Source organism: Priestia megaterium (assembly GCF_009497655.1).
Classification (GTDB): Bacteria; Bacillota; Bacilli; order Bacillales; family Bacillaceae_H; genus Priestia; species Priestia zanthoxyli.
Genome location: NZ_CP023317.1, coordinates 1,798,263 through 1,855,933, shown reverse-complemented (window position 1 = coordinate 1,855,933; position 57,671 = coordinate 1,798,263). Strand labels below are relative to the sequence as shown.

52 protein-coding genes (1 of these 52 only partly in view) are annotated in these 57,671 nt (G+C 37.3%); 10 read left to right on the top strand and 42 right to left on the bottom strand.

Going from position 1 to position 57,671, the window contains the following annotated elements; all coding sequences use genetic code 11:
- The first annotated feature begins 81 nt into the window (after positions 1 to 81).
- Together CEQ83_RS09305 and CEQ83_RS09300 are read left to right on the top strand one after the other, a co-directional pair.
- Positions 82 to 276: a twin-arginine translocase TatA/TatE family subunit gene (locus tag CEQ83_RS09305; RefSeq protein ID WP_047751147.1), complete on the top strand. Its 195-nt coding sequence runs from the start codon at positions 82 to 84 to the stop codon at positions 274 to 276.
- Between the two features lie 110 nt (positions 277 to 386).
- Positions 387 to 1,478, top strand: coding sequence for an AI-2E family transporter (locus CEQ83_RS09300; RefSeq protein ID WP_025751972.1), 1,092 nt, complete (start codon positions 387 to 389; stop codon positions 1,476 to 1,478).
- Positions 1,479 to 1,539: 61 nt separating this feature from the next.
- Here the strand turns inward: CEQ83_RS09300 and CEQ83_RS09295 are convergent, their stop codons facing one another.
- Entirely contained in the window at positions 1,540 to 1,890 is a 351-nt protein-coding gene (locus CEQ83_RS09295; RefSeq protein ID WP_154991442.1) for a VOC family protein, read from the bottom strand.
- 376 nt (positions 1,891 to 2,266) lie between these two features.
- Between CEQ83_RS09295 and CEQ83_RS09290 the strand changes: the two genes are divergently transcribed.
- Together CEQ83_RS09290 and CEQ83_RS09285 are read left to right on the top strand one after the other, a co-directional pair.
- Complete coding sequence (locus tag CEQ83_RS09290) at positions 2,267 to 3,697, top strand: hypothetical protein (protein WP_028413700.1); 1,431 nt, start codon at positions 2,267 to 2,269, stop codon at positions 3,695 to 3,697.
- A 900-nt stretch (positions 3,698 to 4,597) separates the two neighbouring features.
- Entirely contained in the window at positions 4,598 to 5,737 is a 1,140-nt protein-coding gene (locus tag CEQ83_RS09285) for a hypothetical protein (RefSeq protein WP_098626751.1), read from the top strand.
- Between the two features lie 631 nt (positions 5,738 to 6,368).
- On the opposite strand, the gene CEQ83_RS27785 is transcribed toward CEQ83_RS09285, so the two are convergent.
- From CEQ83_RS27785 to CEQ83_RS09235, 12 genes are all read right to left on the bottom strand, one after another.
- Entirely contained in the window at positions 6,369 to 6,497 is a 129-nt protein-coding gene (locus CEQ83_RS27785) for a DUF3231 family protein (protein ID WP_323874009.1), read from the bottom strand.
- A gap of 87 nt (positions 6,498 to 6,584) precedes the next feature.
- On the bottom strand, positions 6,585 to 7,745 hold the full coding sequence (locus CEQ83_RS09280) for a Ger(x)C family spore germination protein (RefSeq protein ID WP_228123047.1): 1,161 nt from the start codon (positions 7,743 to 7,745) through the stop codon (positions 6,585 to 6,587).
- Positions 7,745 to 9,268 (bottom strand): spore germination protein, encoded by a 1,524-nt coding sequence (locus CEQ83_RS09275; RefSeq protein ID WP_154991443.1) that lies wholly within the window; start codon positions 9,266 to 9,268, stop codon positions 7,745 to 7,747. The genes CEQ83_RS09280 and CEQ83_RS09275 overlap by 1 nt, the downstream gene beginning before the upstream one ends.
- Positions 9,255 to 10,352, bottom strand: coding sequence for a GerAB/ArcD/ProY family transporter (locus tag CEQ83_RS09270; protein ID WP_228123046.1), 1,098 nt, complete (start codon positions 10,350 to 10,352; stop codon positions 9,255 to 9,257). Before CEQ83_RS09270 ends, CEQ83_RS09275 begins: the two co-directional genes overlap by 14 nt.
- A gap of 194 nt (positions 10,353 to 10,546) precedes the next feature.
- Positions 10,547 to 11,119, bottom strand: coding sequence for an HTH-type transcriptional regulator Hpr (locus CEQ83_RS09265; RefSeq protein ID WP_154991445.1), 573 nt, complete (start codon positions 11,117 to 11,119; stop codon positions 10,547 to 10,549).
- A gap of 232 nt (positions 11,120 to 11,351) precedes the next feature.
- Complete coding sequence (locus tag CEQ83_RS09260) at positions 11,352 to 12,566, bottom strand: cystathionine gamma-synthase family protein (protein WP_063247235.1); 1,215 nt, start codon at positions 12,564 to 12,566, stop codon at positions 11,352 to 11,354.
- A gap of 145 nt (positions 12,567 to 12,711) precedes the next feature.
- Positions 12,712 to 12,894, bottom strand: a complete 183-nt coding sequence (locus tag CEQ83_RS27010; protein WP_194273215.1) for a hypothetical protein — start codon at positions 12,892 to 12,894, stop codon at positions 12,712 to 12,714.
- A gap of 129 nt (positions 12,895 to 13,023) precedes the next feature.
- Positions 13,024 to 14,904: a sigma-54-dependent Fis family transcriptional regulator gene (locus CEQ83_RS09255; RefSeq protein WP_155017203.1), complete on the bottom strand. Its 1,881-nt coding sequence runs from the start codon at positions 14,902 to 14,904 to the stop codon at positions 13,024 to 13,026.
- A gap of 264 nt (positions 14,905 to 15,168) precedes the next feature.
- Entirely contained in the window at positions 15,169 to 16,548 is a 1,380-nt protein-coding gene (lpdA, locus tag CEQ83_RS09250) for a dihydrolipoyl dehydrogenase (protein ID WP_155017202.1), read from the bottom strand.
- 16 nt (positions 16,549 to 16,564) lie between these two features.
- Positions 16,565 to 17,794 carry a dihydrolipoamide acetyltransferase family protein gene (locus CEQ83_RS09245; protein WP_155017201.1) on the bottom strand — a complete coding sequence of 410 codons (1,230 nt, stop codon included), beginning with the start codon at positions 17,792 to 17,794 and terminating at the stop codon, positions 16,565 to 16,567.
- A gap of 25 nt (positions 17,795 to 17,819) precedes the next feature.
- The gene (locus tag CEQ83_RS09240; RefSeq protein ID WP_042992173.1) at positions 17,820 to 18,854 is read right to left on the bottom strand and encodes an alpha-ketoacid dehydrogenase subunit beta; all 1,035 of its coding nucleotides are present in this window, start codon (positions 18,852 to 18,854) and stop codon (positions 17,820 to 17,822) included.
- An 18-nt stretch (positions 18,855 to 18,872) separates the two neighbouring features.
- Entirely contained in the window at positions 18,873 to 19,865 is a 993-nt protein-coding gene (locus CEQ83_RS09235) for a thiamine pyrophosphate-dependent dehydrogenase E1 component subunit alpha (RefSeq protein WP_155017200.1), read from the bottom strand.
- Between the two features lie 457 nt (positions 19,866 to 20,322).
- Here CEQ83_RS09235 and CEQ83_RS09230 point away from each other — a divergent pair, with 457 nt between their 5' ends.
- Positions 20,323 to 21,657 carry an ArsB/NhaD family transporter gene (locus tag CEQ83_RS09230; protein WP_014460545.1) on the top strand — a complete coding sequence of 445 codons (1,335 nt, stop codon included), beginning with the start codon at positions 20,323 to 20,325 and terminating at the stop codon, positions 21,655 to 21,657.
- A 79-nt stretch (positions 21,658 to 21,736) separates the two neighbouring features.
- Here the strand turns inward: CEQ83_RS09230 and CEQ83_RS09225 are convergent, their stop codons facing one another.
- From CEQ83_RS09225 to CEQ83_RS09215, 3 genes are all read right to left on the bottom strand, one after another.
- Positions 21,737 to 23,113 carry an NCS2 family permease gene (locus CEQ83_RS09225; protein ID WP_155017199.1) on the bottom strand — a complete coding sequence of 459 codons (1,377 nt, stop codon included), beginning with the start codon at positions 23,111 to 23,113 and terminating at the stop codon, positions 21,737 to 21,739.
- Positions 23,114 to 23,368: 255 nt separating this feature from the next.
- The gene (locus tag CEQ83_RS09220; protein WP_155017198.1) at positions 23,369 to 23,695 is read right to left on the bottom strand and encodes a Na-translocating system protein MpsC family protein; all 327 of its coding nucleotides are present in this window, start codon (positions 23,693 to 23,695) and stop codon (positions 23,369 to 23,371) included.
- Positions 23,696 to 23,732: 37 nt separating this feature from the next.
- Entirely contained in the window at positions 23,733 to 25,169 is a 1,437-nt protein-coding gene (locus CEQ83_RS09215; protein ID WP_155017197.1) for an NAD(P)-binding domain-containing protein, read from the bottom strand.
- A gap of 373 nt (positions 25,170 to 25,542) precedes the next feature.
- On the opposite strand from CEQ83_RS09215, the gene CEQ83_RS09210 reads away from it, so the two are divergent.
- Entirely contained in the window at positions 25,543 to 26,445 is a 903-nt protein-coding gene (locus CEQ83_RS09210; RefSeq protein WP_014460550.1) for a COX15/CtaA family protein, read from the top strand.
- A 43-nt stretch (positions 26,446 to 26,488) separates the two neighbouring features.
- Here the strand turns inward: CEQ83_RS09210 and CEQ83_RS09205 are convergent, their stop codons facing one another.
- The 12 genes from CEQ83_RS09205 to CEQ83_RS09145 all read right to left on the bottom strand — a co-directional run bounded on the left by CEQ83_RS09205 (position 26,489) and on the right by CEQ83_RS09145 (position 39,341).
- Positions 26,489 to 27,373 (bottom strand): SDR family oxidoreductase, encoded by an 885-nt coding sequence (locus CEQ83_RS09205; protein WP_155017196.1) that lies wholly within the window; start codon positions 27,371 to 27,373, stop codon positions 26,489 to 26,491.
- Between the two features lie 336 nt (positions 27,374 to 27,709).
- Positions 27,710 to 28,204 (bottom strand): universal stress protein, encoded by a 495-nt coding sequence (locus CEQ83_RS09200; protein ID WP_186806705.1) that lies wholly within the window; start codon positions 28,202 to 28,204, stop codon positions 27,710 to 27,712.
- Positions 28,205 to 28,354: 150 nt separating this feature from the next.
- Entirely contained in the window at positions 28,355 to 28,651 is a 297-nt protein-coding gene (gene cyoD / locus CEQ83_RS09195) for a cytochrome o ubiquinol oxidase subunit IV (RefSeq protein WP_140450717.1), read from the bottom strand.
- A complete protein-coding gene (gene cyoC, locus CEQ83_RS09190) occupies positions 28,652 to 29,251 on the bottom strand; it encodes a cytochrome o ubiquinol oxidase subunit III (protein WP_154972830.1) in 600 nt (199 codons plus the stop codon).
- Between the two features lies 1 nt (position 29,252).
- On the bottom strand, positions 29,253 to 31,220 hold the full coding sequence (qoxB, locus tag CEQ83_RS09185; protein WP_155017195.1) for a cytochrome aa3 quinol oxidase subunit I: 1,968 nt from the start codon (positions 31,218 to 31,220) through the stop codon (positions 29,253 to 29,255).
- A 1-nt stretch (position 31,221) separates the two neighbouring features.
- A complete protein-coding gene (locus tag CEQ83_RS09180; RefSeq protein WP_155017576.1) occupies positions 31,222 to 32,160 on the bottom strand; it encodes a cytochrome c oxidase subunit II in 939 nt (312 codons plus the stop codon).
- Between the two features lie 389 nt (positions 32,161 to 32,549).
- Positions 32,550 to 33,656 carry a chitobiase/beta-hexosaminidase C-terminal domain-containing protein gene (locus CEQ83_RS09175; protein ID WP_155017194.1) on the bottom strand — a complete coding sequence of 369 codons (1,107 nt, stop codon included), beginning with the start codon at positions 33,654 to 33,656 and terminating at the stop codon, positions 32,550 to 32,552.
- Between the two features lie 28 nt (positions 33,657 to 33,684).
- Positions 33,685 to 33,996: an AtuA-related protein gene (locus CEQ83_RS09170; protein WP_155010213.1), complete on the bottom strand. Its 312-nt coding sequence runs from the start codon at positions 33,994 to 33,996 to the stop codon at positions 33,685 to 33,687.
- Positions 33,977 to 35,311: an acyclic terpene utilization AtuA family protein gene (locus CEQ83_RS09165; RefSeq protein WP_155010214.1), complete on the bottom strand. Its 1,335-nt coding sequence runs from the start codon at positions 35,309 to 35,311 to the stop codon at positions 33,977 to 33,979. Before CEQ83_RS09165 ends, CEQ83_RS09170 begins: the two co-directional genes overlap by 20 nt.
- Positions 35,312 to 35,321: 10 nt before the next feature.
- Positions 35,322 to 36,617, bottom strand: a complete 1,296-nt coding sequence (locus CEQ83_RS09160) for a CitMHS family transporter (protein ID WP_155010215.1) — start codon at positions 36,615 to 36,617, stop codon at positions 35,322 to 35,324.
- A 314-nt stretch (positions 36,618 to 36,931) separates the two neighbouring features.
- Entirely contained in the window at positions 36,932 to 38,341 is a 1,410-nt protein-coding gene (locus CEQ83_RS09155; RefSeq protein WP_224980055.1) for a sigma-54 interaction domain-containing protein, read from the bottom strand.
- A gap of 535 nt (positions 38,342 to 38,876) precedes the next feature.
- Positions 38,877 to 39,341, bottom strand: coding sequence for a hypothetical protein (locus tag CEQ83_RS09145; protein ID WP_098999839.1), 465 nt, complete (start codon positions 39,339 to 39,341; stop codon positions 38,877 to 38,879).
- A gap of 217 nt (positions 39,342 to 39,558) precedes the next feature.
- Here CEQ83_RS09145 and CEQ83_RS09140 point away from each other — a divergent pair, with 217 nt between their 5' ends.
- A complete protein-coding gene (locus tag CEQ83_RS09140) occupies positions 39,559 to 39,981 on the top strand; it encodes a CBS domain-containing protein (RefSeq protein ID WP_155017192.1) in 423 nt (140 codons plus the stop codon).
- 65 nt (positions 39,982 to 40,046) lie between these two features.
- A complete protein-coding gene (locus tag CEQ83_RS27575) occupies positions 40,047 to 40,172 on the top strand; it encodes a hypothetical protein (RefSeq protein ID WP_013056562.1) in 126 nt (41 codons plus the stop codon).
- A gap of 62 nt (positions 40,173 to 40,234) precedes the next feature.
- Here CEQ83_RS27575 and CEQ83_RS09135 read toward each other — a convergent pair whose 3' ends face one another.
- Together CEQ83_RS09135 and CEQ83_RS09130 are read right to left on the bottom strand one after the other, a co-directional pair.
- Entirely contained in the window at positions 40,235 to 41,290 is a 1,056-nt protein-coding gene (locus CEQ83_RS09135; protein ID WP_155017191.1) for an aldose epimerase family protein, read from the bottom strand.
- Between the two features lie 189 nt (positions 41,291 to 41,479).
- Complete coding sequence (locus tag CEQ83_RS09130; RefSeq protein ID WP_028413738.1) at positions 41,480 to 42,004, bottom strand: DinB family protein; 525 nt, start codon at positions 42,002 to 42,004, stop codon at positions 41,480 to 41,482.
- A 301-nt stretch (positions 42,005 to 42,305) separates the two neighbouring features.
- Between CEQ83_RS09130 and CEQ83_RS09125 the strand changes: the two genes are divergently transcribed.
- Positions 42,306 to 43,199, top strand: a complete 894-nt coding sequence (locus tag CEQ83_RS09125) for a sigma-70 RNA polymerase sigma factor region 4 domain-containing protein (protein WP_098626740.1) — start codon at positions 42,306 to 42,308, stop codon at positions 43,197 to 43,199.
- Between the two features lie 63 nt (positions 43,200 to 43,262).
- On the opposite strand, the gene fsa is transcribed toward CEQ83_RS09125, so the two are convergent.
- The 11 genes from fsa to CEQ83_RS09070 all read right to left on the bottom strand — a co-directional run bounded on the left by fsa (position 43,263) and on the right by CEQ83_RS09070 (position 56,016).
- On the bottom strand, positions 43,263 to 43,931 hold the full coding sequence (gene fsa, locus CEQ83_RS09120; protein ID WP_154991449.1) for a fructose-6-phosphate aldolase: 669 nt from the start codon (positions 43,929 to 43,931) through the stop codon (positions 43,263 to 43,265).
- A 60-nt stretch (positions 43,932 to 43,991) separates the two neighbouring features.
- Positions 43,992 to 44,501: a hypothetical protein gene (locus tag CEQ83_RS09115; protein WP_033578705.1), complete on the bottom strand. Its 510-nt coding sequence runs from the start codon at positions 44,499 to 44,501 to the stop codon at positions 43,992 to 43,994.
- A gap of 256 nt (positions 44,502 to 44,757) precedes the next feature.
- The gene (locus tag CEQ83_RS09110; RefSeq protein ID WP_049164078.1) at positions 44,758 to 45,660 is read right to left on the bottom strand and encodes an AEC family transporter; all 903 of its coding nucleotides are present in this window, start codon (positions 45,658 to 45,660) and stop codon (positions 44,758 to 44,760) included.
- 80 nt (positions 45,661 to 45,740) lie between these two features.
- Positions 45,741 to 46,487, bottom strand: a complete 747-nt coding sequence (locus CEQ83_RS09105) for an SDR family NAD(P)-dependent oxidoreductase (protein WP_033578703.1) — start codon at positions 46,485 to 46,487, stop codon at positions 45,741 to 45,743.
- Positions 46,488 to 46,516: 29 nt separating this feature from the next.
- Positions 46,517 to 47,710 carry a sialidase family protein gene (locus CEQ83_RS09100; protein ID WP_033578702.1) on the bottom strand — a complete coding sequence of 398 codons (1,194 nt, stop codon included), beginning with the start codon at positions 47,708 to 47,710 and terminating at the stop codon, positions 46,517 to 46,519.
- A gap of 45 nt (positions 47,711 to 47,755) precedes the next feature.
- Positions 47,756 to 49,180: a sodium:solute symporter family protein gene (locus CEQ83_RS09095; protein WP_033578701.1), complete on the bottom strand. Its 1,425-nt coding sequence runs from the start codon at positions 49,178 to 49,180 to the stop codon at positions 47,756 to 47,758.
- 324 nt (positions 49,181 to 49,504) lie between these two features.
- Positions 49,505 to 50,518, bottom strand: coding sequence for a 4-hydroxythreonine-4-phosphate dehydrogenase PdxA (gene pdxA, locus CEQ83_RS09090; protein ID WP_033578700.1), 1,014 nt, complete (start codon positions 50,516 to 50,518; stop codon positions 49,505 to 49,507).
- 44 nt (positions 50,519 to 50,562) lie between these two features.
- On the bottom strand, positions 50,563 to 51,876 hold the full coding sequence (locus tag CEQ83_RS09085) for a four-carbon acid sugar kinase family protein (protein WP_033578699.1): 1,314 nt from the start codon (positions 51,874 to 51,876) through the stop codon (positions 50,563 to 50,565).
- A gap of 17 nt (positions 51,877 to 51,893) precedes the next feature.
- Complete coding sequence (locus CEQ83_RS09080; protein WP_033578698.1) at positions 51,894 to 53,060, bottom strand: iron-containing alcohol dehydrogenase; 1,167 nt, start codon at positions 53,058 to 53,060, stop codon at positions 51,894 to 51,896.
- Positions 53,061 to 53,094: 34 nt separating this feature from the next.
- On the bottom strand, positions 53,095 to 53,985 hold the full coding sequence (gene dapA, locus CEQ83_RS09075; protein WP_033578697.1) for a 4-hydroxy-tetrahydrodipicolinate synthase: 891 nt from the start codon (positions 53,983 to 53,985) through the stop codon (positions 53,095 to 53,097).
- A 258-nt stretch (positions 53,986 to 54,243) separates the two neighbouring features.
- On the bottom strand, positions 54,244 to 56,016 hold the full coding sequence (locus CEQ83_RS09070; RefSeq protein ID WP_049164073.1) for a PrpR N-terminal domain-containing protein: 1,773 nt from the start codon (positions 56,014 to 56,016) through the stop codon (positions 54,244 to 54,246).
- 356 nt (positions 56,017 to 56,372) lie between these two features.
- Between CEQ83_RS09070 and CEQ83_RS09065 the strand changes: the two genes are divergently transcribed.
- A complete protein-coding gene (locus tag CEQ83_RS09065; RefSeq protein WP_028413740.1) occupies positions 56,373 to 56,669 on the top strand; it encodes a hypothetical protein in 297 nt (98 codons plus the stop codon).
- A gap of 105 nt (positions 56,670 to 56,774) precedes the next feature.
- Here the strand turns inward: CEQ83_RS09065 and CEQ83_RS09060 are convergent, their stop codons facing one another.
- On the bottom strand, positions 56,775 to 57,671 hold the 3' portion of the coding sequence (locus tag CEQ83_RS09060) for an NADP-dependent glyceraldehyde-3-phosphate dehydrogenase (RefSeq protein WP_049164067.1). It continues 555 nt past the right edge of the window; only the last 897 of its 1,452 coding nucleotides appear in the window; the start codon falls outside the window, past its right edge; its stop codon occupies positions 56,775 to 56,777.

The following is a 57,671-nucleotide window of genomic DNA, read 5'->3' as shown; positions in this document are numbered from 1 at the left end:
AGTGAATAGTATAAACATGCACTTTATTTACTATCTCTTTTTAATTTTCATATATTCATTGCTTTTAAAGGAGAGGATATCATGCCAGGAGCCACAAGCATGGTCGTAATCGGGATTACTGCCTTAATTGTATTTGGACCAAGTAAATTGCCGGACATAGGACGAGCATTTGGACATTCCCTGCGAGAATTTAAAAATGCAGCAGAAGGAATTATACAAGATGACGACAAAAAAACTCCAGAGGATACCACTAAAGATAAAGAGGAAAAAGCCTAATTTTTATTTAAATGAAAGTTATACAGACTAAAAAAGCCCACTTTTAACGTGCAGTGGGTTTCTTTTTTGATGTATGATAGTAAAAAATAGTAAAGAAAGAGGGTAACTTTTTGTTTAAATCGAAACTGCATTTTTGGACATTAGAACTATTAATGATTGCTTTACTGATTTACATTTGTAAACATATTTCGTTTGTTTTTCTACCAATCGGTGTGTTTATCTCCACTTTGTTTTTTCCTATTCTTGTAGCTGGTTTTCTTTTCTTTTTATTCGAACCAATTGTGTCATTTCTCACAAGAAAAAAAGTGCCAAAAACACTGGCCATTTTACTATTATACGTTGTTTTTATCGGCGTAATTGCTTCTATTGTGGGCGGTGTGGGACCTACCTTATCTAAACAATTAACTGATTTGGCTAAGAATATTCCGTCTTACATTGTAGAAACGAGAGAGTACATAAATGATTTATCTAACTCAAGATGGTTTAACTGGCTGGTTGAACAAAAATATGTGTCGCTCGATCATATTGAAGAGTCACTTTTAAACTACGCGTCTACTTTACCTACGAATCTCACAAACAGTATTTCATCTGTTTTAAGCGTCGTAACAAATATTACTCTTACGGTTGTAACCGTTCCTTTCATTCTTTTTTATATGCTCAAAGACAGCCATAAACTTCGTAAAAATACGCTGCGTATGGTTCCTGCTTCTTATCGAAAAGAAACGTTACGTACAATGAAAGAAACAACAAATACGCTAGCTACTTATATTCAAGGCCAAATGCTCGTTTGTTTGTTTGTCGGTATTAGTACATTCATTGGTTACCTCATCATCGGGTTGCCTTATGCATTAATACTCGCACTAATAGGAGCCCTTACTAATATTATCCCGTACGTCGGCCCTTTTATTGGCGTAGCACCCGCTTTAATCGTAGGCTTATTATACTCTCCTACAAAAGCGATATTAGTAATTATCGTCGTCGTAATCGTTCAACAGCTCGATGGGAACATTATTTCTCCGCTGGTAATTGGAAAGAAATTAAACACTCATCCTTTAACGATTATTATTTTATTGCTTGTTGCGGGTAATATTGCAGGAATACTCGGAATGATCTTAGCGATTCCGGCTTATGCTGTAACAAAAACAATTGTGATAAATATTGTAAGAATGATTCAATTCAGAAACAAATCTATCAAGTTATAAAATGCAAAGGCAATACAATAAAAGGACCTTCTCTTGAAGGTCCTTTTATTATTCCATAGGTTCAGCATTCACACACCATAAGATGATTTCCATCTGGATCTTTAAATATAAACCAGTGATCGTGTTCAATTCCTGTCGTTAGCTCTACTTTTTTCTGTTTCATATACTCATAAGCTTCTTTGATATCGTTTGTATTCAAATGAAAAGCCGGTGTTTTAAAAAGCGTATTTTTTGAATAAGTTTTGCTATCTAATACAATTCCTGTTCCATTCATAGGTATCACATATAAATGATCATATAAAATGTCTCCATCTACCGGCAAACCTAGCACGTCACAATACCAGTCTCGTGCTTTTTGTATATCTTCTACAGGAATAAAAATCGTGCCTACTTCATTTAATATAGGGTTCATTCATGACCTCCAGGGTATGTTTAGTAGTTTTAGAAAGTATTCTCTTTTAACCGCTGATATCCTTTTATTTTAAATTGCTTGCTATTCATCCAGTAAACTCCGCAGCAGAATTAGCAGTCTTGCGAACAGAGTTACCCTCCTTACATAAGCTACGCAGCAAATGTATATACTTCATGACCAAATTTAGATTACGAAAAAAGAAAATAAGAAAATCCCCCCCTTCGCCCCCTTTGCACGTGTATAATGAAAAATAGACTATAGATAGTAGCCGTCTTTTGTTTGTGGCATCGAACTTTCGTGCATTACAATAGATTTAAAGCTACTATCCAACTAAGGATTAAAATGACTAACTTAAGATTAAGGAGGTTAGATGTGTATGGATTATTCATCTTTACTCATACGCGAAGTCATTGATAGAGTATCTAAATTACGCCTCTTATCCGTTTATAACGAAAGTATAAAAGGTGATTTAGAGAGCACCATCCTCCCTCTTTATCAGCAGCACTTTGAAAATAAAGATGTAAACGAAGCGTTGAGGATTTTAAAAAAAGACTTTCTCAATCGTACGAAACGCAGATGGTTAGATGCTGCTATACGCGACTATGAGCAAAAAAAGCCCAAGAAGAATAAAGAGCTGATTGGGGAATACAGAGCGCTAACAGCTTATTATAAAACAAACGGAAAAGAACTCTTTTGCAAACAGTTTGAAAACATACCGTCTCCGGAAGAAGTCATTAATAAACGAATTGATATCCTACGTGAATGGAGTCAAGAAGATAGCTTCTTCTTAACTGATTATCCTTATATTCATCAAAAAACCAAAACGCAGCGAGAAAAAGCAATTCATACGGATATATCTATTATTATTGGGCTGACTATACTGGACCCTAGCTTCCAAAACGGAAACCATAGTATTATTGAAAGCCCTTTTTCAACTGTAGAGAACCCTTTTTTCTCTAACTCAAGAGCAAAGCTTCTCGTCGAGCAACCCCTATTAGAGAAAGAAGGAAAAGAATATTTCTTAAGTACTTATAACTCTGAAGACGGGACAGATTACGAATTGTTAATAGAAAAAGAATACGCTGAAGAAAATGGAAATAAAATTAGTGATTTAGATCGGTTTGATTATAAAGTGTTTTTAGAGATCATGAGCCAACGCGACGAGTTGTTCGCTACACAAAAAATCATTAATGTAAAGATTGGTGACCTTGTGAAAGCACTTTATAAAACAGACAGTAAGCGCAATTACCAGATGATAGAAGAAAGAATTACAAAAATGAAGCACTACAGCATGTCAAAAGTACAGCATAATAAGACAATTGCCTATGGTATTTTTGACTTTGTGGATATTACTACGATGCCAAACGGAACGCGAATTGCTGAAATTCACGTCAATGAAGTGATATATAGAGACTATATTCAACGCCAAACGGTGCGTATTTACAAAAATAAAGTAGAAAAATTAAGTTTAGACGCCGCTTACCATTTGCTATTCGTTATGCAAAAAGAGCGTCTCATTTGCTATGAAACAAAATCTTCATACAATGTCACAAGAGATTATTTATATTTTTCGACAAGAGTCCGCTTTCGAAAGAGACGTAAAAAAGAAAACCTTGTCGAAATTGAAACAGCCTTAGATGAGCTAGTCGAACAAAAACTAGCTGTCCAATCTTATAAAAGAGTGGGCCAAGTGTTTCAGATCACCTTTATTCCTGTGGGAGAAAGTGAAGTAAAAGACTTATTAGCCGGTGATTACGAATATGCTCCCCTTTCTATCTATCAAAACGTAACAAGCTCTATAGGCTAAAAAAAGAATGCTCTTATGATCTTTATAAGAGCATTCTTTTTATCTGCCTACCATTAGTTACTGCATTTTTTGCTCCACATTTCCGTGCAAAAGTGTTTTTTTGCTCCAATTCTCCATATAAACATACTATTTCCCCTGCTGATATAGTTATTAAACTTCACCTTCCCTATCATTTTGTGAACTTTTTGTGTCTAAAAGAAGTGTTATAGCTAATTTTTGCTCCAGGTTCCCGTGCAAAAGTGTCGTTTTTCTTTCTATACTGCATTTACTATAAGTTTGGCTCCAATCTTCCGTGCAAATATGCCACTTTTACATAATTTTTCTTGAGACAGCGACTTTCCCCCTTCGTTTTCTGCATTTTTTGCTCCAAATCTCCGTGCAAAAGTGTTTTTTGCTCTAGATTTCCGTGCAAACATGCCACTTTTTTAAAAAAGCGCGATTTTTTCTGCAAATGTTCATTTATTCTTTGTAAAAATGTGAACTTTCTGTGTCTAAAAAAGGGCATTTTTTTGTTTTATGTCCCTATTTTCCGTGCAAATGTGTCACTTTGTTGCCCAAATCTTTATTTTTATCATTTTTGCTCCTATTCTCCGTGCAAATATGTCATTTTTACATCAAATTTTTTTTTGAATTTGTCACATTACGTGTATTTCATCCGTCATAATACGACATTTGTCTTAAGAATGCTGTTTTATCAACGTTTATGAAATGTAACGCTATTTTTGCTCCACATCTCCGTGCAAATATGTCACCTTGTAAATAGATGTCTCGTCCCTTGGTATCACTAGTCTTTTAAAAAAATGCACCATTTTTCCGTGCAAATATGTCATTTTACAGCCTATATGACTGTGTCTATACTGTAAAAGATGACGTATATAGTTTTGGAAAGGAGGTAACTACATGAGTATACAAAAGCTGGCACTAAAACGGCACACTCTGATAGCAAACAAGCTGCTGATTGTCATGAGTGGTTTAAATAGAGAGACGAAACGAGACAACGGCTATTACTATGAAAAACATTCATTTGGTCTAGCAAAAAACTTTGTAAACATAAAGTGGACGGGTTCTCTGATGAAGCAAATTTTAGCTTACGTAGCCAAATGTAACAGCCAAGGTCATATTTCAATTATTTCTGAGCAAGAACTGGCTAATACAATCCAATGTTCCGTTCGGACCGTTCAAAATAATAATAAGCTTTTAGAAGACTATGACATCATTCGCTGGGATCGTTTATGGGGAGACTATATTCAAGTTTCTTTAAACAACTATTTAGAGGATTTTTTAGATTTACATATAAAAGAAGCTGCTGATGCTCAAAACATATCATATACTCCGGAAATGCTTGATAAAGATCACAATACATATACTTCAAAAGGTGGTTACACTTCTGTTTCAATGGAAGTGATTTATCAATTGCTGGCTATCAAAAATATTAACATGCTGCGCCTGGCTTTACGTGCTTTGTATGTATACGAATCTGATGTAAACGTAAAGAAAGATTCAGAAGCCCTTTTATCTTACACCGAGGTAAAACACATTCTTCCGAAATACATTGGCTATAAAGCTGCTATTAAAGAAATGGCTAGTAAATTAAGTAAAATTTTCCGTATCGATGTACTAGAAAAAGATGATTGTGTCAAAACATTATTAGAAGAAAAGCAGCCAAGAAAATCGATTATTGAAAAAATCAAGGATGGTTTTATTTTAAGTTTCAATTTAACTGGTGCTCATGATAGTAAAAAACAAAAAGAAATCGAAAAAATCCGTGGAGAGCATGCATTTGCTCAGTTTAAGAATTTCTTTAAATCTTTTGGCCATTATTCTATTAAAAAAGAAGATATTCATTCCATTGTGCATGAGTTCGGTTTAGATATAATCGAAAAATCATTAACGTCCGTTCAGCGTTACCTACAACAAACTTACATAGAAGAAAGTATGGATGCATTTCGCCCTCTTGTGCATGAAATGGAGTCAAACTTCTTTACGTATATCCGCAAAATTGCCAACGGGTATTATCAGGCAAAAATTAACGCTCTATAATACTCTTTTTTGTTATGCCTTTTTTTCCTCATCTCTACTCTATTTCCCTCCTACTCTTCTTTTCTCTTTAACTTACTAAAACATATTTGTCTCTCAGCTATAATAAATCTCTTTAAATGATAATGATTTTCGTTTTCATGAAAAAAATCAACTAAATGAACAAAAAATACAATAAATAAACGTTATTTTCCGATCGACTGCGTAGAAAATATAGCTGTTATAAAAAAATCCTATATTTTTTCGTGAAAATTCTTGTAGTAATCTGCAGTTTTTTTGATTGCTTCATTCCCTATAACCTCAGTCAGCAGAAGGCTTTTGTCCATATAAGTTTTAGCAATGTTTATAATTTCTTTAATTTCTTTTTAATCTCTTATAAATGTATAGTAATTTCTATAAAATAATGAGCAGCAAATAAATAACATTTTTTATACATAGAGACATTAAGCTCATATACAAATTGTAATCATAAATTGCTTTAGTTTAATGATCATCAAATATAAAAACAGGATTTACAGCTTTTTTCTCTTCAAATAAAAAACACACAAAATTTGGAGATTTGTTTTGTGTGTTTTTTACTCATTCAAGCTATATAGGTTAAGAGCTTTTACATATTTTAAGGCAAGTCATTTAATTAGTTGGAGTTTAAATGATTTCTATCTACGGCTGCCGGTGGTGTTTCCATCCAGCCGTTTTCCATCATAATATCCGCTGCATCTTTTACAAACCTCGAGATATTTGTCATTGATTTTCCATATTCGATTTGTTTTTAGGTCGGTCTTTTCTATTTTATCTATTCTTACACTTTTGATTTAACATTATTAGGTGAGAAATGCAGGTTTTCAGTATTTCAATCTATAGTCGGACCTATTCGCTGTTTGTTTCCGTGCTTAACCTGTACGTTGACCTTCACGTTTATTGAGTCTTTTGTTAGAGGAATGGCCCCGTTGCTTTGAACAGCTTTCCATTTACGCAGTTCTTTTTTGTAAAGAACATGAGAAAGCCTGTAAACATCGCTGTTTATACTTAAGCCTTGCGCGTATGTTTCAATAATTTGTTTCTTAATTTTCTGTTCAGCTTCTTTTTTTATAGTTGATAGTTTTTCGTGCTGCGGCATAACTAAAATCGTTGCTTTTGCCCGAACTTTTATATTAAAGGTTAGATTACTACCTTTTAGAACAGGTTCGATCTTTACTTTTTTCTTGTCTACCACAAGATCAATATCGGAATGATCAGGTAGCCTTACCCGTAAACCAGCTCGTACAAATTCATCAGTTATCCATCTAAGCCCTTTGATTTTACTTTCAGAAAAAACTCCTTTTAATTCAGATGATGTAATAGCCACTGCTCCGTTTACTTGAATAGCTGTTTCACTTTTTTGATCCGTTGTTAAATGTTCTTTAGTCTGAACTAAAGGGATGTTTACTTCGTGACTTGGTTCATTAAGATGGATAATGAGCTCTCTTAAATCAACTGGTGGAATAAAGGAGTTTTGCTTGAAAATCACTTTAGGATCGCTCAAGCGAGAAAGAGCATTCGATACTTCGAACATCGGCGTAGCTAACAGCGTTTTTTTCAAAGGGCTTTTCGTAGCATACATCCAAATGTTATATCTCGTTTCCCGATAACGATCTAAAAAGTCCACCGCAGATTTGACAGCACCATGCTTTAACGCATCGTCCGTTAGAACAAGGAAAGCTAAGTGCCCAAAAAAGATTCTGCGCTGAGAAATTTGATAATATCTAAAAATAGCTTCATCAATGGTTTTTCCTGTTGCGTAGCCAACTTCTACTTTGACTTGACCCGCGCCAGCACCGCTTGCCTCAGATTTTGCCAATAAACTTAAATTGATTGTCTGCAGGTAAAGAACGTAACGATTATCTTTAAAATCTACCCCCATTCCCTGTGCGTATACCATTTGTTCCGGTTCATTCGTATCCCAGCACCCCGAAAGAAACAATAAAAAAGAGCTCATAGCAAGTATAAGTAAGTTCCTTATGGTCCTTTTCACTAACTTCCTCCTTCTTCGCGGGTGGAATCGTTTGGGTTAAGCATACTAGCTCTCGTTGCTTTTTTACTTTCGGGCAGGCGGAAGAGAGATTTTAAAATATTTTTCGCATCTAATCGGGTTGCTAATTCGAAATATGGCACACCAAACGTTCGAATGTTTGTAATATAGATCATGACTAAAAAGATGGAAATAAAAAAGCCAAAAAAACCTAAAATGCTAACACAGATAATACTAAAAAAGCGGATCAGTGAAATTGTTCCTATAAGGGACTGATTTGCTAGCGTAAAGGTAGCAATCGTAGAGCCTGCAATGACAACCAGCATGGCAGGACTTGTTAAACCGGCTCTAATGGCTGCATCACCGATAATAAGCCCTCCGATTACACTGAGTGTCTGCCCGACAGAAGTCGGGAGTCTAAACCCTGCCTCTCGAAACAATTCAAATAAAAGGAGCATTAATATTGCTTCAAGAGAGGTAGGAAACGGGACACCTCTTCTTGCTTCAACAATCGTAGCTAATAAGCTGAGAGGAAGCTGATTTTGATGAAAAGCCGTCATTGCAACCCAAAAACCGGGCAAAAAAGCAGCGATAGAAAGCCCGAAGATTCGAAGAATACGCTCAAAAGAGCTGTATAAATATGTATTTTCTTTATCCTCAGATCCTTTTAATAAGTAAAAAAGGTTAATAGGTGTAACATACGCATATGAAGTGCCATCAATTAATATAATGAACCGGCCATTTAACAGAGATTGAACCGCAAAATCAGGCCTCCCTGTATAAGCGTGGCGAGGAAAAAAGCTATACGGATTTTTATTAATGAGCTCTTCTAGCTGTGTTCCGCTGAAAATACCGTCGATATCGATATTCCCTAACTTCTCCATAATTTCGTCAAGTATCTTCTTGTCAGCTACGTCTTCCATGTATAAAATGCTTACTTTTGTTTTTGTTCGTTTTCCAATTTCTAAAGATTTTGTTAACAAGGAAACCGATTTAAGACGCTTACGAATTAAAGCAATATTCACAGGTAAGTCTTCAATAAAATTATCTCTAGGACCCAATATGGTTACTTCATTTTTCGTTTCTTCTGGACTTCTTTGAGGACGGTCAGAAATATCGATAGACACAACAGCGTTCGGTAATCCAAAATCAATGAATAATTTCCCAGAAAAAATTTCCGAAACTGCCTGTTCTTCATTTTGAACGATAGAAACTGAGGGAAGGTTTAATAATTTTATGATCTGGTCTCCTTCTACTTCCCCCTCTAGCTTAGCGCAGCATTCCTCTAATCTTTTAGGGATCATTCCATATAGCATTTCCGTACTCACTAAACCGGTACAATAAATCATAAGCACTCGTTTGTTATAAAAATAAACGGTCTCGAAGTTAATATCGCCGCATTTTCCAAATAAATCTCTTAACGTACGCTCATTGATGATCTGAGAACGAGAAGAACTTTCTTTTAAAAGACTTTCGCTCTCTTGTTTTTTAGAGCTGTAGTCTTTTTGCTTCTTAAAAAATTCCACTTTTATCCCTCCTTGTTTTATGAGAAATTAGAAAGACTATGACTACTAAGAAAAGAGAAAAAGCAACAAACAGCCAGAAAGTAGCCGGTATGATTGTAAAAAATAAAAGATTTGAAAAAGTAAAGTCTGTTATAGGAGCCAGCGTGCATACAGTGATAACCACTAAAATGAGTAAAAGAAACCTTTTGTGGCCTTTTTGAAATGGAACTAATTCTTTCATAATAAAAAGAAAGGTCGAAATGCGGATGAAGGTACCCGACAGCCACTGATAAATAGATAAAAAGTCGATATGCTCTATAAACTTTCCAAGTGATGCAATTCCCCATTCTTCATAGGGAGGGAAACGTTGCTTAGAGGCTTCTACAGGACCAAATTCAGTAATTGCCCCAATAAGAGGCCCAATTGTAAGGCCCGTTAAGAGAATTCCTGCCACCGCTAAATGCTTATAGCGTATAGGCTGCGGTACTTTGTGCTGCAAGAAAAGCAGCAGCAGCAGCTCTACCATCCCTGATCCTTGAAATACAATACTTTTAATAACCGGAAAATAGCCATTTTCTAAAACAGGCTGCAATAAAGAATAATCTTTAAATTGAAAGTTTGTAAAAGAAACAAAAAAACCTAATAGTACAATAAAAAATAAAAGAAACACGTTTACAATACTAATCGTTCTCATGCTCGTAGCGGCAAGTAAGCAACAGGTAAAACCAAATAGTAAAACGAGTATAATTAAAGGTGTTCGCTGAAGAAAAATAATATTGATCCACGTAATCGTCTCTCGTAAGGTGGCAATTTCCATAATGGTCAAATAAGCGATTATAAGAAAAATAACAACGTTGGTAAATGACTTATTCATATGTTTTTTCATCCATTGAAAAAGATGTTCGCCGTTTGTTTTTTTATTTACATATACAAGTAAAGGAACCCATATGAGTGTTAAAAGACAAGTAAGAAGAACGGTGATCCAAGCATCGCGCCCTGCCGTTTTAATTAATGGAGATATAAGCATCACATGAGTTTTTAAGCCAATAAACGTCATCGAAAGAAGGATCAGCTGAAAAACAGAAATTGAGTCTGACTTATTCATGGTAACCACTCCTTCTCTCCGGTAAATTTACTACTGGTAGCTTATCCTAAATTTCTCATAATATAATGGAGAATCATTATTCACAAAATAAAAAAGAGCTGTTTTATACGTCAAATTTCTCACGTATAAAACAGCTCGGTCTGTTATTTACTTATTTTCACGAAGTCCTATTCTCTGCCCATTATTAAGCGCGTTCAATTACTAGTTAGCTGGACTTCTTTCTTATCTTCATTTTCTTCTATTCCCGCTTCTTCTATATTCACAAAAGGTTGCTCAGCAACGGTCACTAGGTCGCCGCCACAAACGTGACGAACAACGGTTACGAGCTCTGGAAAATCGGGAAATTTTCCGTATAACGTTTTTAAAGGAAGTGCGCCTTTGCATATCTTACTGTTATGTGGTTCATACCCTTTGAGCGTGTCAAGCAATAATTGTTCTCCATTTTCAGTCAGTTTGATATAGGTGTTTCTTTTATCATTTTCTCTTTTGGATAGATACAGATACCCTTGATTTTCTAATTTTTTCGAAAAATTAAATGCTGTAGAGATATGCATAGCTCCTAAGTTAGCTAACTCTGACATAGAGATTTCTCCCGTGCTGCTAGCCAAACATAAAATATGATGCTCATTTACATTCAGACCATAAGGCTTCACCCATTGCTCCCAATCATCTTCTGCAGCTCGCCAGATGGCTTTACTTACCTGCATTAATTTAAATCCAAACAATGATGCATCTTTTATTGTGTATTCATTTTCTTGTTTCGACATACTATCATTCCTTATTTGTAGGCTATTGTAAGTTAGTTTATTTTTAAAGCGTGTAAAAACATTTTTATTTCATCTAATTTATCAGTATACCTACAAAATCAGACGAAAAAATACACGTGCAGTTTAATTTCTCAGCTTTATTCCACAATATCTCTGCAATTTTGAAGAAACGTCTACCAACTAAAAAGAGTTGCTTACCTTATTTTTATTTAAAAAAGTAATACATGTCTTTTTAATTACTAATAGGTGATGCAGATTCTAAGTGAGCAAATGCTTGTTCTAAGTCTGCAATTAAATCTTCCGTATCTTCAATTCCTACAGATATGCGAACCAGTCCTTCGGATATTCCAAGAGCTTTACGTTCTTCAAGCGTACATTCTACGTGACTAGTCGTTCTTGCCGGACCGTAAATCGTTTCAACTGCTCCTAAATTACCGGCTTTATTTGCATACGTTAACTTTGGCAGCAAAATTTTAATAGCTTCCATTTCTCCTTTTAACACAAAGCTTAATATTCCGCCAAAGCCTTTCATTTGTTTTTTGGCAATATGATGATGAGGGTGTGTTTCCAATCCAGGATAATAGACGGCTTCAACAGCTTCTTTCTTTTGAAGAAATTTAGCAATTTCCAAAGCACTTCGTTCTTGTTGACGTATACGCAGCTTTAACGTCTTCATTCCTCTTAAAATAAGATACGCTGACATAGGGTCCATGGTCGCGCCATTGATCTCACGGTAGTGATACACATGCTGCATTAATTCTTTAGAGCCGCATACTACTCCGCCTAAAGCATCGGCGTGTCCGCTTAAAAATTTTGTGGCGCTGTGAATGACAAGATCTACTCCTAATTGAAGAGGGTTTTGGTTAATTGGTGTCGCAAACGTATTATCAATAATGACCACTGCCCCTACCGATTTTCCTGCTTTCGCTATTCTTTCAATATCAATAATTTTCATCGTAGGATTTGTAGGAGATTCTAAATACAGCACTTTACATCCTTTATTTACTTCCGCTTCAATTTCTTCATGATTCCCCGTATTACATAAGGTTACATCCACTCCAATGTTAGGAAGAAACTCAGTGAAGATTTTGTTTGTTCCCCCATATGTATCTTTTACCGATACGACTCGGTCTCCGGGTTTTAAAAACGTGTATAATGTGCTGCTAATAGCCGCCATGCCGGAGGAAAATGCGACCGACTCTTCTGCTTCTTCAAGTATCCTTACTTTTTCTTCAAAAGCTTTAACCGTAGGATTACTCATGCGATTATACGTATAGCCTGGTTTGTTTCCTAACGCAACTTCTTGCCATTCGTCTACATCATCATAATTGTAAGCTACGCTGAAGACGACGGGAACTTGAGTGGCATTGTAAGCAAGCGATTCTTTTTCTCCTGCCCATACCGCTTTTGTGCCGTCTTGTACATTTCTAAACTGTTTGTCTGTCATTCACTCATCACCTCTGGTTTTGTTAATTAGATATTGATTAAATTATATATTGTATACAATATACTGTATATAGTACAGAATAATCTGATAATAAAATATGCGTACATTCTTCATTAAATTTAAAAAAGATCGAGATATAACGAAATCAATTCAATCTAACGACGAACAAATAGGATACATGAGCTGAACGCTCGTGACAGGTCAGTTGGTTCCGTGCAAGACTTCGCTTTCCGCAGGCGGCCGCTGAGCCTTCTCGTCGCATACGCTCCTGTGGAGTCTCAACTGTTCCGCTTTTCCCGCAGGAGTTTTCGTCTTGCCCTCCAATCAACTGCTAGAAGGGTCTAAACAAATCGAACGTACGTTCACCCTAAAAAAAAAACGAACCACTAATCGAAAATCTTGATCAATGGTTCATTTTTTACTTCGTCTAAATTTAAAACAGCTAAAAACTCTCAGCTTATAAATTGAATTTTTTTAGTCTGTTATAAAATGTACTTCTTGGTATATCTAACAGCTTAGCAGCAAGCGACACATTTCCCTGGGTTTTACGTAAAGCATCCATCATCAAGTCTTTTTGAACTTTTTCACGAAATGTGAGTGCGGATAGGGACGTAAAATCGTTTTCTTCTATTTCTTGTGAAGTATCAGAGTGAGAGATGTTCCTCTGACCACCAACAAGGTTTAAAGAACTCAAATAACTCAATATTGTCTCTTTTTCTGAGTCCGTGTTTAGCGAAATCTTCAAGCGCTCAAGTACATTAAATAATTCTCGAATGTTTCCCGGCCACTGGTAATCTATCAATTTATCTACTAGTTCCTTGGGGAAATTCATATTCCAATCATTCGTTTGACAAAAGTACCGCATAAGATGTGGAATATCTTCTTTTCTTTCCCGTAAAGGCGGAACATACACGGGATACACGTGAAGCCGGTAATATAAATCTTCTCGAAACTTCCCTTCACTGACAAGCTGACGAAGATCTCGATGAGTAGCGGTAATAATCCGGATGTCTACCGGAATTTCCTGATTGCTTCCCACAGGCGTGACCTTGCGCTCTTGCAATACTCTTAGTAAAGAAATCTGCATAGAATGAGGAAGCTCACCTATTTCATCAAGAAAAATCGTACCGTGATTAGCCTGCTCAAACTTTCCTTGGTATCCTTGACGCCGTGCTCCTGTAAAGGCTCCTTCTGCATAGCCAAATAATTCACTTTCCATAAGTTCCTTCGGAATGGCACCACAATTAAGAGCAATAAAAGGCCCGTTTTTACGCGAGCTGTTTTCATGAATCGTTCTCGCCACTACTTCTTTTCCAGTACCTGTTTCCCCTAAAATATAGACTGTTGTATCCGTAGGAGCCGCCTGCTTTATTTCTTCTAATGTTCGCTGAAAGGATCGGCTTATGCCTGCTTCTCCTTTAAAACAAAATGATTGAGCAGAGATCTGTTTAGTTGTTTGGTTATGAGTCGTTTCTTCTGATAAGTAAACAATCTTTCCAATAGAATGACCGTGTCTTTTTGAAATGACAGGCACTTCCATTACTATACGAAATCCCTGTTTTACAATCGTATTCAACTGCAAGCCTGACCATTTTGGTATACATTCCCGAACGGTTTTACTTGCTCCTACAATCACTTCTTTGTAATTGCAAAGCAGCAAGAGCTGTTTGCTATCAATGAAATTCATAGAAGCATGAACCAACTCAATTTCGTCTTTGTGCATTCGAATGCTTAATTCCCGTTCGATTGTATACGCGATGGATGTAACCATTCCAAGCATATAAGGATGAGCTCTGTTTACAGGACAGGAAATATTAATAATCCCAATTAAATTTCCGTCGTCATTTCGAACAGGTGCTGCCGAACAGCTCCATTGATGCGAAGCAATCGAATAATGTTCTGTACCCGTTATCATAATGGGCTCTTCCGTTTGCAGAGCCGTACCGATTGCATTTGTGCCTACTTCTTTTTCTGTCCAACAAGCACCTTCCACAAAATTAATTTTTCTTGCTTCATTCAGTGTAAGTCTATTTCCTGTAATAGATAAAATATAGCCTTCTGGGTCAATTAATAGAGCAACCATTCCTAAATCCGCCGCTGATTGTCTTATTCTTTCTAAGTGCGGCAACGCCGTTTCAAGAAATAAAGAATTCATTTGTTTTCGAGAATGAAAATCTTCGTTTTTTAAAATCGATCTGCCTTTATCTAGGTAAGGATTAACATCTGCGCTTTTACAACGATGCCATGATTTCACAATAATGTCGTTTAACCTTGGGGATTCAAGTGCCCCTTCGTTCACAAAACGTTTCCATGTGTTTAAAGAAAGTGTGGATTCCATTTCTTACCTCTCCCCTATAAACTTAATTGAATATAGTAAATCAAGGCTTGTTACTATTATTATAAATCACAAAGAAAACGTTATCATTATCAAAGATAGATTCTTAAACTTACATTATGTAAAAATTAATAGAAAAACTAGACGAGGATGCAGGAAAATCCCTCTCCCTCTTTCATGATTCCTTCATCCTCTAGTTTACCTTTTTGAATCATTCATTTTTACTTTTCATTCTTAAAGAGCTTAATAACTTGAGCACTTGTATAATCATGAGTGAACGGCCTGACCCGTTGACTGCAAAAGAGCTTCATGAATCGCTTCGGATAATGTAGGATGAGCAGCGATAAAGTCTTCCATTACATCCGTGGTCAACTCCCCGTGCAGCATGATGGTTCCTTGTCCAATTAATTCTGTAGCATGTGCACCTACAATGGAAAGTCCAATAATTTCATTAAACTGCGGTTCTACGATTACCTTCACTTTTCCAACCGGATTATTTGCAATCATCGCTTTGCCGTTTGCCGTAAACGAGAATTCTCCCACGCGAATATCGCCGTATTCGCTTCGAGCCTGCTTTTCTGTCATACCGACACTTGCAATTTCAGGGTGAGTATAAATGCAGCGTGGTACAGCTCGATAATTTACGCTCTTATCTTTTCCGCATGCGTGCAAAGCAGCAACTGTGCCTTCATGAAAGGCGACATGAGCAAGCTGAATTCCGCCAACTACATCTCCACAAGCATAGATGTTAGGTACATTCGTTTGCATATGCTCATTAACATCAATTCCTTGTTTTGAAAAATGTACGCCAACCTGTTCCAAACCCAAACCTAGCACTCTAGGTTTTCTTCCAATTGAAATTAATGCATACTCAGCTTGCAGTTCATGCAGCTCTTCTTTATGTTTAAATAGAGCTTTTTTGTTTTCAGGCTGCATTTCTGTTAGCAAAGCGGATGTATAAATCGCTACGCCTTTTTTCTCTAACTCTTCCTGTAACGTAAATGCGATATCGGCATCTTCACCAGGAAGCAGCTGGTCTGCTGCTTCCACAATCGTTACTTTTGCACCCATTTGACTGTAAATGCTTGCAAATTCACACCCAATTACCCCTCCTCCTACTATTAAAAGAGATGAAGGGATAGCAGGCAGCGACATTGCTTGTCCACTGTGAATGATCCACTTTCCATCAAACGGAGCAAATGGCAGGCTAGCAGGTTCTGAACCCGCAGCAATAATAAACTGTTCAGCCTCTACCTCTTCTACTTGATTTTCATTTCGCACGGCTAGACGATGATTTGTCAAAAAGGAAGCTTCTCCTTTCATGACTTTAATACTGTTCTTTCTCATCAAATAGCCAATTCCCTGCACTAGTTTTTTAACAATAGCTGTTTTATGATGCTGAACGCCATCCCAGTTAATTTTCACTTGTTCTAAAGGAAGAGTGATGCCGAATTGCTCAGCTTGCTTGATTTTCTCGTAGGCTTCCGCGCTTGCTAATAATGACTTTGTTGGCATACAGCCCTCATTTAAACATGTTCCACCTAAATCTTTTTGTTCGATTAACGTAACTTGTTTTCCTTGCCGGGCGGCAGTGATTGCCGCCACATATCCTGCAGGACCGCCGCCAATGACAACTAAAGGTTTCACGGAATGCACCACCTTTCTATAAGAGTAGTAAAATAGGTTGCTCTAAGTATTGTTTAATAGTTCCAAGGAAATTAGCTGCAGGTGCCCCGTCCAGTACCCGATGATCAAACGTCAGGCTTAAAGGCAGCAAGCTTCTTCTTTGTAATTCGTCTCCTTGATACATTGGTACATCTTCAGTAGCTCCAACACCAAGAATTCCTGTTTCAGGCGGATTTAATACAGGTGTAAAATACTCTACTCCGTAAGTACCCAGATTAGTAATAGTGAATGTAGAACCTTGCATTCTATCAGTGCTCAGCTGACCTTGCCGAGCATCCCCTGCTCGTGTTTTAATCTCTGCAGCTAATTCAACTAACGACATCTTTTCAGCATGCTGCATAACAGGAACAACTAATCCATTTTCTAAAGCCACGGCCATTCCAAGATGAACATGGTTATAGAGATGAATTTCGTTATCGATATAGGCACTGTTCATTTGCTTGTGTTCTTGAAGTGAAAGAACACAAGCACGAGCAATAAAATCGGTTAGAGAGATTTTCACCTTATGGCGTTGCTGGGTCACTTCTTTAATTTCTTGTTGAAGAGACAGCAAGTCCGTCACGTCGGCTCTCATATTAATCGTTAATTGAGCACTGTTTAATAAGCTATTATGCATTCGACTTGCAATGACTTTCCTCATGCCCGCTACTGGAAGCGTTTCTTTGTTTATAGCGGGGTTATCTCTTTCTGCCGGTGGGTGACTCGCTTCTGCAGCTCTTTCCGCCAGCACTTTCTCTACATCCGCTTTTGTGATTCTTCCTTTAGGTCCCGTGCCTTTAATCGTCTCAATATCAATGTTTTCAGATTCGGCTATTTTCCGTGCAATTGGTGAAATGCGCACAGTTTCTTTGCTCTTCTTTGACGAAGCTGCGTTTGCTGGTGGCTCTTCTAAAGAAATAGTAGCCGCTACCTCGTTTTTGGGAGCCTGAAGCTCATTTGCTGAACGGTTCTGCTCAGTAAGCTGCTCGTTTGGATTTCCAACATAACAGATAATCGTTCCAGGAGGCACACCTACATCTTCTTGTACAAGGATATCAAGAATCACACCGTCCTGCGGAGCTTCAATTTCCATTTCTATTTTTTCAGAATTAATGCTTGCAATCATATCTCCTTTTGAAACGGAGTCTCCAACTTTTTTATTCCATGTCGAAACGGTTCCTTCTTTCATTGCCATACCTAGTTTTGGCATTACAACCTCTGCAGCCATTTGCTTCCTCCTCCTTTCTCTTTAATTACACGCTTAGAAGCGATTTATCTCCTAGCAACTCCGATACAACTTCAATTACTTTTTGCGGTGTTGGCAGATAAATATCTTCTAATGGAGGTGAAAATGGTACAGGTGTATGTGGTGCTGTAATTCGTTTAATAGGTGCATCAAGCATGTCAAATCCTTTATCGGCAACTAGCGCAGCAATATCTGTTGCTATGCTGCATCTTGGATTGGCTTCGTCAATGACAATTAAGCGATTTGTTTTTTCTACAGATGAAAGAATGGTCTCTTCGTCAAAAGGTGATAAACTTCGCGGATCGACTACTTCTACGTCAATTCCTTTGTGAGATAATTGCTCAGCTGCCGTAAGCGCAGTATTTACTTGTTTTCCAATCGCTACAATGGTTAAATCCGTTCCTTCGCGTTTTACATCCGCTTTTCCTAACGGAATCGTATAGTAGCCTTCAGGAACCTCTCCTTTCATGTTGTACAATGTTTTGTCTTCAAAAAAGATAACCGGATCATTGTCTTCAATTGCTGCTAACAATAATCCTTTGGCATCGTAAGGGGTAGAAGGCACCACTACTTTAATGCCAGGAATGCTAGTGAACAAAGCATACAAGCTCTGAGAATGCTGAGCTGCAGCCCTAAACCCTGCTCCATGAGTCGTTCGAATCGTCACGGGCACTTCAGCTTTTCCTCCAAACATATATCTAAATTTTGCGCCTTGATTCAGCACTTGATCTAAACAACAGCCAATAAAGTCATTAAACATTAATTCTGCAACCGGTCTTAACCCTGTCGCTGCCGCTCCCATTGCAGCTCCTATATAAGCTGCTTCTGAAATAGGCGTATCAAGAATTCGTTCACGTCCAAATTCTTGTACAAGCCCCTTTGTCACTCCAAGGACCCCGCCCCAAGCCTCATCATCTTGCAGGTGGTCAATTTCCGCTCCACCAGCTACATCTTCTCCCAGCAGAATCACATTCTCATCTTTTCGCATCGCTAGTTTCATTGCTTCATTGATAGCTTCAGACATACTTAATTTTCTAGTCATCTTCTTTTCCCCCTTTAATTAGTAGGATACATAAACATCTGTTAATAGTTCGGAAGCATCAGGATAATCGCTTGTTTCTGCTAGCTCAACTGCGCGTTTTACTGCTTTTTCTACATCACCATCAATATCTCTAAGCTCTTTTTCAGTTACTACTTGTTCTGAAAGCAAGTAATTTTCAAAAAGAGCGATCGCATCTTTTTCCTGAAGATGTTCTTTCTTTTCACTTCCTGATTTATACGTTTGTGCGTCGCCTTCGAAATGCCCGTAATTTCGATACGTTACACATTCAATTAACGTTGGGCCTTCCCCTCTGCGCGCTCGTTGAATCGCTTCTGCAGCTGCTTCATAAACAGCCATCACGTCTTTTCCATCCACTCGTACCCCAGGAATGTTGTAAGATGCGGCACGGTCTGCAATCGTGCTGCAGCTTGAAGCATAAGAAAATGGAGTTGCCTCTCCGTAGCCATTATTCTCAGCAACAAAAACAACAGGTAGTTTCCAAATCGCTGCTAAGTTAATTCCTTCATGAAAAGTTCCTTCATTGCCCGCTCCGTCTCCAAAAAAGCAAACGCTTACATCTTTTGTTTTTTTATACTTAGCAGTTAAAGCAGAACCGCATGCAAGCGGAAATCCTCCTCCTACAATTCCATTTGCTCCTAAAATTCCTTTATCTAAATCCGCGATATGCATAGATCCACCTTTTCCTTTGCCTAACCCGGTTACCTTCCCAAATAGTTCAGCCATCATGCCATCTAAATCGCCGCCTTTAGCAATACAATGACCGTGTCCCCGATGAGTGCTCGTAATACTGTCACTGTCATTAAGATGAGCGCACATTCCAACCGCTACCGCTTCTTCACCTGCATACAGATGAACAAAACCAGGCAGTACACCTTTTGCGAAAATTTGATGTACTTCATCTTCAAACTTTCGAATTTCTACCATTTTCTGATACATCCAGCTGGCTTTTTCTCTCGTAAGCTTTTCTGTTTTATTTTGAGCAGTTTTCATTATGGTAAGCCTCCTCATTTGATTATCAAACTTCACTTAACTACTGTTGCAAGTACCGTGCCAACATTAAAATCGCTTTATACTAGCAATCTATTGTTTTATTTCGCCTTTTGAAATTAGACAAAATTGGACACTGTTCCAACTTTGTCTAACTTTGTCCAATCTTAGAGGAATCAATTATGTAAACTGAATTTAAGGTGCATAATAAGCGTGTGGGTTGAAAATCACATTGAATAATTAACAAGAAAGCTTTTATGTAAATATGATATAATGCTGAAGGAATCGTCTTCATTTTAAAGAACACCAAAACTTTTAAAGGAGGTTGGTTAAAGTAAAACGGATTTTATAGAAGTTTTACCGTAAAGTTGGATGTAAATTAAACGATGAAAGATGAGGTGAAAACCTGGACAACATCCAAAGTTCTCGTCACTAGATGCCATATCGCCAGGTTACTGTTATGCACAATGCAATTCAACACATTACAAGTTTTCATGTATACGCAGCCATTATTATATTTATCATTACATATTTTTTGATTATGACCGAAAAGATCAATCGCGCTTCAGCAGCTCTTTTAGGTGCTATATTGATGATTCTGTTAGGTATTGTTGACTTTAATAAGGCCATTATGGAGCACATTCAATGGGAAACGATTGTCCTTCTTATGGGTATGATGATTTTAGTCGGCATCACAAACAAAACAGGCGTGTTTCAATACGCAGCCATCAAGTCGGCGAAAATTGCTAAAGGTGATCCAGTTAGAATTCTAGTTATTTTATCGATTTTAACAGGTGTCGGATCCGCTTTTTTAGACAATGTAACAACGGTGTTGTTAATTGTTCCGGTTACATTTTCAATCACTACTATCTTAAATATTAACCCTTTTCCATTTCTTATTTCAGAAGTGCTGTTTTCAAATATTGGAGGAACAGCAACTTTAATAGGAGATCCACCGAATATCATGATTGGGGCAGCGAATCCTCATCTTGATTTTAACGCTTTTTTATTAAATTTAGCTCCTGCAGTACTAATTATCGGTGTTGTTACACTAGGAATTCTTGTTCTTATTTATCGTAAAAAATTAAAAGTAGAAGATAGTAAAAAACAAGAGCTAATGAGTTTAAATGAAAAAGATTATATTCAAGATTCCGCTTTAATGAAAAAATCGTTAACGGTATTAGTATTAACGATTCTAGGTTTTACCCTGCACTCCGTTTTACATATCGATGCGGCTATGGTAGCCATTACGGGTGCAGCTGTGTTATTGGTAATTGGATTACGAACTCATGATGAAGTAGAAAGTGCATTTGATTCTGTTGAATGGACAACGATTATTTTCTTTGCTGGTTTATTTATTCTTGTCGGAGGATTAATCGATGTAGGCATTATTAAAAAGCTGGCTGCCGGCGCGTTGAACGTTACAGACGGCAATATTGCACTGTCAGCTTATCTGATTTTGTGGATTAGCGGAATTGCATCAGCTGTTATTGACAACATTCCTTTTGTTGCTACAATGATTCCGCTTATTCAAGATATGGCTCACGGAATGGGAATGAGCCCTGATTCTGCTCAAATCAGTGTACTATGGTGGTCACTGGCTCTAGGAGCATGTTTGGGAGGAAACGGTACGTTAATTGGAGCATCTGCCAACGTCATTGTAGCTGGCATGGCTGTAAAAAAAGGACATAAATTTTCATTTATGGATTTCTTAAAAATTGGAGCTCCAATCACACTCGTATCTCTTTTGATTTCAACGTTATATATCTTCCTTCGCTATCTTTTATTTCTGTAAGGGAGAGAAATTAAAATCTACACGAACAGTAAAAAAGACTTCTCAGCTGAGAAGTCTTTTTTGCTCTAGATATATGCGCTCAGGCAGCCCAGATGAAGTTGATAATAAAAGCGGCGCTAATGATGTACATAATCCAGTGGATTTCTTTCGCCTTGCCGACTAACAATTTAACGAACGTATAAGATAAAAACCCTAGCGCTAAGCCTTCGCCGATACTAAACGTTAACGGCATCAAAATAATGGTGCAAAAAGCAGGTACAGCATCTGTTATTTCGTCGAGAGGAATGTTTTTAATTTCTGTTAACATGAGAGCTCCAACCATAATTAAAATAGGCGCTGTAGCAAAAGCAGGAATAATGCTGATCAATGGAGTGAACAAAATACTGACTAAAAACAGCATGGCAACAACCAGTGCTTTAAGACCCGTTTTGCCTCCTTCTGCAATTCCCGCCGCGTTTTCTACATACGCGTTCATTGCGGTAGATCCCATAGCAGCACTGGCTACAGTCGCAAGAGAATCTGCCATAAGCGCTTTATCTAACCCTTTAATTTCTCCTTTTTCATCCATTAGTCCAGCTTTTTTAGATAATCCAATCATCGATCCTAAATTATCAAATAGCTCCACAAGCGTAAATGAAAAAATAATAGAGAAAAGACCGTAATGGAGAGCAGATTTAATATCCATTTGTAAAAAAGTTTCTGACATGCTTGGCACTGAAAACGAAACAACGCTGCTGATGCTTTTAGGTGCTTCTACTATGCCCAGCACCATCCCTGCAATTGATACTAGTAAAATACTAATCAAAGCAGCTCCTTTAATTTTTCGAGCAGTTAATACAGTTACCGCGATAAAACCTAATAAAGCAAGTAATGGGCCCGGTTTTGTCAGTTGTCCAAGCGCTACTAAATTTTCTTTGTTGCTTACAATAATTCCAGCTTGCTTAAAACCGATAAAAGCAATAAATAGACCGATTCCAACGGAAATAGCACTTTTTAAAATAGCGGGTATCCCTTCAATAATCTTCTTGCGTAAGCCTGTTATGGTTAAAATAAAAAATACAACCCCTGAAATAAATACGGCTCCTAAACCTGTTTGCCACGTTAACCCTTCACCCAATACCACTGTATACGTAAAAAAAGCGTTTAGCCCCATTCCCGGTGCAACTGCAATAGGCATGTTCGCCCACAATGCAAACAAAAGAGTTGCAAAAACAGTGGCAAAAATTGTTGCCGCAATTGCCGCTTCTTTTGGAATGCCTGCATCTGCTAAAATCGTCGGATTAACAAAGATAATATAGCTCATCGTCACAAAAGTCGTAATTCCCGCAAGAATTTCTGTTTTTACATCTGTTTTACGTTCTGTTAAATGAAACAGCTTATCTACCCATGAAGGATTAGGTGCTGATTTTTTTGTTAGTTCCATATGCTGAGTTTCCATTTTTTCATTCATCGCCACTTGCTTTTCACTCCTTTAATGATCGATTGGATTTTTTTAACTAGTTTTTACAGCCGCTTTATCAACAAGTGTATATTCAGTCATTTCCCCACTCCTTTTTTATGAAAATATGTATAAAAAGAGCCGTGAAAACAGAAGGAAACCCTTCTATCTTCACGGCTCTTTGCTTCTGTAAACAGAAGATAAGCATCCGTCTTTTACGTTTTTTGCAAAACAAACGATTTCATCGAACGTTTTGCCATTTATATATAGAAGTTATTTAAAGCAAATAACCGTACAAGAATTCTCAGTAGCAGGATCATAATCTCTAAATAAAGAAGTGACCTGGATATCGAATAATAGCTCCACTTTTTGCTTTAGCATTTTTTTATATTTAGTCGACAAAGCCGCATCAAGAGACATCACTAATTCTCTGTATTCTTCACTGAGGGCGTCTAGCGCTGGCATTCTTTTTGATTGAGCTAGTATCAGAATTTTATTATCAATAATATCTATTTTTTGAGTATTCACGCCTACATTAAAAATTTCTTGGCTAATTTGAGTATACAAAGTAGCTATCTTCTTTTTAGAGATCGGCTCCATATGCTTCACCTTTTTCATTGTTAAAAATGTAGTTTTATTATGTTGTTTTCACTTGATTAGCGTCTTTTGACCAGTTGCCGATAAATTCAGGCTCATTATAGTCAAAGAAATTGGTTAAATTCTCATGGCGGTTATCAATAAAAAGCTGATTGGCGACTTCTGATACGAGCTTTGGTATCGCATATTTCAGCCCTGAAAGAGCGGAAGCAGAAATTCCACAGCTAATTAAAGCAGAATAATTAAAAGCAAAAAGGCCATATACCATTTTTTGACCTTCCCCATTGCGATTTGAAAAAGCAAAGCCATTACTAAGGTAAGGGTGGGCATCCAATACTGGATTGGCAATTTCATGCGGTGCTTTGTAATGATCGCTCCAGCGGGCGATGTGTTTTTCAACAAGGCGTAATTCTGGACGAAGAGCCGGATCTGTTAGAAGGCCTGTGCTAATAATTAAATAGTCAAATGTAAAGACTCCCTGAGGAGTTGTTACAACTGCTTTGTTCTGTTTTTCTTCGACATCGAGCCACGGTGCATGTACGTGCAAATGAAAACCTGGCCATGAGGAAGCGCGTCCAAATGTATCATTCGTAGGCGGCTGATTGTATTCGAAAAAATGAGCCATTACTTCATATTTTTCAGCATCTGACAAAGCATGAAAACGCTCAATCATTCCTGAAGCTTCCATTTGTCTGATTGGATTAATACGCGGAAGTTCTTTTCGGCGAACAAATACATGAGCTTCAGCAACTCCTTCGGAAAGCGCATAGTTGGCGTTATCAAACGCCGAAGCTCCTCCTCCTAAAACAGCTACTTTTTTGTTCTTTAACGTAGTAAAATCAATCGTTTGTGAAGTATGAGAATAAAGATGAGGCGGCAACTTTTCAGAAATCATAGGCGGGACGTGCCACTCTCCTCCTCCTTGAATTCCTGTAGCTAGTATAACTTTACGTGCCATCAGTGTAGGACACGAAGCTCCATTCCCTTCAATATGCAAGCGATGAATACCTGTTTCTCCCGGCTCAATTAACGTTAATTTTATTTCATTTGCCACAGGGAGGTTAAGAATGCTCCGATACCAGCGTAAATAATTCATCCAGTCTCCTCTTGGAATTTTGTCAAGAGCTTCCCATCCTCCTGAGCCAAATTGTGCTTCCCACCACGCTTGAAACGTCAGTGAAGGAATTCCTAAATCGATAGATGTTAAGTTTTTTGGTGTTCTCAGCGTAATCATTCGCGCATACGTTTCCCACGGCCCTTCTAAACCCGAACGGTTTTCATCAATAACAAGAATATTCGACACGCGTTCTCGCAGCAAACCAAACGCCGTTCCTAAACCGCTTTGACCTCCTCCAATAATGATTACATCGTATACGCGTCCGCTCTTAGGGATGATTGGCCTTGCTTCTGTTGGTTTCCTGAAAGAAAGGTAAGACAGATCGGTTTCTACTCTTTTATTTAAAGCTTCTAAGCTCATTGTTATCTCTCCTTTCAATAAAGTTTATTTTAAACCTTACACAAAATGATAGGTTTTATAACATCGTTTAATGTATATTTATATTATCACTTTTGGAATATGATTGTATCTCCATTCTCTCTAAAGTTTTTTTTGCAAATTGTATAAAATCACTAATATAATTTTTTTATATCTTATGTATGAAAGCATATTTACATCGTTTAAAAGGAAAAAACCATTACAAAGTTTAAGGAAGAAAGCTTTTCTGACATAAATTTTAAGGTAAACATGTGCGAGTTTGTGACAGTTATTTGTTAATTACGCTCTACTACTTGACTATCGTATTCATCAAATCTATAGTCATAATTAGTAACTCAGCAAAGGGAGTCAACGTATGAGAAATTTATTTAAAATAACAGCTATATTTACAACGATTGTTATGTTTATTTTAATGATTGCCGGCAGTCTGGTCACAACCACAGGATCTGGATTAGGATGTGGAAATGAGTGGCCACTGTGCAACGGGCAGTTAATACCCGAATACGCGGTAGCAACAATGATTGAATATACGCATCGTTTGATTACCGCATTTGCAGGTCTTCTTGTTTTAGCATTTTCTATTTGGGCTTGGATTCGTTATCGCAGAAACCGTGAAGTGAAAATTTTAGCGATTATGAGTATTGCATTTATCGTTATCGAGTCATTGCTCGGGGCTTCTGCCGTTATCTGGCCTCAGTCAGCTGAGGCGCTAGCACTGCATTTCGGTCTTTCGCTTATTGCGTTTACCGGTGTATTTTTACTTTCCATCTTTGTTATTCAAAAGGACCGTTCGGACCATTTTATTAAAGGAGCGGTTACAGGCAAATTTAGATGGCTCGCATGGTTTACGCTCATATTTACCTACTGCGATATTTATTTAGGTGCATATGTACGTCACAAAGGTGCAAGCTTAGCATGTACAAGCTTTCCTGCTTGTTATGGCAACACTCTTATTCCAAAGCTATCAGGAACAACAGGCATTCACTTTGCCCACCGATTTGCTGCTCTTGTGCTGTTTGTTCTTATCATTTGGATTATGGTATCTGCTATCAAACAGTATAAAGAAACTCGCCGTGATATTTACTACGCGTCCATCATTGCAGTTGCTTTAACCTTTGCTCAAATATTTAGCGGTATCTTTGTTGTCATGTCTCGTTTAAATGTCTTTGCTACACTGTCTCACTCGGCATTTATTACAGCGTTATTCGCTACGCTTAGCTACATTTGTGTACAAACTTTAAAAGGTAAAAGACGATAAAACAAAAAACACGTGCAGTTCATAACTGCACGTGTTTTTTGTTTTAAGCTAGTTCTATTCCGCCTGTAATTCCGTAAACTTGAGCTGTTACGTAGCTTGCATCCGTTGAAGCTAAAAATACGTATACATTTGCTAACTCTACCGGCTGACCAGCACGCTGCAAAGGTGTATCTTGTCCAAAGCCTGGAATAGCGTCGCTTGGCTGCCCTCCAGAAATTTGAAGCGGCGTCCAGATAGGTCCTGGAGCAACGGAGTTAACGCGAATACCTTTTGGAGCTAATTGCTTGGCTAGTCCGCGAGTGAATCCGTTAATGGCAAACTTTGTAGCTGCATAATCTAATAAATTAGGACTTGGGCTATAGCCTTGTACAGAACTTGTGGTAATAATAGAAGCACCTGCCGGTAAATAAGGCAGCGCTGCTTTTACGGTCCAATATAAAGAGAATACATTTACTTCAAAGGTTTTGCGCAGCTGATCCGTTTCTAAATCAGCAAGATCTTCTACTGCCTGCTGTTTACCTGCTACGAGCGCTAAAACGTCTAATCCATCTAATTCTTTATAAGCTTTTTCTACTAGCTCCTTGCAAAAAAATTCTTCGCCTACATCACCAGGTATGAGCACGGCTTTTCTTCCTTCTGATTCAATAAGCTTTTGTACTTCTTCTGCATCTGCTTGCTCTTGTGGCAAGTAATTAAGCGCAACGTCCGCTCCTTCTCTTGCGTAAGCGATAGCTGCTGCTCGGCCAATACCTGAATCTCCACCTGTTACAAGAGCTTTTCTGCCTTTTAATTTACCTGCACCTATGTAACTGTTCTCCCCGCAGTCTGGGATGACGTTCATTTCTTTTTGTACACCAGGCGGTTCTTGATACTGTTTTGGATAGTCTTCATGGAAATATTGAGTTAATGGATTATTTAACTTTGACATATTCGTCACTCCTTTATAAATCAACCTTAACCACCTAAGGAAAAGTTTTCTATATGCTTGTTCTTCCCCTCTTCTTCTTTCATAAACATGTTTGATGTGCTCTACTATCCTCACCTTTCTTTCTGCCATTCCCCTTCAATCCACAGCTGGATACATGAAAACTACATTCACCATCACAATAAAAAAATCCGAACGAGTCACGTTCTCTCTTGAGAACCTTGACTCCTTGTTCGGATCTTCTTTTAACTAAAATACGTTTATCCCCTCTCTTTAAATAAATGGTGAGAGCTTTGTATTTTGTTGTGTACAACAAGTTTTATTTCTCGTCTGTGTCTGCTACTCTGTTAGTTCTACTTGTAAAGGCTTTGATTCCTCTTCAGCTTCTTTAGGAGTGCGAACGATTAACACATCACATTTTGCATAGCGCAAAATATGCTGAGATACACTTCCGATTAAGATACGCTCTACCGCGTTTAACCCGGTTGCACCGCATACAATTAAATCAACGTGCTTATCGGGAGCAATTTTTTTAGATATTTTTGTTTTAGGAGAACCGTGTTCAATTAAGGTCTCGACTTTCGTTACTCCAGCCTTAATGGCTAGGTTACTATAGTTGGTTAAAAGTTCTTCAGCAAATTTCTCTGCATCTTGAAAGCGTGTATCCATATAAAATGCATAAGGTGATGGACTTAACGCCTGTATATCGATAACGTGACAAATTATCAAATGAGCGTTATTTTTGGTCGCACTGTTAACTGCTTTTTTGAATGCCCACTCCGCTTCTACAGAACCGTCTACTGCTACGAGGATGTTACGATAAGCCATATTCATCATAATCTCTCCTTTAACATTCGTTTATAAAGAACTTTCTTTGCTACACTTTTATTGTACTTCTTGCGCAAGCGAAAGTATGTGATTTTTATCACAAGTTATAGAAATTAATAAAAAATGGAGCCGCGCACATCGTACACGGCTCCATTTTTATTGAACTTGAGAGTTAAAAGTCATTATCCAAATAGATCCTGCTACAATCGTAATAACAAAAACGATTCCAAGTATTAAAGCCATCACATTATAACGAGGCTTCTCTCCGTCTTTAATATGCATAAAGAAAAACAATTGAACAAAAAATTGAAGCACGGCCATTCCTAGAATGCTAGCTAGTAATATATTTTTAGCAAGTACGTGGTTTAATACCAGCAGTAGAGGAATAACGGTTAAAATAAGTGAGAAAATAAATCCGGTTGTATAAGCTTTTAACGACCCATGGTTCTCCACCTACATCACCCCCATTAAATACACAACCGTATAAAGGAAGATCCAGACAGCATCAAGAAAATGCCAGTATAAGCTGATAATCGTCACTTTTCGTTTTGTTACAGAGGTAATTCCGTATCGTTTTAACTGGATTGTAATTGAAATCATCCAAATGATGCCAACCGAAACGTGCAGCCCGTGTGTACTAACTAGTGTATAGAAAGCCGTAAAAAATGCGCTTGTGGAAATGGTTGCTCCTTCGTGAACCATAGTTTGAAATTCATGAATTTCAAGGCCAACAAAGCATACACCTAAAAGCAGCGTTACGATCAGCCAGCCAATTAAAGGCTTTATTTTTCCTTTGTGCATGCTCAATACAGCTAATCCGCTCGTAAAGCTGCTCGTTAATAAGATAAACGTTTCAGAAACAAATCCTGGAACTTCAAAAAATTCCTTTCCCGTAAGGCCTCCCGCAGTATGATTAACAAGAACAGCATACGTAGCAAATAATGCTCCAAATAAGATGCAGTCCGTTACGAGGAAAATCCAAAAACCCATAACTTTGATTTCTTCATCATGTTCATGATGATGTTCTTCGTGGTGCGCTGTCGCATATGCCATGTTATCCGACCCTCCCTACTGAATCTTCTGTATGTTGAATTTCATCCACGGGAATATAATAGTCCGAGTTGTATTGAAAAGAACGAGCTAGTAAACAAGCTCCTACTCCTGTCAAACCGAATATCGCCACCCATACCCAGTGGAACGTTAAGCCAAAACCAGCAATGAACCAGAAAATCGACATGATAAATGGAATACCTGAATTCTTAGGCATATGAATTGGAGAAAAAGCCGCTGTTTCCTTCGCTTTTTTCTTTTTTCTTTCTTCTTTTATCGTCCACCACGCATCTTGCCCGGTTACTGTTGGAATCACTGCAAAATTATAGTGCGGCGGAGGTGAAGGGATGGACCATTCTAATGTACGTCCATTCCATGGATCTCCTGTTACATCTCGTTCTCCGTACTTAATGCCATGAAGAATCTGCCATGCTTGAAAGATAAACCCTATGCCCATAAAGAAGGCTCCCACTGTAGAGATAACGTTCAGCGGTCCCCATCCCATGTCAAAGTCGTACGTATAAATACGGCGCGTCATTCCCATAAACCCTAGTGCATATTGAGGCATGAAGCATACATAAAAACCAATATTCCACGTCCAAAATGCCCATTTGCCAAGACGGTCATTTAACTTAAAGCCAAACATTTTTGGCCACCAATAGTACAAACCTGCAAAGAAGCCGAATACAACGCCTCCGATTAACACTTGGTGAAAGTGTGCAACTAAAAAGTAGCTATTATGATACTGATAGTCTGCGGGAGCTGCTGAAAGCATAACACCCGTTGCTCCTCCCACAACAAAGCACGGGATAAAAGCAATTGTCCATAGCATCGGCTGGGTCATTTGAATACGGCCGCGGAACATTGTAAATAACCAGTTGAACACTTTAACACCCGTTGGAATCCCGATGGCCATCGTGGTAATAGCAAAAAACACATTTACATTAGCACCTGCACCCATCGTAAAGAAATGATGCACCCATGTGAAATACGATAGAACGCTAATAATCATCATTGAAAAAACCATAGATTTATAGCCAAATATCTTCTTTTGAGAAAACGTTGCAACAATTTCAGAAAAAATGCCGAATGCTGGAAGCACAACAATATACACTTCAGGATGTCCCCACATCCAAATTAAGTTAATGTACATCATCGGATTTCCACCGCCGGTCATGGTAAACAAGTGTCCGTCAAAGAAGCGGTCGATAAACAATAAAGCAAGCGTTACGGTTAATACAGGAAACGCGAAAATGATAATAATACAGCTTGCTAGAACAGACCACGTGAATAGCGGCATATGCATAAGTTTCATGCCAGGCGCACGCATTTTTAAAATGGTCATAATAAAATTAATTCCAGAAGCCAAGCTGCCAATACCTGATATTTGAATGCCCCAAATATAAAAATCTTGACCTGGTCCAGGACTGAACTGCATGCCAGAAAGCGGCGGATAACTCAACCACCCTGCATCTGGCGATCCTCCGATTACAAACGACAAATTGAAAAGCATGGCGCCAAAGAAAAATAGCCAAAAGCTTACCGCGTTTAAAAAAGGATAGGCGACATCTCTTGCTCCAATTTGAAGAGGTACAACAATATTAAAGAAAGCAAACATAAGCGGCATTGCCATAAATAGAATCATAATGGTTCCGTGCGTAGTAAAAATTTCGTTGTAATGATTAGAATCTAGAAAATGCCACTGAGGGAATGCTAGTTGCATACGCATCAATAATGCATCTACTCCGCCTCGAAACAGCATTAACAATGAAGAAAGCATATACATAATTCCAATTTTTTTATGATCCACCGTTGTGAGCCACTCACGCCATAGCCACTTCCACTTTTTAAGATACGTAAGAACAAAAATAATACCGGCTAGTGTTAACAATATGGCGACATCGGCTCCGTAAATCATTGGCTCCCCTGTCACAAAAAAATGAGATGAAAAATCTTTTAATTTGTCTAACAACTTAGTTTCCTCCTTCCTGGTGCTCGTGCTGTGTATGTGCTTGTTCATCAGAAGCCACATTCATTGTCTTCATGTCTTCATTTTTCATATGGTGATGCTGACTATAATATTGACCACCGTTTTTAATGACAGTTTCTTGGAACAAACCTTTAGGAATGGTAGAATACGATTTCTCTAAAGAAAGACCTTGTTTTGCAAGACTGTTATAATCAGCTTTTGTTAAAGCTGGTGCTGTTTCTTTTACTTGCCTTACCCACTGATTAAATTCTTTTGTCGATGTAGATTTAACTTTAAAGTTCATATGAGCGAACCCTTCACCCGTAAAATTAGCACCCGAACCAAAATATTCTCCCTTGTGATTAGCTTGTAGCCAAAGCCCCATGGCCATTCCCGGCATTGTATATAATTGTCCTCCTAGCTGGGGTACCCAAAAGGAATTCATAGGTGCATCTGACGTTAGCACGAATTGAACGGGCACATTCTTTGGAATTTCGACATAGTTGACTGTCGCAATATCTTGATCCGGATATTGGAATAACCATTTCCAATCAAGAGACGTTACTTCAATCGTTAGCGGCTTTACATCTTTTTTCGGCGGATCTACTAATTCATAAGTCGTCTTGGCCGTAGCGAAACCTAAAATGCCAATAATAATAATGGGGATGCCCCACCAAATAAATTCAAGACGCTTGCTATCGTCCCAATCTGGTCGATACGGAGCCTTGTTTCCAGGCTTATCACGGTAGCGTAAAACGATATACACAAGCAGACCTAAAACAGGAATAACGACAATTGCGCATAAAATTATGGAAAAAATAATTAACTGGTATTCTTTTTGAGCTACCGCCCCCTGTGGATTTAAAATCAAATAACGACTATCACAGCCTGCTAAAAAAATTGTGATGAATACGAAGAGAATGATTAACTTGCTAATATGCATTGATTTTTGCTTTCTCACCTAAGTTCAGGCTCCCTTCCTCTAAATCCTCTGTACATAATAATGGTATATAAACGTTCATATTAGAGATGCATCTCAACAGATCAAAAGGCTAAAAACCTCCTAACATATTGAAGTTTGTCATGACATATTGCTTACTCCTAAAAAATTATCATGTTGTATGTTTAAAAGGTGTGATATTTCTCACACTTGAAGCGATTTTTATCTAGTTTAAATGGCTTTACCATAATTTCGTCACATATTTGGTTAAATGTGGTGTGAAATATCTTTCTCCTAGCGCGTAGATTCTGATAAAAGTAAAAAAGCTCTTCCAGTTCTTATTAACTGGAAGAGCTTTTTGGGAGTAATGAAGTATGGAGCTTTATTTCTTACTAGTTTGTTTGCTTTACTTGCTGAAACATCCAATCAATCATTTTCTGATTCCGATACGTTGGAACCCATGAAGCATGGTCATACTTTAATTCTTTAGGATATTCCGTATATAGCGGATGCCCCCCAGATTTTTTTATAGCCTCTATGATATTCCTTGAATAGGTAACAGGAATGATAGAATCGTCTTCAGCATGAAATCCCCATATCGGTTTGTGTGTAAGAAGATGTGCTTTAGCTGGATCGGCTCCTCCCGCTATTGGAACCATAGCAGCAAACAAATCAGGGTGTTCTATATTTAAGTTAAATGTGCCAAATCCTCCTTGAGATAATCCTGTAGAATAAAGGCGATTACTATCTATATTGTAGGATTTTCTTACACTTTGTAGAATTTCATAGGCCGTTTTTAAATCTTCTGATGTTTCGAATACTTTTGCTAAATTGACTTCATTGTTATTATCTCTTGTAACAGTGAAGCCCCCGCTTGGTACATTACGAGCTTGGGGAGCTAAAATAAAAGCGGGGTGCTTTCGTTGATTTTCTGGTGAAGCCCAAATGATCGCTCCGTCGTTGCCAAGAAGCTGTTTTTTATTATCATTTCCTCGTTCACCACCTCCATGTAAAAATAGCACCAGGGGATATGATTTTTTAGAATCATAGTCTTTAGGTACATAAAGTCGGTAAGGCATTGCCTTATAAGTGAATGATAAAAATTGAGTAGCTATAGATTCTCTGCTTTCAAATGAATAAGTAAATATAGCTATACCACTATGATTCTTTTGATGTTTATTTTTCGCGTTTCCTCTTATGGAAATTGCTTTAAGCACCGTATCGTTATTAATAATAAGTGGGTTCGTATACGGATTGCTTTGACTGGTCGGAGTGCTCCCATCAAGTGTATAGTAAGTCTTCGCACCTGGTGTGTTTGTCTTTAATTCAACCTTCTGCTCTAGATAATATTCGCCTGATAAAACTGAAGAAGTTGGTTTTTTTACGTTTCTATAATCATTTTCTCCTTTTGCCGCGACGATATTTAAAGGGAAAAAAGCTAGAATAAGAACTCCTACAGTAATAAAACTTATAACTTTTTGTATTGATATATTATTCATTGATAATGTACCTCCTTTATATGGTTTTTTAAATGTCTACTTCCATTTCTAGAAGGGCATAGCTTAAGCTTTTCCCGTGCGTATCCACTCCTAAAGAAGTAGTTACTCCACCAAGTAATGCGCGGTGACATACAAATTGAAAAGCTGATATATTAGGAACCTCGTAGCGAACAACGTCTCCTTCTACAATATTTTTTAAGTGTTTTTTCACTTCCAAAGCAGTCACTTTTTCACGTAATAAGAAATAATCTTTTTCGTTATATGGAATTAGTGATAACATAAGCGTGTTTCCCTTATCTCCAGCTCGACTGTGAGCAAGTTCATATAATTTCTTTTTCATTTGTTAAGCTCTCCTTTAATGTAAGATAAGTTTTTATTTTGTTTCGTGGAATCAACGTCGACACAATACCTACTACCTCATTAACATACTTTCTTGCTCCGCCTCCGCCCGCTGGTCCGTTCGTATAAAGAGCTTCTACCTCTTCTCCAATTTTGGCTGCTTCCTTTGAAGTAAGACATCTCCCTGCTACTCTCAGTCTGATTTCATAAGGAGCTGATTCTTGAAAAGAAACTCTATGAACGGAGGAAAGACCGATATAATCAATTCTTAAGTCGACTACTTTATCTTTTAAACGACTATATAAAATTTCACCGGCTAGCTTAGCTCTTTCTAGAGCATTGGAACCAGCGTAGGAAATTTCTCCTTCTCCAATAACACCTGCTTCGTAACCTACGCTGACTTTTAACGTTTTAGGTCTTGGTATACCTGTTCCACCAGATACATGAATTTGATTCAATTTAATTTCATGCAAATGAACCGAAGTAAAGTCAGCAATAACATCTGGTGTTATATATTGATGAGGGTCAGTTACTTCGTAAAGCAGCTGTTCTTTTACAGTAGCTAAATTAATGACTCCTCCTGTGTCTTCTACTTTAGTAATAATTGCTGTCCCATCTTCTTTAATATCAGCAAATGGAAATCCTAATTCAGCAAGCTGTGGGACTTCTTTTTTTCCAGGATCAGCAAAATAACCACCAGCTATCTGTCCCCCACACTCCAATAAGTGTCCAATTACTGTTCCTTGAGCAATTTTATCTACATCGTCTAAAGACCATCCAAAATGGTGTACCATTGGAGCAACAAATAAAGACGGATCTGCTACTCTACCAGTAATAATAACTTGAGCATCTGTCTCTAGAGCTGGCAATATTGTTTCCACACCAAGGTAAGCGTTTGCAGATATAACGTTACCAAAATGAGATATCGGTTCATTTGTTTCTAGAGTCAATCCATTCCTATCTATCAACTTTAGTACATCATCTCCCGTTACGGCTGCTACCTTTATCTCAATGTTTAGTCGGTTAGCTATTTCAACAACTTTTTCAGCAGCATCTATTGGATTGGCTGCTCCCATATTGGTAATAATTCGCACCTTATTTTCCTTAATAATAGGTAAAAGAGGCTCTAGTCTTTTTTCTAACAAAGGATCATAACCCATTAAAGGGTTTTGACTTTTTCTTTTTTGGGCAAGTGCGATTGTTCTTTCGGCTAAACATTCCAATACTAAATAATCTAAATTTCCTTTTTCAGCTAGTATAACCGCCGGTTCTAATCGATCTCCTGAGAAACCCGCGCCTGATCCAATTCTTATCATTTTTATCACCTCAAATAGTAATTGCTCCTGTTATTAATGCCACAATCGTCATAACAATGGTCGTTCCAAAGGCCCACTTAAAGATAAAACGCTGATGATCGCCTAAATTCACTCCGGCTAACCCTACAAGGATAAAGGTCGATGCGGTTAAAGGACTTAATGGAAATCCAGTTGTCATTTGTCCTAGAATAGCTGCTCTGCCAATCTCAATTGGATTGATGCCAAAGTTAGAAGCCGTCTGGCTAATAATTGGTAAGACCCCAAAATAGTAGGCATCCGGTGTAAACACTAAGCTAAGAGGCATACTTGTAATTGCTACTAGTACAGGTAAGTAAGAAGCTAGTGATTCAGGGATAATACTAACCATTGCAGAAGCCATTCCATCTATCATCTTTGTTCCTGTCAAAATACCCGTGAAAATGCCTGCAGCGAAAATCATCGTAGAAACAATTAAAACGTTATTTGCATGGCTTAGTAAGCGTTTTTGCTGCTCTTCTGGATTTGGATAATTGACTAAAAGAGCAATTGCAAACGCGACAATAAATAAAATCGGTAAAGGCAGCCATACTTTAATTAACGCGATAAGAAGCAAAATTGTTAAAGCAAGATTAAACCAAAAAAGCTGGGGCTTTTTCATTTCTAGAGCAGCTGCATGTTCTGTAAACCCTTGTATATGTTCTTCTAGTTCAATGACTCCTAGTCTCTGCCGCTCCTTTTTCCCAATCCAAAAAGCAGATGCTAACACCCACACAATCCCAGCAATCATCGCGGGGATAACAGGGTTAAATAATTGAGAAGAATCTGCATTAAATGTAGTCATGGCTCTAGCAGTAGGCCCCCCCCAAGGAGCTAAGTTCATAACTCCTGCTCCTAAAGCAACCACTCCTGATAAAATAAGAGGATTCATCTTTAATCTTTTATAAAGAGGTAGCAGCGCTGTAATGGTAATCATAAAAGTAGATGCACCGTCACCGTCTAATGATACAAGCATCGTAACAATAGCTGTACCTACGACTACTTTTAATGGATCTCCTTTAACTAGACGAAGCATTTTAGAAATCATAGGATTAAATAAACCCGTATCAATCATTAAACCAAAGTACAAAACTGCAAAAACAATCATAATGCCTGTAGGTGCTACTTTTATAATGCCTTCTAACATCATGTCTCCCATTTCTAATCCAAATCCACCTATTAATGCAAAAACAGTTGGTACGAGAACTAACGCAATCAATACAGATAAACGATTGGTCATAATTAAAAATAGAAATAAACCAATAATTAAAAATCCTAATAATGCTAACATGTAATCCCCCCTGCCCTAAATTTGTAGATTGATGAATCTTGGATGTAAAAAACTTCTGTACTTTTTATTCTTGCAGGATTCATGCCAAGGATATGTAAAAACAGCAACAAACCTTTACAAAATCCTTTCAAAATGTGACAAAAAAATTTATTGCACAACAAAAAAGAAAGCGTTATCAATGAATCTGCTTTCTTTTTTTGTTCTTGTCAATTGAAATTCTAATATTTTAGAAATAATCACCGCTCAGTGAAGAGATACGTTTCTTAATACATAGTTTCCAGCATTTCTGAAAATCTAGAAATCTTTCTAACGACTTAGAAATGAATATGATATTTCTTCATTTTATTGTATAAAGTAGCTAAAGAAATACCTAAAACCTCTGCTGCTTTCCTTTTTCCCCCAATATTATTTGGGTATTTTCTTAATATTTCCTGAATAAATGCGCACTCTTTATCCTGTATAGCTTCCTGCAGTGTTTGATTAGGTTTATCTACCTTACCTAGAACGTCTGAAAAGCTTTGTTCATCTTTAATCATAAATTGTGGAAGGTGATGAAACATAATATCTGTACCTTCTGCCATACATGTGGCATAGTCAATCACATTTTTTAATTCTCTTACGTTGCCAGGCCAATGATAGGATTGAAGAAAGCCTAGTGTATATTCGTCAATTTTGTAAGATGCATTGGCGGTCGAGTATTTAATAAAAGAGGAGACGAGTTTACGTATATCTTCTTTCCTTTCTCTCAAAGGAGGTATCTCTAGTTGAATAACGTTAAGTCTATAAAATAAATCTTCTCGAAATTGTTTCTTATTCACAAGCTGCTGTAAGTTGCGGTGCGTAGCAGCAATAATTCTTACGTCAACTTCTCGTTCAGTAGCTTCTCCTACCCTTCTGATTTTCTTCTCTTGCAGAACTCTTAACAACTTAGCTTGAAGATCATATGACATATCTCCAATTTCATCTAGGAATATAGTTCCGTTGTTTGCTATTTCGAATAGTCCAGCCTTTCCGCCTTTTTTAGCATTTGTAAAAGCACCATCTCCATATCCAAAAAGTTCACTTTCTAACAGAGACGAAGGAATAGCCGCACAATTTACAGGTATAAAAGGACCATGCTGGCGCTCACTTTTATTATGTATAGCCTGTGAAAATAATTCTTTTCCCGTGCCGCTTTCTCCCGTCACAAGAATAGGAAATTGAGATTCTGCTACTTTTTCAGCTATATGAACGACGTGCCTTAACCCTTCTTCCCTACCAATTATTTGTTCAAATGTATATTTTGCTTCATAGATAGAATCCATTCGGTTTTCTAAATTCTTTAACTTTTCGGTTTGTCTTCTCAATTCCTTTGATAACTTGTCAACTTCATTAAGACTTTTACAAACCGATACGGCTCCTGCAACTTTACCTTCTATTATAATTGGAGCCATATCCACCATATATTCCCGATTTTTTTCTTTTCGATATACACCTACTCTGCATTGTTGGTCTTTTAGAGCATTTGTTAACTGAGCTCCTGGGCGATATTCTATTAGTGGCTTTCCAATAATATCACTTTTTACTCCTGTAATCTTTGTATACTCTGGGTTAATAAATCTGACAATCCCTTCTCTGTCGATAACTAGAATACCATCATTTATCGAATTTATAACTGCATGCCACCAGTTAAAATTTTTAGAAGAGCAGTCGACCTCTATGTGCTCTTGGAATGTATTCTTCACAGTATTGTAAGCTCCTTTCTATAATAACTTGAGAGTAGATTCTTGCTTTATTTATAATTATCAACTAATTTTCTCTTTTTTGAAACAGAGTCCACTCAATTAATTTGAATAATCTGATTTATAAAAGCGGATATAACCGTGTTTGATCTTATTCCATTATTTGTATTCAAGATGAAGCATTCTTTGAAAAGAGAAATATTTCTCTTTTCAAAGAAACTTATCACCGTAGTTTTTCCGTATTTAACCATTTTGGATTTTGAATTAGAACCGAATTTAACAGCTTCAGCTACCGGTCAATCTTTAACGTATTTGCCCATGACCGTGTACAGATAAAGTTTATATACATGACAAAAAAGAGAAACGTGAAAGAGATTTACCTTCTCCGTCACGCTTCTCTTTTTGTTATTCCACTATTTATTGGACTTTTAGTATCTTTGCTAAGTATTTATGTAGTACACTTGAAGGTCTTCAATACCATTTACAATTGGCAGTAAGCGACACTTAAATGCCGATGAGCTCGTTAACGAACTATCACCTATTGTCTTCTCTGCCTTAAAACATCTTCTATAAAATGCTGATACAAATAATTAATAAAAGCAGTCGCAATCGAGATGAGAAAAAGTTGAAAGCGCGTCATGTTTACCATTTTATATACCTTTAGTTTTTCTGCCAGACTGGTCAAAGGGTAAGCAAATAGATAGTCAAATAGGACGTTAATTAACAAATATTTTTTGAAATTCCCATAGGTCAGCTTGAATACCCAAAAATTAGCTATAAAAAACGGTCCAAATATAAAAGAAACGTCGCTTGAAAGTTTAGGGAAAAGAGGTTTCCTTACTTTCCACCATGTAAAGCTTTTAGATAACTCACTGATAAAAGCAATAACTAATGAACTAAATGTCAAAACAGGTAGGTATCTTTTAAAGACAAATTTATCAACTTTTACTATAGACAGCCAAGGCAATAAAAGTACTGCCAACAGCGTTAACTTTCCTTTCATTATGTACCCAACTCCTGCCGTTACGAAAATGTAAGCTAAATCATATTCTCTTTAGTTTTGTGTAATAGGCTCTTTTTTATGTGTTTATTACACTGCGTTAGTTCTTTTATTCGCCTTTTATTACAAGATTTTTTGCTTTCAGGAAATTATTGATTCTCATATTCTGCATGTGCATGGAGAAAATACGGAGGTGAATGTTTAAAGGGAGGAATTAAAAATGACCACAGTACGTGAAGTTATGACTCAAGATGTGAAAGCTTGTGCACCGCACGACCCAGTAACAGCAGCTGCAAAATTAATGCGTGATATTAATTGTGGCTCTGTGCCGGTGTGTCAAGAAAATCGAGTAATGGGAATGATCACAGACCGTGATATCGCGTTAAATTGCGTGGCGGATGGAAAAGATTGCAACACTGTGCATTGCCATGATTGTATGACTAAAGATGTAGTTACGTGTTCTCCGGATACGGATATTCATGAATGTGCACGTATGATGGCAGATCATCAAATTCGCCGCATTATTGTAGTGGAGAATAATAATATGGTTGGAATCTGTGCAATCGGCGACCTTGCGACAGTGAACGTATATGTTGATGAAGCCGGTGCAGCATTAAGCGAGATTTCTAATCAAGTTCATTGAAATTTTTTAGCATATAAATCCTTAATGCTTGTACAAAATAACCCTGTCTGCAAGGAGGTGCTAATATGCCAAATTTAAACGATAACAAATTTAAAAAGATTCAGTCTGAGAGTCAAAAGCAAGGAAAGTCTCAAGAAGAATATGCGGCTGAGCTTGACGCTAATCGTGCAAAAAGCCAAAAGAAAAAGTAAGAATAAAAAAGGATTACAATCGGCAGAGGTTCGGTTGCAATCCTTTTTATCATCCCGTTTTGTTATAGGCTGCGATCAGTTATAAATGTATAGTGAGTAGATGCTTCATACTTCTCACCAGGCTTTAATACACAAGAAGGAAAATGCTTATGATGAATAGCGTCTGGTAAACCTTGTGTTTCCAAGCAAACACCGAGATATTTCTCTGAGTGAACTCCTCTAATTTCGAATTCTTCGTCTAGATGATTTCCCGTATAGAGAACAACTGAAGGCTGATCCGTTTTGACTTCTATTTTGCGACCGCTTGCTGGATCAAATAATGACATCTGGTTTTCAGTTTCTGCTTCTAAAAGAAATGGATGATCGTATCCTTTACCAACTAATACATTTTGCGGATGTGTAGATTCCACTCCTTCCTTGAGGCTATGTCCTTCTCTAAAATCAAATGGGGTATCTGTGACACTTATCGTTTCTCCAGTAGGTAAAAGATCATCATTCAGCTCTAAGAATTCGTTACTTTTCAGCTTTAAAACATGATCTAAGACCGTTTCCTTTAGATTTCCGCTTAAATTGAAATACGTATGGTTTGTTAAATTGATAAGAGTGTCTTGATCTGTTGTTCCTTCGTAAGAGATATGAAACTCATTTTTATTAGTCAACGTATACGTAACTTTCACTTCAAGATTGCCAGGGTACCCTTCTTCTCCATCTTTACTTACATATGTAAATTCAACACCTACGTGATCACTTGCCTCGATTGTTTTTGCATGCCATATTTTGTGGCTAAACCCTTCTGAACCGCCATGCAAATGGTTATTTCCTTCATTTTTCTCTAGACGATAGGTTTCATCATTAAGCTGAAACTCCGCTCTCCCTATACGTCCTGCTACGCGTCCGACCACAGCTCCGAAATAAGGAGAATACTTTTGGTATTCTTCTATTGAATCAAATCCCAAGACAACACTTTCAATCTTCCCTTCAGAATCCGGCATTTCAATATTTGATATCACACATCCATAGTCAAGGCAGGTGATTTTAAGCCCTTCATCATTTAATAAGGTATAAGCATGTACAGCTTGATTGTTTAGTTCGCCAAATTTCTCAAAATTCACTTTCATTTTTAATCAGTCCAATCCTCTTTTTATTCGTAAATTGCTTAACGGACCCTACATGTTATACACATGGGATATGTTCTTATAGTTCCCTCTGCAATCCTTCCTGAATCTTCATTATTCTCATTTTATTGTAATCGTGTACATTTCGTAATTCAAGCTTGAATGATAAAGGCTGGCTACTGTTTGTCATTGCTATTTCTTTAGTATTCCTAAGTATTCTTCCCAAGGTCCTACATCTTCTCTGTATCGTTCTGCCATTACTCGAACAATTTGGGCAATATGCGTTAAATCGTGAGCAACCCAAGTCGAGAGCAACTCTCTGACTTTTACTTCCCCAAACTCCGGGTGTTCTCCTCTCACTTCAAGATGCTTTTCAGGCTTAATTAACAGCTTTAGTTGTTGTAAATTCTGCATTCTTATCATGTTGAATTCAAGAAGCTTTTCTTCAATAGAACTAGTAGATTCCTTGTGTAAATGAGCATAGCGATCAAATGGAGGGAAAGCTCCTCCTTTTCCTTCTTGAAGGATGAATTTTAGCCTTGGTATCCAATTGTTTTTTTCTGCTTCTATTAAATGTTCTATTACTTCCGAGGTACTCCAAGTTCCTTCTCCTTCATTACATTGCAGCCACCCTGCAGATAGACCCGACAAAAGTTTTTCAAGCGTCTTAGGCGTACGCTCAAGTATTTCGGTCGCTTCTTTTAAATTAAAATTCATGCTCATTCCCCTTTCTCAACGTAATGATGCTGAGCTGTCAGTTATGTAAAAATTCTTGCGATTCTAGTCAATTTTACCACAATTGACTTTTATTAAAGGAAGGAGCTAATCTTCTACTTACTTTAATGCTTACTAAAACAAAAACAGAACACACGTTTGGTTTTTCTCTAGAAATATGATAAAATATATACAGGCTAGAACGCAGTGAGTATCAGTCTGAATGGGTACTGCTCATTCGTAAAATAGATTGCTAGCAACTTTTTCATCTTGAGCTTTTCGTTTGAATTGGAGTGAGACAACAGTGAGTAAAAATCAAAAGCGATGGACAAAAGAAGAAGATAAATTTCTTATCCAACACTATGGCGTTATGACGCTTCAAAAGATGGGTGAGCATTTACATAGAAGCAAGGAATCGGTTAATAAACGGCTTACTCGATTAAATCTTCGAGCTTCAGATACAGCTTTACGTAAAAAGTGGACGCCAAAACAAGATGCTTTTTTACAGCAGAACATTGATATCATGAACAACCGTGAAATGGCAGACTCCTTAGACAGAAGTCCTTCTTCTATTGCTACGCGCATAAAAGTTTTGGGTTTAACTCGAAAAACTGCGATGCGAAGATGGACCGTACAAGAAGACGAATATTTGCTAAGGTATTACGGAACAAAACCCCTTTCGCGCATATCAGCGAAATTGCAGCGAAGTGTGCAGGCACTAGAATCGAGGTTAAGTCGTTTAGAGGTGTATGGAGCTAAATCGCACGTAGGACATATCACAGCGTGTGAGCTAGCAGCCTGCCTCGAAGTAGATGTTCATACAATTTACAAGTGGATTCATAAAGAGAATCTACCGTATAAAATGATCATCGCCAAGACAAGAACATTCATGGGAATTGACATTCAATCTTTTTGGAAGTGGGCTGAACAAAATAAATCGTGCCTTAACTTTTTTAAAATACCTAAAAATACACTTATTCCAGAACCAGCGTGGGTGAATGAACAAAGAAGGCTAGACTATGTAAAGCGCCCTAAATACGAGCATAAAAAGTGGACAGCAGAAGAAGATGCCAAGTTGTGGCGTATGTTTTATCAGGAAAAGCGCAATCAGCGAGAAATTGGGCAGCTGCTCGGGCGTTCGAGAAATAGCGTGCAGCGACGCTTAGAGCGTTTACGCAAAAAGAAACTAGCTAGTTAAACGATAAAAAGCTTGGAATAAGCTATGCTTACCCCAAGCTTTTTTTATTGATATGACTTTTGGTTAAGCTTTAACTGCTTTTTCCCAATCTGCTGCAAATTTTTCCATTCCTTGGTCAGTTAACGGGTGTTTTGCTAATTGCTCAATAACAGCGTATGGAATTGTGGCAATATGAGCCCCTGCAAGTGCTACGCGCGTTACATGATCCGGGTGTCTTACAGATGCGGCGATAATTTGAGAGTCGATGTTTTGAACGCGGAATAACTCCGCAATTTTAGATACTAGCTGTACTCCGTCTTCTGAAATATCGTCAAGACGTCCTAAAAATGGAGAAACATACGTCGCTCCAGCACGAGCTGCTAAAAGCGCTTGGTTTACTGTAAAGATTAGGGTTACATTTGTTTTTATGCCTTTTTTTGCAAGGTAGCGCGTCGCTTCCAAGCCAGCCAATGTCATAGGCAGCTTAATCGTAATATTTTTATCTCCGTCGTTAATTTTAATCAGTTCCTCAGCTTGAGCGATCATGTCTTCAGCAGAAAGTGCGTCAGGCGTTACCTCAGCGGAAACGGATTCAACCTCCGGTACCATTTGAAGAATTTCTTCGATGCGGTCTTCAAATCTTACGCCTTCTTTTGCTACTAAAGATGGATTGGTTGTTACACCTGCTAGAACACCAACTTTATATGCTTTCTTAATATCCTCAAGGTTTGCTGTATCAATAAAAAATTTCATCTCACTATTCCTCCTTATTGTTGTACATCAATCTGCATCTCAACTTGCGTGAACTATCGCCTAGCCAATTTGCTGCAGGGCATATAGATTTTCTATAGAAGCGTTTTCAATCTCTTTTGCAGTTAATACCTTTAGTTTTTCTAAAAATTGTATAGCGTCCACGCGGTCTTCGATGTCTTCCTCTGTACGAATATTCTCCGTTTTAATCTGATGGATACATTCGTTGATGACTTCTTTGTACGCATTTGTTTGGATAAACCATTCTGCTAACAGCGTTTTTGTTGCTTCTCTTTCTTCTTCACTTTTAACTGCAAACAAACTTTCTGTTTCCGTTTCACTCAGCATAAGGCTGCTAAAATCGTGATTCATACAAAGCCAAAAATAACCTTTTTGGCTATCGTAATACTTTCCTTCTCTTAAAAGAAAATACTTGATTCCAAATTTAATTTTATGAGATTGGTTCTCTGAACTCGGCATATGAATTTCTTTTATTTCTACGCTTTCTGGTACATCCAGATATGTTTCTAAACCGTACTTTGTATTCACTACTTTTGCATCCAATATGTCCATTCTCATTCTCCTTTTCTCAAGTTCTATTTATTTTTATAAAAAAACAGAGGTCTGATTTTATGTAATAACGAATCCAGTTTTTGTGGATGTTTTTCTTAACCAACCGACATGTTTTACTGTTTACGCTTTCATTATATATCAGATTATTCGAAAAATCATCAAAAACAATCAAATTCATTCAAAAAAAGTCATAAAATCGTAAAAAGTAGTCAAAAAAGGTCATATAACATAAAAATTACGTAGTCATAAAAGATTTTCACAATACAATTGTAAAAATTAGGGGTAAAGTAGCTAAACTCAACGATGTACTAATAAGCGTTGCACTTGAAACAAATTCTGGCTCAGTATCAAATTGCAGCGCATACATGGTTGTGTTTGCTGCTGTTGGCATAGCGGCCGTAATAATCATAATCTGTTTAACCATGTCATCAACTGGAAGAAACAAAGTAAGTAAATAAGCAACGGCAGGAGAAATGATCAGTTTAATTATAAGCGATAAAGAAACTTTGCTTTTGGCTAAATTTTTAACTGATATTTTTGCCAGCTGCATTCCGAGTACAATCATAACCGTAGGAATTGCTGCATTCGCAACTAAATCTACCGCTTCGAGGACTGATTTCCCTAAATGAATATTGGAAAATTGAAAAAAAGCTCCCAAAAAGGCGCTATATATAGCAGGCATGCGTTGAACAGCACGAATAGCTGAACGTATACCATTTCCTTCTGCACTTCCTTTTGCGGCGTAGTAGACTCCAATTGTACACATTGCCAGCTGTTGAATAACCATTAAAATGATTGCACAGTCAAGCCCTGAAACTCCAAAGATTAGTAAAACCACAGGAGTACCGTAATTCCCATTGTTCATAAAAGAAGAGGCTAATATCATTCCGCATGTCTCTCGAGTGGAATACTTCTGAATAAACGCCACAATATATACAACTATAATTAAAGTAAAACAAAGGGCAAACGTATAAAAAGCAAGATATAAATAATCCACCTGAAATTTTGTCGTATAAAACGTTCTAAAAACTAATATCGGAGACATTAAATAAAGCGCCATGGTGGATATCGTTTTTGTATCGAACCCTATTTTCTTTTGCCCAATAAAACCTAGTGTAAATATGCCGAAAATAGGTAATAGGATTGTTAAAAATTCCATTTTAATCACCTGTTTATATTCTATTCTTTAGAGAAACAATTGAAAAGCCTAGATAGTCAACTCTCTAGGCTTTTCATTCCCTAATTCATGTACGTTCCGCCATTCACATTAATAGATTCACCCGTTATAAAATCAGACATACTTGAAGCTAAAAACAAAACACTTTCCCCAACATTTTGAGGAGTTCCTAACTTATTTAACGGAATTCGCTTTGTTACTTCTTTCCTGTATTCATCTGTCCATTGATTGCTCATGTCCGTTTCTACAGGACCTGGACATACAGCATTTACAAAAATATTATGATGCGCCATTTCTAAAGCTAAATGCATCGTAAGGTAGTTAACTGCAGCTTTTGAAGCTCCGTAAGATGGCGCTGCATTTCTATGCGCTGTTTTGGCTGTTGTAGAACTTACATTGACAATTTTCCCATAGTTTCGCTCTATCATATAAGGTAAGACGGCTTTACAGAAATATAAAGTTCCATTCAAATTAACATCTAATACCTTTTTCCAATCATCCAAAGTCATTTCTAATGTTGAGCTGCGCATATTGATACCCGCATTATTTATTAAAATATCAATTTTTCCAAAACGCTCTACAGCAGCTCTTACAACCTCGGTTGCAACATTTGGATCTGCTACGTCCCCAGCTTTTACAATACATTCTCTACCTAAGTCCTCAACCTGTAAAGCTAATTCATTTAATAAAGTCTGATTCGTACCGTGTATAACTAATGAGGCACCATTTTTAGCTAAAGTTAAAGCGATAGCCTTTCCAATACCTCTACTAGCTCCTGTAATAATCGCAATCTTGTTTTCCAACAGCATACTTTATCCCTCCGAAGTATATGAAGCTATTAAGACTTTATGAATTCTTCTGACACACATACATATTTAATAGCTTGTCTAAAATACGTAAAAGCGATATGAATTTTTCCATCAGCGCTTTGTTTAATAGAAGGATATGAGTATTCTCTATTTAATTTTTCTTTTGAATTATTGGTCATTGCATAGCCATCCCCTATTTCAATATCCTTTTTATATGGCCATGTTCTACCTCCATCTTCTGAAATCGCAACTGTCATCGGTGCTCTAGGTGCTCCCCAAAATGCTTGTCTGCCTTCATCATCTTTTTCAGGCGTATCTTGATTAGCAGACAGAATATCCGTACCCTCTTCATCTTCAATTTCATCATAAAGCGACAGCCTGCGCTCCGTACAATTATCGGCGTTCATATTGTTAAAAACTAGCGCTAAATGCCCGTTATTTAATTTTGTGAATTGAATAGAAGAATTGTTATTAGGTAACTGCGTTGGAATGGGCTCGCTCCACGTTTTCCCGTAATCAGTTGAACGGCTGCTATAAATATGATCAGCCCAGCGGCTGCGGAATAATGCTAAAAGCGTACCATCATCTAATTTTTCAATATTCATATGAACACACCCTAAGCTATTAGGCACTTCATACTCTTCCCAAGACTCACCTTGATCTTTTGAGATTTTCACCGCGCTTATATCTTTATTTCCTGTCCACTTTTGTCCCGGAGGCGTAATGCAATAGAAAACAGGTAAAAGCCAATCACCGTTATCTAATACAACAATAGGCTGTCGAATAAAAGTACCTGGCTGATCAAATAAAGTCTCAATAGGTCCCCACGAATAGCCTTCATCTTCCGAAATACGATATCTTACAATCGCTGTGTCTTGATTACCGGATTTTTGTGCCGTGTACAATAACCATAATTTATTGTCTGGAGCACGAAATAAAATGGGGTTTTGCTCAGAACGAGCGGGATCATCTGAAAGTTTTACAGCTTTACTCCATTCTTTTTGGCCTTTTTTAAGTCTTGATAGATAAATGTGAATGTCGGCTATTCCCTCTTGTGTGCCGCCAAACCAAGTGCATAACAGGTCACCGTTGTCTAACACAAGTAAATTAGAAGCATGATTTTGTATACAATCAGAGGGAATATATGCCTCTACATGTTCCAATCCGTCTGGACACATTTTTAATTTTCCATCTGCTACAATAGTCGTTGATTGATTACTCATTACATATCTCTCCTTTTAACGTATTAACGTAAACTAAGCTATTTTCTACTTTGCATCTATATATTCTACAGTATTGGATTCAGTATTTTCAGACTTTTTATCTTTTCCACCGATAAATCGGTCAATTACCATCACAATAAATGGTGTAATGACAGCGACATACATATTGTCAATACCAAAAGGGTTTCCTAGCAAATACCATACAGTTGTGAAAATACCGGACATTGCTAAGCCGATAGTTGCACCTCGGTTTGAACTGAAAAATGGAAGATAAAATCCCATTGCAGCTACCACAGCAATAGATGTTCTCAATGCACGAGTGAAAAAAGATAAAGTTAATAGTTCTGGGGCTAAAACCACACCAAGTAAAGGAATGATACCAACAACTACAGAAATAATTCGAGTCATCTTCATCTGTTGTTCTGGAGATGGTTTAGCTTTTGGAACATAAAAATCGTCAACAATTAATGTTGTTGTAGCTAAAGCCACGGTTGAAACCCCAACGAAAATGGATGCTACTAAGGAAGTTGCTACAATTGCTGTTAATACTGGATTCATATGTTCTAAGAATACTGGAAACGCGTAGATAGGATCGATATTTGGATACAAATATCGTGCACATACCCCAATCACTCCGATTGCCAATGCAAGCGGCAAGCATAATAGTGCTGCATATAAACTTGATTTTTTAGCTGCTTTTGCACTTTTTGACGACGTAATGGCTTGAATAATAAATTGTGTAGAGAAAATAGCTCCCATATTCCCGATAAGCCATGCAAAAATAGTCCCTCCACCAATCGTTCCATCCCATGTAAAGTAGCTTTTTGGCAGTTCGTGCACGATAGGCTTGAACCCACCGCAAAGGTACAATGCCACTCCTACTGTGATCAAGACACCCGCATATTTCACGAATGAGTGAAGAATGGTTACCCAAGCAACCCCTTTCATTCCCCCAAATGTAAAATAAAATGTACTGACAATGGCTGTAATAATAGCACATGTCATTAATGGTAAACCTAACAAAGAAGCAATGGCCGCAGAACCACTCAAGTAGTTTCCTAGATTCACAAGTAAAAGAGCCGCTATCATAATAATTGATACAACCGTTTTTGTAGATCTTCCAAATTTCTGCTCAATTATACCGGAAATAGTATATTTCCCAGTCCCATAAAATTTATTAACCAAAAAGAATGAAAAGAGGAAAAAAGCAATTGTTACCGTAATAAGTGACCAAGAAGCCGCGATACCACCAGTAAATGATGATTCAGCAGTCCCTACTGTTGATTTCGTGCCGATAAACTCTGACATTAATAAGATTCCAACTACAAGCGCAGGCAATGTTTTGGCTGCGTTATTAAATTCCGCGCTGGATTTACTTCTTAATCTCATTGTTAACCATGTTGTAAATAGAATATATACAACAATTACTGCTAAAACAAAAACCAGGCTTGAAGGATTTAATGCTTTCATTATAGATTTCCTCCTATAATAACAACAGAATTTTGATATATGTCGATAAAACTTTCAATATTTTAGGATTTATTTTTCTCAATGCTTCTACCATTTTTTCTGTTCTAAAAAGATTCATTGGTCAGTAGTCAAACGTTTTTATGCGGACATTTATTAAGCGCTTTCATTTGTGTTCTGTGAAGAAGTAATAAAACATTACCAAATATAACTCACTGTCTTCGGAGTTCTTTGATTACAATTCATATTATTACTACTATACTCATAGTAAAAGATGTTCAAATTCCTCCGAAGACATTTTATAAAAAATTGATAACAACGCCACTTTTAAAACTTATTTAAAACCTTTTTAGGTGATAGCTCAGCAGCTGATTGAAGAGCAGCTAACATACTTCTTTCATCAGCAATTCCTTTTCCTGCGATATCAAATGCTGTACCGTGATCGACAGAAGTGCGAATAACGCCGCCGTTTAAACCAACTGTGATGTTGACACCCTCTTCTAACCCTAGGACTTTAATAGGCACATGTCCCTGATCGTGATAACAAGCGATGACAATATCGAAATCTCCGCGAACTGCACGGAAAAATAGCGTATCCGCAGGGTATGGACCTGTAACATTTATCCCTTCAGAAGCTGCAATTTGAATACCAGGAATTAGTTTTTCTTCCTCTTCTCCTTCTCCAAATAAACCGTTCTCTCCAGCGTGAGGATTAATTCCGCAAACGGCAATTCGCGGGTTTTTATACCCTGCGCGACTTAATGTTTCATGAGCAAGTTTGATAACGGTGTATGTTCGTTCCGGTGTAATAGCATCTATTGCTTTTTTTAATCCTACATGAGTAGTAAGGTGGATGACTTTTAGCTTTGGTGAAGATAACATCATGGAATAATCCTTTGTATTCGTAAGCTCTGCCAAAATTTCAGTATGGCCAGGGTAAGTGTAGCCGCCTTTATGTAACGCTTCTTTATTTAAAGGTGCCGTACAAATGGCCTGTATCTCTTGCTGTTTTGCTAATTCAATCGCTTTTTTAATAAATTTAAACGCTGCGCTCCCAGCTAATGATGAGATTTCTCCAACTGGAAGATCTTCCGGCACTAAGTCCAAATGAAGACAATCAATTACCCCATGAGTAAATTCTCCTTGATTTACCTCGTTAACGCGATGGACAGTTAACGAGGTTCGTGTCATTTTGATCGCTCTTTCTACTATCTTAGCGTCTCCTACAACAATAGGACGACAAGCTTCATAAACCGATGGATCTGCTAGTGCTTTTACAATAACTTCTGGACCTACTCCAGCTGCATCGCCCATTGTAATTCCGATAACAGGTTTCATCATATTCCTCCTTTAAAATTCACTTCCATTTTTATTGCACTGTTTAATTATTTGCTTAATCTTACAGAGGGTTCCCAAACATCTTTTTTCCCCTGCAGCTTCGACTTAGCTTTAAGCATAGCTACATCTGTACCAAAACTTCCTGCTTTCGTTACAGCAAAAATCTCTCTTTTATAATCTAACTTGCCAAGCGGTATACCAGGCTCCACTTCGTCAACCAAATGAAGTCTATGAACCTGTAATTGACTTAACACTTGTTGAGCCGTGTCTCCTCCTGTAAGAAAAAGATTAGTAATAGTACATTGATTAATTAGATCTACAGCTACTTCTCCCATGGCCATTGAAATATAGTCACTTATTTCAATAGCGCTATAGCCTTGTTTTTTACCAATCTCTTGTGTTTCTTTTACTTCTTCTGAAGAGAATAAAGCAATACTTTTTCCTGTTTTCAGAAATGTTAAAGCCCTCTCTATTACCTGATCTATTTCTTTTTGTCTGGAAACACCGTCTAAAATGATTTTTGATGGGTTCATTTCTACACTAATGGTGTCAGAGTATAGTAATAGTTGGTTCAGCTGATTTCTTCCAACTTTACTTACGCTTCCAATAACAAATAGCACAGGTTGATCATTTCTTAGAAAACTGACTTTCTTTGTGGATGGCTGTAGTCCATAAGCTTGAGGTAAATAGTTAATTAACCCGCTTGAACCGGACCATACAACAGAAAATTCCGTCTTTTTTATCGTTTCAACGAGACATTTAAGATCTGATTCATGAATTGAATCTACTGTGATGTATGAAATGTTTTGATTTTTGTATGCTTTAAGCTTTTTGAAGATAAATTCATATCCTGCATGAAGATCTTTGTACGAAAGATGGCCCACTTCCTTTTGCGCTTGGTTTTTAACCAGTCGGGCAATTAAAGAATCCTTTACGGGAGTTTTAGGATCGTTCGCTACTTCAGTTTCATCTAAACGTTTTTGATTCAGAAAATGTACGCCGTTAATCACTTGTCTTCCGGCGTTTGGAAAGGCTGGAGCGATAAAAACAAAATCAGGTTGAAATACGTCGTACACAGCATTAATTTCTTGTCCGATATTGCCTCTCATTGTGGAGTCAATTTTTTTGTAAATAACATCAAATGTTTCACCTTGAATTCTTTCACAAACGTTTTTAACTCTTTCGTAAGCCTCTTTCCCTGAAACAGCGCGGCTATCCGTATTAAATATAAAAGCTTCTTTTTTACTTAAATTACTATTGTCATTGGTTAAAACAACAGAAACATCTAACCCATAACGAACTAATTGTCCTCCGCAATCACTTGCGCCTGTTAAATCATCAGAAATAACGGATATTTTCATAGAATGTCATCACCTTTTTAAACAAGTAATTTACGGTAAATTCCTTCCATATCTTTCAAACTTACTTCTTTAGGATTATTATTTAATAATCGCGTTACTTTTGAAGCGGAAAGAGCTAGCTCTGGAACATCTTCTTCCTTTACTCCATATTCTTTTAGATTTTGTGGGATTTCTAAAACGTTTGTCCACTCTACAATACGATTTACTACTTTTTGAGCTACTTCCGTCTTTGAAAAACCCTCTATTTTAATTCCCATAGGCTCAGCTACGAGGAACAACCGATCTTCAATGGCATCCATGTTAAACTCCATCACATGAGGTAAAAGCATCGAATTAGCTACACCGTGAGGAATTTTAAATTTTCCGCCTAGCGGATATGCTAATGCATGAACCGCAGCAGTACCTGCACTTGTTAAAGCCATTCCGCCGTACATAGAACCTACAAGCATTTTTTCTCTCGCCTCGACCGAATTCCCATTTTGATAAGCTTCTATAATACTAGACGAGATGAGACGAATTGATTCTAATGCAACCATATCGCTTATTAAATTTGATTTATTTGAAATAAATGATTCTAATGAGTGAGTAAATGCATCCATCCCGGTTGCAGCTGTGATAGGTCTTGGTAAACTTAATGTTAGAACTGGATCGAGTACCACTAATTTAGGCAGTAAATACTTACTTACGATTCCAATCTTCAATTCTTCATCGGGCAGTGTAACAATCGCATTAGGCGTTACTTCCGAACCTGTTCCTGAAGTAGTTGGAATTAAGATAGTTGGTGTACCTGGGTTTTTAACTAAATCTGTACCTAATAGTTCACGGATAGATTGGTTATTTGTTTGTAAGACTGAAAGAATTTTTGTTGCATCCAGCACGCTTCCTCCACCAAATCCAATTAATACATCATACTGTTCTTTGCTAATGGCTTGAAAAACTTCTTCAATGTTTTCAACCGTTGGCTCTGGAAGAACATCAATATTCACATAGGCTGATACGCCTTTGTCAGATAACTGATGAATAAGCTTCTCGACAAAACCTAACCTTTTCATCGATGGTTGAGTAATAATTAAGGCTGACTTGACTTCTGTACCTAATAGAGAAAGGTATTCTCCTACTTTTTCAATTGAATTTGGTCCTGCGATAAGATGATTTGCTGTTTGAAATTGATAAAGCTTTTGCATCATTTTAACCTCTTTCCCTTATAGTTAGTTTATTTTAAAGTGCATTCTGTTTTTTATAGCCCGCAACCATTTCTTTTACCTTTTCAAGTCCCTCTCCTGATAGTTCAGAGACTGGCAGTTTAGGAGGGCCTACCGGAATTCCATATAGTTCTACAGCTTTTTTCAAAGCCGATGGAAGCGTACCGTATTGGAATGTGTCTCGAAGAGGCTGTAATTTTTTTTGAGCTTCTTCCGCTTCGTTATTAAATCCCTTTAACCAGCTGGTGTAAATAGATACGACAATATCAGGGACCATATTTGCAGTTGCAGCAACTGCTCCTACTCCTCCTGCTTCTAAGGTCTTTAGTATTAAAGAATCCGTTCCCGCAAACACGGAAAAGTCTTTGTCTTTTGTTACATGAATATAGTTTTTGATATTTTCGAAGCTGCCGCTGCTATCTTTAATTCCTACTATATTAGGAACGTCCGCTAGCTTGGCGACAGTATCGGGCTCTAAGCTCATTCCCGTTTTTGAAGGGATATTGTATAAAAGAACTGGTAATGATGTTTCTTCTGCTATTTGCTGAAAATGAACGATCACTTCTTCTTGAGTTGGTGTAACAAAGTAAGGAGTAATAACAGAAAGAGCATTTGCTCCAAGGTTTTCCATCTGCTTTGATAATTCAATAACTTCTTCTGTACTGTTCCCTCCCGTACCAACAATTACGGGGATTCTTCCTTTGACCTCATCAATGATCACTTGAGCAATTTTTAATTTCTCTTCTTTTGTGAAGAGATGAAATTCACCATTTGTTCCTAAAGCAAAAATGCCATGGACACCTGATTCAATAAGATGACTAGTTAATTGACGCAGTACCGGTTCGTTTATTTTCTGCTCTTTTGTTAAAGGCGTTAATAACGCTGGAATAATTCCTTTTAACTCCATATTCCTTCCTCCCTACACTATCTATTTGCATTTAGTTAATTGTTTATTTTTGCAACATTTATGTACAATTCACTTTTTTAAAAACGTTTACAATTTGAATTATATACATAAATGTTTAATTAATCAACAGTTAAAGAAAATAAAATTTAATATTTTCTGAATTGTTTAAAAATTAAACAACAAAAACCACTTTATCTTTACTAACTTATAGATAAAGTGGTTTTTAAATTTGACTCAATAGAATACATATAGGAAATTTTATTTTAGTTTCCGCCACAGAGTGGTTCGATTTATACCTAACCTTTCAGCTGTCTTTGTTTGATTCATACCCTCTTCTAACCATATTCTTTTTATGATTTTTCGTTCGATTTCTTCTAACGTTCCGTTTAAATCAATTTCCTGATTGTCACTTGTAACGCGAATGGTACTTATTACTTTCTTTAGATCATGAAGCTCTAAAAAAGCCCCTTCAGCTAATAGTACACTCTCTTTAATAATCTGTTTTAGCTGCTTTATATTACCAGTCCATTCAAAATTCTTTAAGTTTTCGTTTGCATCGCTACGTATCCCTACGATTTGCTTGCCGAATTTTATATTGTATTCTCCGATAAAGAAAAGAGCTAAGCTTTCGATATCTTCTTTTCTTTCTGTTAATGAAGGAAGATCCAAGGTTAAACTAGCTAATAAATAATACAACTCTTGATCAAAACGCTGTGTTTCAGTTAAGTATTCGATACTTTTACGCGATAAAGTTATAAAACGGCACGTAGTTGAATTCTTTTTTAAATAACTCGCTAATTGTTTTTGAGTATCCAATTCTAAAAAATCTATATTGTTTAAAATAACGCTTCCATGCGGATTATGGGCTAATAAATCATCATAGGAACTTTTGTCTAGAAGGCGCGCCCACTGTGCTTTTGAGAGAACTTCACAATCTATAATAAGCAGTGGATATTCACGTCTTTCACTATTAACATGAATAAGCTTTGCTAGTCGTTCTTTTCCAGTTCCTTCTTCACCGCTAATCCATACAGGTTCTTCCGTATTAGCATAAATAGTTGCAGCTTTTAAAACACCTTGCATTCTCTCATTTTTTGTGACGATAGTAGTAAGGTTACTTGCAGAGCTTGCTTCGTTTTGTAAAGACACAATTGAGATTCCATCTATACCTTGATTTTCATTGGACTTATATTGATTAATGCGAAACATAATCAATTTTGAATGTGAGGTTTCCAGAGGATATCCTTTTACTGTCCAAAAGTCATCATCCCTACTAAAGACTGTTTCAAAAGAACCTGTGTTACATACAGTCTTTACAGCCTCTTCTACATTGAGGTTTTGTTTAAAGCTGTCAATAAAATTCTTATTAAAATAAGGATTAGAAAAAATAGCTTGAGACGTTGAATTGTATACAACAATTCCTTCCATTTCATGTTGAATAATATCATAAGACATCAAGTAATTTTTTTTGAAAGACGAAAGAAATCCATATATTTTCTTTGCATTTTGAAAAGATTTTAAAACACTTTCTTTTCCAGAAGTCAGCAATATACCATTGAGTCCAAGCTTTTCAGCTATTTTTACCGTAATGGCATCTCCAATAATATTTGTATATCCATCTTGCTGTAATTGAACTAAAATAGGCTCGATTTCTTTCTCGCTTTTGACTTTGTATGCAGACATATTGATATCTAGTATTTCACAAATTGTAGAAGCTCCTTCTGAAATAGGAGAGAACCCAACAATTGCTTTTTTTCCTGGGTAACCCTTAGCAAGCGTCAGCACGCGAAGCATATCGTAACCAGAAACTTCAATTTCAACAACCGGGATAGTCAACTCTCTTTGGATGAGTTCCGCCGTTCCTCCTCGACTGATGATGATATCTATGCCATTATGTATTGCATCTTTAGCAAGAGTCAGGCCTTCTTCTAAATCACCTATCTCTACTTGCAACTCGAATTCTTCTTTTTCTCCTAGGGTAATCATTAGCTCTTTTAAACCGTTATAAGGAGCGATAGCCAGTACTTCCATTCAATCACCTTCTGTTGCATTTTTAAACACATCTATAATATATCAAAAAATTGTTTTGATGCAAAATGAATCAACTCACAAATATTTTAAAAAAAGCTTTATATCGATTAAATATAGGCAAGGCTTGAAAACACGGACAAAGGTTACCTGCTAAATGACCTCTTCTTTTATTAGTACAAACTTCTCTATATTGAAAATATATCCACTCATTTCACCGTTTTTTCACTTTAACATGATATCCTGTAGTATAATTTTGTTTCACGTGCTAATTCCCATGAATTTTTGCTATTTAAGGTTATTCGTTTTTATTAGTGGGAAAGTTACATAAATACAACACGTTATAGGGGGACTTTAACATGGATAAAAGAATTGAAACATTAAAAGAAAAACTGCCTGATAATCATAAGGAGGTTGCTGTTCTGACCTCTCATATTTTTGATGCGCTTGATAAATTAACAACTGAACATCGCAGATATGTTGATATTTCGGCAGCAGCCAAAATAAAGCCGAATCCGGATGAAGAGAAAGCTTTTTTTGATACCATCTATGAAGTAAAAACACTCATTATGTCAGAGCTCGAAAAAACCGTTGAAGATATCGAGCACAAAGGGGATAAAAACTGGCATAAGAACTATAAAGACGGAATCGAGTGATAGACAAATAAGACGTTTAAAAGCCTGTGCTTTTTGGAGCACAGGCTTTTTTCCATGAGATTCTCTACATTCTACTGGGTCGATTGGATAGCTCATGGAATTCAATCATTGAAGGTTTAATACCGTTACTTTTTCACGAGTCATCGATTCAATACTTTTACGAATACCTTGAGCGCCCATACCGGATCCTTTTACGCCGATAAAAGGAAAATGATCAGGGCCGCGTTCTGTGCGGCCGTTGATTTGAACGGAACCGACTTCCATTTTATTTGCAATTGAGAAGGCTTTATTAATATCTTTTGTGAAAACGCTTGCTTGTAAGCCGAATTCTGATTCGTTTGCGATGTCAATGGCTTCTTGGTCAGAAGCGACGCGGATAATTGGTAACACAGGACCAAATGGTTCTTCCCATGCTACGCGCATAGTATCATTCACGTCATCTAAAAGAGTAGGATAGATAAGGTTGCCTTCACGCTTGTTCCCAGTCACAACTTCTGCACCTTTTCCGAGCGCGTCTGCAATTAAAATTTGAATAAAGTCCGCTGCCTTACTATCAATTAATGGAACGATTGTGCATCCATCTTCAGGAGAACCAACTGATAGTTTATGTACTTCTTCTTTTAGGATGTCGACCAGCTCGTTTGCCACTTTTTCATGTACAAGTACACGTTTAATAGCTGTACAGCGCTGACCCGAATAAGAAAATGCTCCGCTTATAATATGTTTTGCTGCTTCCTGTAAATCTGCATCTTCACATACAATACCCGGGTCTTTTCCTCCAAGTTCTAGTACAAGAGGAATCATGCCTGCCTTTTTAGCTAACTGAGTACCCGTATTTGTTCCTCCGGTAAACGAAATCATGTTAATGCCTTTATGTTCAACCAAGTAATCACCAATTACAGATCCGCGACCCGTTACGACGTTTACAAGTCCTTGTGGAATACCTGCTTGATCAAGAGCTTCAATCATCTTAATACCGCTGATCGCTCCTTGCGTTGCGGG

Excerpts from the sequence above, each read along its gene's own strand:
- CEQ83_RS09290 (WP_028413700.1), top strand. The coding sequence starts at position 2,267 with ATGGATTATTCATCTTTACTCATACGCGAAGTCATTGATAGAGTATCT.
- CEQ83_RS09200 (WP_186806705.1), bottom strand. The coding sequence starts at position 28,204 with ATGAATATGGCTTATCGTAACATCCTCGTAGCAGTAGACGGTTCTGTA.
- CEQ83_RS27575 (WP_013056562.1), top strand. The coding sequence starts at position 40,047 with ATGCCAAATTTAAACGATAACAAATTTAAAAAGATTCAGTCTGAGAGT.
- CEQ83_RS09305 (WP_047751147.1), top strand. The coding sequence starts at position 82 with ATGCCAGGAGCCACAAGCATGGTCGTAATCGGGATTACTGCCTTAATT.
- CEQ83_RS09070 (WP_049164073.1), bottom strand. The coding sequence starts at position 56,016 with ATGGAAGTACTGGCTATCGCTCCTTATAACGGTTTAAAAGAGCTAATG.
- CEQ83_RS09265 (WP_154991445.1), bottom strand. The coding sequence starts at position 11,119 with ATGTCGAAACAAGAAAATGAATACACAATAAAAGATGCATCATTGTTT.
- fsa (WP_154991449.1), bottom strand. The coding sequence starts at position 43,931 with ATGAAATTTTTTATTGATACAGCAAACCTTGAGGATATTAAGAAAGCA.
- CEQ83_RS09080 (WP_033578698.1), bottom strand. The coding sequence starts at position 53,060 with ATGCAAAAGCTTTATCAATTTCAAACAGCAAATCATCTTATCGCAGGA.
- CEQ83_RS09160 (WP_155010215.1), bottom strand. The coding sequence starts at position 36,617 with ATGTTAGCATTATTAGGATTTTTAATTATTGGTTTATTTCTATTTTTA.
- CEQ83_RS09210 (WP_014460550.1), top strand. The coding sequence starts at position 25,543 with ATGAGAAATTTATTTAAAATAACAGCTATATTTACAACGATTGTTATG.
- CEQ83_RS09235 (WP_155017200.1), bottom strand. The coding sequence starts at position 19,865 with ATGAAAACTGCTCAAAATAAAACAGAAAAGCTTACGAGAGAAAAAGCC.
- CEQ83_RS09180 (WP_155017576.1), bottom strand. The coding sequence starts at position 32,160 with ATGCATATTAGCAAGTTAATCATTCTCTTCGTATTCATCACAATTTTT.
- CEQ83_RS09170 (WP_155010213.1), bottom strand. The coding sequence starts at position 33,996 with ATGAAAAAGAAATTATATGAACTTGCTCACAGTCGAGCTGGAGATAAG.
- CEQ83_RS09085 (WP_033578699.1), bottom strand. The coding sequence starts at position 51,876 with ATGAAAATATCCGTTATTTCTGATGATTTAACAGGCGCAAGTGATTGC.
- CEQ83_RS09130 (WP_028413738.1), bottom strand. The coding sequence starts at position 42,004 with ATGAATTTTAATTTAAAAGAAGCGACCGAAATACTTGAGCGTACGCCT.
- CEQ83_RS09115 (WP_033578705.1), bottom strand. The coding sequence starts at position 44,501 with ATGGACATATTGGATGCAAAAGTAGTGAATACAAAGTACGGTTTAGAA.
- pdxA (WP_033578700.1), bottom strand. The coding sequence starts at position 50,518 with ATGATGAAACCTGTTATCGGAATTACAATGGGCGATGCAGCTGGAGTA.
- CEQ83_RS09205 (WP_155017196.1), bottom strand. The coding sequence starts at position 27,373 with ATGTCAAAGTTAAATAATCCATTAACTCAATATTTCCATGAAGACTAT.
- CEQ83_RS09105 (WP_033578703.1), bottom strand. The coding sequence starts at position 46,487 with ATGCTGTTGGAAAACAAGATTGCGATTATTACAGGAGCTAGTAGAGGT.
- CEQ83_RS09145 (WP_098999839.1), bottom strand. The coding sequence starts at position 39,341 with ATGAAAGGAAAGTTAACGCTGTTGGCAGTACTTTTATTGCCTTGGCTG.
- CEQ83_RS09135 (WP_155017191.1), bottom strand. The coding sequence starts at position 41,290 with ATGAAAGTGAATTTTGAGAAATTTGGCGAACTAAACAATCAAGCTGTA.
- CEQ83_RS09110 (WP_049164078.1), bottom strand. The coding sequence starts at position 45,660 with ATGGAATTTTTAACAATCCTATTACCTATTTTCGGCATATTTACACTA.
- CEQ83_RS09295 (WP_154991442.1), bottom strand. The coding sequence starts at position 1,890 with ATGAACCCTATATTAAATGAAGTAGGCACGATTTTTATTCCTGTAGAA.
- cyoC (WP_154972830.1), bottom strand. The coding sequence starts at position 29,251 with ATGGCATATGCGACAGCGCACCACGAAGAACATCATCATGAACATGAT.
- CEQ83_RS09240 (WP_042992173.1), bottom strand. The coding sequence starts at position 18,854 with ATGACTAGAAAATTAAGTATGTCTGAAGCTATCAATGAAGCAATGAAA.
- CEQ83_RS09220 (WP_155017198.1), bottom strand. The coding sequence starts at position 23,695 with ATGGAGCCGATCTCTAAAAAGAAGATAGCTACTTTGTATACTCAAATT.
- CEQ83_RS09230 (WP_014460545.1), top strand. The coding sequence starts at position 20,323 with ATGCACAATGCAATTCAACACATTACAAGTTTTCATGTATACGCAGCC.
- CEQ83_RS09285 (WP_098626751.1), top strand. The coding sequence starts at position 4,598 with ATGAGTATACAAAAGCTGGCACTAAAACGGCACACTCTGATAGCAAAC.
- CEQ83_RS09165 (WP_155010214.1), bottom strand. The coding sequence starts at position 35,311 with ATGATAAGAATTGGATCAGGCGCGGGTTTCTCAGGAGATCGATTAGAA.
- CEQ83_RS09260 (WP_063247235.1), bottom strand. The coding sequence starts at position 12,566 with ATGACAGACAAACAGTTTAGAAATGTACAAGACGGCACAAAAGCGGTA.
- CEQ83_RS09255 (WP_155017203.1), bottom strand. The coding sequence starts at position 14,904 with ATGGAATCCACACTTTCTTTAAACACATGGAAACGTTTTGTGAACGAA.
- CEQ83_RS09245 (WP_155017201.1), bottom strand. The coding sequence starts at position 17,794 with ATGGCTGCAGAGGTTGTAATGCCAAAACTAGGTATGGCAATGAAAGAA.
- CEQ83_RS09140 (WP_155017192.1), top strand. The coding sequence starts at position 39,559 with ATGACCACAGTACGTGAAGTTATGACTCAAGATGTGAAAGCTTGTGCA.
- dapA (WP_033578697.1), bottom strand. The coding sequence starts at position 53,985 with ATGGAGTTAAAAGGAATTATTCCAGCGTTATTAACGCCTTTAACAAAA.
- CEQ83_RS09095 (WP_033578701.1), bottom strand. The coding sequence starts at position 49,180 with ATGAAAGCATTAAATCCTTCAAGCCTGGTTTTTGTTTTAGCAGTAATT.
- CEQ83_RS09215 (WP_155017197.1), bottom strand. The coding sequence starts at position 25,169 with ATGAGCTTAGAAGCTTTAAATAAAAGAGTAGAAACCGATCTGTCTTAC.
- CEQ83_RS09175 (WP_155017194.1), bottom strand. The coding sequence starts at position 33,656 with ATGAATAATATATCAATACAAAAAGTTATAAGTTTTATTACTGTAGGA.
- CEQ83_RS09270 (WP_228123046.1), bottom strand. The coding sequence starts at position 10,352 with ATGAATAAGTCAGACTCAATTTCTGTTTTTCAGCTGATCCTTCTTTCG.
- CEQ83_RS09100 (WP_033578702.1), bottom strand. The coding sequence starts at position 47,710 with ATGAGTAATCAATCAACGACTATTGTAGCAGATGGAAAATTAAAAATG.
- CEQ83_RS09065 (WP_028413740.1), top strand. The coding sequence starts at position 56,373 with ATGGATAAAAGAATTGAAACATTAAAAGAAAAACTGCCTGATAATCAT.